The organism is Streptomyces sp. NPDC018019 (genome assembly GCF_044327805.1).
Taxonomy (GTDB): Bacteria; Actinomycetota; Actinomycetes; order Streptomycetales; family Streptomycetaceae; genus Streptomyces.
In genome coordinates, this window is sequence record NZ_JBIRGD010000035.1 from 1 (window position 1) to 54410 (window position 54410).

General features: G+C 71.6%; 64 protein-coding genes and 1 pseudogene (1 of these 65 running past the window's edge). 46 read left to right on the forward strand and 19 right to left on the reverse strand.

Annotated features, from left to right (window positions below):
- The 9 genes and pseudogenes from ACH4FX_RS37170 to ACH4FX_RS37210 all read right to left on the reverse strand — a co-directional run.
- A pseudogene (locus tag ACH4FX_RS37170) lies at positions 1–743 on the reverse strand (hypothetical protein); the annotation flags it as partial.
- 141 nt (positions 744–884) lie between these two features.
- Positions 885–1097, reverse strand: coding sequence for a hypothetical protein (locus ACH4FX_RS37175; protein ID WP_398485902.1), 213 nt, complete (start codon positions 1095–1097; stop codon positions 885–887).
- Between the two features lies 1 nt (position 1098).
- Complete coding sequence (locus ACH4FX_RS37180) at positions 1099–1683, reverse strand: hypothetical protein (protein WP_398485903.1); 585 nt, start codon at positions 1681–1683, stop codon at positions 1099–1101.
- Positions 1684–1764: 81 nt separating this feature from the next.
- On the reverse strand, positions 1765–3708 hold the full coding sequence (locus ACH4FX_RS37185) for a hypothetical protein (RefSeq protein WP_398485904.1): 1944 nt from the start codon (positions 3706–3708) through the stop codon (positions 1765–1767).
- A 61-nt stretch (positions 3709–3769) separates the two neighbouring features.
- Positions 3770–4216 carry a hypothetical protein gene (locus ACH4FX_RS37190; RefSeq protein ID WP_398485905.1) on the reverse strand — a complete coding sequence of 149 codons (447 nt, stop codon included), beginning with the start codon at positions 4214–4216 and terminating at the stop codon, positions 3770–3772.
- Positions 4213–5034, reverse strand: a complete 822-nt coding sequence (locus ACH4FX_RS37195) for a hypothetical protein (RefSeq protein WP_398485906.1) — start codon at positions 5032–5034, stop codon at positions 4213–4215. The genes ACH4FX_RS37190 and ACH4FX_RS37195 overlap by 4 nt, the downstream gene beginning before the upstream one ends.
- Entirely contained in the window at positions 5031–5345 is a 315-nt protein-coding gene (locus ACH4FX_RS37200; RefSeq protein ID WP_398485907.1) for a hypothetical protein, read from the reverse strand. Before ACH4FX_RS37200 ends, ACH4FX_RS37195 begins: the two co-directional genes overlap by 4 nt.
- Positions 5342–5686 (reverse strand): hypothetical protein, encoded by a 345-nt coding sequence (locus ACH4FX_RS37205; protein ID WP_398485908.1) that lies wholly within the window; start codon positions 5684–5686, stop codon positions 5342–5344. Before ACH4FX_RS37205 ends, ACH4FX_RS37200 begins: the two co-directional genes overlap by 4 nt.
- 88 nt (positions 5687–5774) lie before the next feature.
- A complete protein-coding gene (locus ACH4FX_RS37210; RefSeq protein ID WP_398485909.1) occupies positions 5775–6191 on the reverse strand; it encodes a hypothetical protein in 417 nt (138 codons plus the stop codon).
- Positions 6192–6792: 601 nt separating this feature from the next.
- On the opposite strand from ACH4FX_RS37210, the gene ACH4FX_RS37215 reads away from it, so the two are divergent.
- The 18 genes from ACH4FX_RS37215 (at position 6793) to ACH4FX_RS37300 (ending at position 21923) form a co-directional block, all read left to right on the forward strand.
- Positions 6793–7713: a sigma-70 family RNA polymerase sigma factor gene (locus ACH4FX_RS37215; protein WP_398485910.1), complete on the forward strand. Its 921-nt coding sequence runs from the start codon at positions 6793–6795 to the stop codon at positions 7711–7713.
- Position 7714: 1 nt separating this feature from the next.
- Positions 7715–8629 carry a hypothetical protein gene (locus ACH4FX_RS37220; RefSeq protein WP_398485911.1) on the forward strand — a complete coding sequence of 305 codons (915 nt, stop codon included), beginning with the start codon at positions 7715–7717 and terminating at the stop codon, positions 8627–8629.
- A 540-nt stretch (positions 8630–9169) separates the two neighbouring features.
- Positions 9170–9304, forward strand: a complete 135-nt coding sequence (locus ACH4FX_RS37225; RefSeq protein ID WP_398485912.1) for a hypothetical protein — start codon at positions 9170–9172, stop codon at positions 9302–9304.
- Positions 9301–10419, forward strand: coding sequence for a hypothetical protein (locus tag ACH4FX_RS37230; protein WP_398485913.1), 1119 nt, complete (start codon positions 9301–9303; stop codon positions 10417–10419). The genes ACH4FX_RS37225 and ACH4FX_RS37230 overlap by 4 nt, the downstream gene beginning before the upstream one ends.
- Positions 10420–10612: 193 nt before the next feature.
- Positions 10613–12016 carry a replicative DNA helicase gene (locus ACH4FX_RS37235; protein ID WP_398485914.1) on the forward strand — a complete coding sequence of 468 codons (1404 nt, stop codon included), beginning with the start codon at positions 10613–10615 and terminating at the stop codon, positions 12014–12016.
- A 268-nt stretch (positions 12017–12284) separates the two neighbouring features.
- On the forward strand, positions 12285–12575 hold the full coding sequence (locus ACH4FX_RS37240) for a hypothetical protein (protein WP_398485915.1): 291 nt from the start codon (positions 12285–12287) through the stop codon (positions 12573–12575).
- On the forward strand, positions 12568–12864 hold the full coding sequence (locus tag ACH4FX_RS37245) for a hypothetical protein (protein ID WP_398485916.1): 297 nt from the start codon (positions 12568–12570) through the stop codon (positions 12862–12864). The genes ACH4FX_RS37240 and ACH4FX_RS37245 overlap by 8 nt, the downstream gene beginning before the upstream one ends.
- A 732-nt stretch (positions 12865–13596) precedes the next feature.
- Complete coding sequence (locus ACH4FX_RS37250) at positions 13597–13815, forward strand: hypothetical protein (protein WP_398485917.1); 219 nt, start codon at positions 13597–13599, stop codon at positions 13813–13815.
- Between the two features lie 82 nt (positions 13816–13897).
- On the forward strand, positions 13898–14464 hold the full coding sequence (locus ACH4FX_RS37255) for a hypothetical protein (RefSeq protein WP_398485918.1): 567 nt from the start codon (positions 13898–13900) through the stop codon (positions 14462–14464).
- A gap of 137 nt (positions 14465–14601) precedes the next feature.
- Positions 14602–15105, forward strand: coding sequence for a hypothetical protein (locus tag ACH4FX_RS37260; protein WP_398485919.1), 504 nt, complete (start codon positions 14602–14604; stop codon positions 15103–15105).
- Between the two features lie 240 nt (positions 15106–15345).
- The gene (locus tag ACH4FX_RS37265; RefSeq protein ID WP_398485920.1) at positions 15346–16005 is read left to right on the forward strand and encodes a hypothetical protein; all 660 of its coding nucleotides are present in this window, start codon (positions 15346–15348) and stop codon (positions 16003–16005) included.
- A gap of 152 nt (positions 16006–16157) precedes the next feature.
- Positions 16158–16388 carry a hypothetical protein gene (locus ACH4FX_RS37270; RefSeq protein WP_398485921.1) on the forward strand — a complete coding sequence of 77 codons (231 nt, stop codon included), beginning with the start codon at positions 16158–16160 and terminating at the stop codon, positions 16386–16388.
- Positions 16389–16483: 95 nt separating this feature from the next.
- Positions 16484–17071: a DUF6248 family natural product biosynthesis protein gene (locus ACH4FX_RS37275; RefSeq protein ID WP_398485922.1), complete on the forward strand. Its 588-nt coding sequence runs from the start codon at positions 16484–16486 to the stop codon at positions 17069–17071.
- A gap of 173 nt (positions 17072–17244) precedes the next feature.
- The gene (locus ACH4FX_RS37280) at positions 17245–17781 is read left to right on the forward strand and encodes a hypothetical protein (RefSeq protein ID WP_398485923.1); all 537 of its coding nucleotides are present in this window, start codon (positions 17245–17247) and stop codon (positions 17779–17781) included.
- A 410-nt stretch (positions 17782–18191) separates the two neighbouring features.
- Positions 18192–19844, forward strand: coding sequence for a hypothetical protein (locus ACH4FX_RS37285; protein WP_398485924.1), 1653 nt, complete (start codon positions 18192–18194; stop codon positions 19842–19844).
- Positions 19845–19969: 125 nt separating this feature from the next.
- Complete coding sequence (locus ACH4FX_RS37290; RefSeq protein WP_398485925.1) at positions 19970–21190, forward strand: helix-turn-helix domain-containing protein; 1221 nt, start codon at positions 19970–19972, stop codon at positions 21188–21190.
- 113 nt (positions 21191–21303) lie between these two features.
- The gene (locus tag ACH4FX_RS37295) at positions 21304–21732 is read left to right on the forward strand and encodes an ATP-binding protein (protein WP_398485926.1); all 429 of its coding nucleotides are present in this window, start codon (positions 21304–21306) and stop codon (positions 21730–21732) included.
- Positions 21729–21923, forward strand: a complete 195-nt coding sequence (locus tag ACH4FX_RS37300; protein WP_398485927.1) for a hypothetical protein — start codon at positions 21729–21731, stop codon at positions 21921–21923. Before ACH4FX_RS37295 ends, ACH4FX_RS37300 begins: the two co-directional genes overlap by 4 nt.
- Before the next feature lie 240 nt (positions 21924–22163).
- On the opposite strand, the gene ACH4FX_RS37305 is transcribed toward ACH4FX_RS37300, so the two are convergent.
- Entirely contained in the window at positions 22164–22511 is a 348-nt protein-coding gene (locus ACH4FX_RS37305; RefSeq protein WP_398485928.1) for a hypothetical protein, read from the reverse strand.
- A 283-nt stretch (positions 22512–22794) separates the two neighbouring features.
- Between ACH4FX_RS37305 and mobC the strand changes: the two genes are divergently transcribed.
- From mobC to ACH4FX_RS37320, 3 genes are read left to right on the forward strand one after another with little or no spacing between them, the layout of a single operon-like run.
- Entirely contained in the window at positions 22795–23187 is a 393-nt protein-coding gene (gene mobC, locus ACH4FX_RS37310) for a plasmid mobilization relaxosome protein MobC (protein WP_398485929.1), read from the forward strand.
- Positions 23187–24941, forward strand: a complete 1755-nt coding sequence (locus ACH4FX_RS37315; protein ID WP_398485986.1) for a relaxase/mobilization nuclease domain-containing protein — start codon at positions 23187–23189, stop codon at positions 24939–24941. Before mobC ends, ACH4FX_RS37315 begins: the two co-directional genes overlap by 1 nt.
- Before the next feature lie 14 nt (positions 24942–24955).
- The gene (locus tag ACH4FX_RS37320; RefSeq protein WP_398485930.1) at positions 24956–26095 is read left to right on the forward strand and encodes a hypothetical protein; all 1140 of its coding nucleotides are present in this window, start codon (positions 24956–24958) and stop codon (positions 26093–26095) included.
- Between the two features lie 92 nt (positions 26096–26187).
- Here the strand turns inward: ACH4FX_RS37320 and ACH4FX_RS37325 are convergent, their stop codons facing one another.
- Positions 26188–27225: an NlpC/P60 family protein gene (locus ACH4FX_RS37325; protein WP_398485931.1), complete on the reverse strand. Its 1038-nt coding sequence runs from the start codon at positions 27223–27225 to the stop codon at positions 26188–26190.
- A 478-nt stretch (positions 27226–27703) separates the two neighbouring features.
- Here ACH4FX_RS37325 and ACH4FX_RS37330 point away from each other — a divergent pair, with 478 nt between their 5' ends.
- From ACH4FX_RS37330 to ACH4FX_RS37370, 9 genes are all read left to right on the forward strand, one after another.
- On the forward strand, positions 27704–28159 hold the full coding sequence (locus tag ACH4FX_RS37330; RefSeq protein WP_398485932.1) for a hypothetical protein: 456 nt from the start codon (positions 27704–27706) through the stop codon (positions 28157–28159).
- Positions 28160–28161: 2 nt separating this feature from the next.
- Complete coding sequence (locus ACH4FX_RS37335) at positions 28162–28440, forward strand: hypothetical protein (protein WP_398485933.1); 279 nt, start codon at positions 28162–28164, stop codon at positions 28438–28440.
- The gene (locus ACH4FX_RS37340) at positions 28440–29234 is read left to right on the forward strand and encodes a hypothetical protein (protein ID WP_398485934.1); all 795 of its coding nucleotides are present in this window, start codon (positions 28440–28442) and stop codon (positions 29232–29234) included. The genes ACH4FX_RS37335 and ACH4FX_RS37340 overlap by 1 nt, the downstream gene beginning before the upstream one ends.
- A 1474-nt stretch (positions 29235–30708) precedes the next feature.
- Positions 30709–32157 carry an SCO6880 family protein gene (locus ACH4FX_RS37345; RefSeq protein WP_398485935.1) on the forward strand — a complete coding sequence of 483 codons (1449 nt, stop codon included), beginning with the start codon at positions 30709–30711 and terminating at the stop codon, positions 32155–32157.
- Between the two features lie 13 nt (positions 32158–32170).
- Positions 32171–33715 (forward strand): ATP-binding protein, encoded by a 1545-nt coding sequence (locus tag ACH4FX_RS37350; RefSeq protein WP_398485936.1) that lies wholly within the window; start codon positions 32171–32173, stop codon positions 33713–33715.
- On the forward strand, positions 33715–35460 hold the full coding sequence (locus ACH4FX_RS37355) for a type IV secretory system conjugative DNA transfer family protein (protein WP_398485937.1): 1746 nt from the start codon (positions 33715–33717) through the stop codon (positions 35458–35460). Before ACH4FX_RS37350 ends, ACH4FX_RS37355 begins: the two co-directional genes overlap by 1 nt.
- Entirely contained in the window at positions 35450–36061 is a 612-nt protein-coding gene (locus ACH4FX_RS37360; protein ID WP_398485938.1) for a DUF4913 domain-containing protein, read from the forward strand. Before ACH4FX_RS37355 ends, ACH4FX_RS37360 begins: the two co-directional genes overlap by 11 nt.
- Positions 36062–36076: 15 nt before the next feature.
- Positions 36077–37351 carry a hypothetical protein gene (locus ACH4FX_RS37365; RefSeq protein ID WP_398485939.1) on the forward strand — a complete coding sequence of 425 codons (1275 nt, stop codon included), beginning with the start codon at positions 36077–36079 and terminating at the stop codon, positions 37349–37351.
- Positions 37352–38315: 964 nt separating this feature from the next.
- Positions 38316–38672, forward strand: coding sequence for a hypothetical protein (locus tag ACH4FX_RS37370; protein ID WP_398485940.1), 357 nt, complete (start codon positions 38316–38318; stop codon positions 38670–38672).
- Between the two features lie 114 nt (positions 38673–38786).
- On the opposite strand, the gene ACH4FX_RS37375 is transcribed toward ACH4FX_RS37370, so the two are convergent.
- Complete coding sequence (locus ACH4FX_RS37375; RefSeq protein WP_398485941.1) at positions 38787–39692, reverse strand: methyltransferase domain-containing protein; 906 nt, start codon at positions 39690–39692, stop codon at positions 38787–38789.
- 295 nt (positions 39693–39987) lie between these two features.
- On the opposite strand from ACH4FX_RS37375, the gene ACH4FX_RS37380 reads away from it, so the two are divergent.
- The 3 genes from ACH4FX_RS37380 (at position 39988) to ACH4FX_RS37390 (ending at position 41960) form a co-directional block, all read left to right on the forward strand.
- Positions 39988–40347 (forward strand): hypothetical protein, encoded by a 360-nt coding sequence (locus ACH4FX_RS37380; RefSeq protein WP_398485942.1) that lies wholly within the window; start codon positions 39988–39990, stop codon positions 40345–40347.
- Between the two features lie 94 nt (positions 40348–40441).
- Entirely contained in the window at positions 40442–40873 is a 432-nt protein-coding gene (locus ACH4FX_RS37385) for a hypothetical protein (protein ID WP_398485943.1), read from the forward strand.
- A 475-nt stretch (positions 40874–41348) separates the two neighbouring features.
- Entirely contained in the window at positions 41349–41960 is a 612-nt protein-coding gene (locus ACH4FX_RS37390) for a hypothetical protein (RefSeq protein WP_398485944.1), read from the forward strand.
- 361 nt (positions 41961–42321) lie between these two features.
- On the opposite strand, the gene ACH4FX_RS37395 is transcribed toward ACH4FX_RS37390, so the two are convergent.
- The 6 genes from ACH4FX_RS37395 to ACH4FX_RS37420 form a co-directional block, all read right to left on the reverse strand.
- A complete protein-coding gene (locus tag ACH4FX_RS37395) occupies positions 42322–42483 on the reverse strand; it encodes a hypothetical protein (protein ID WP_398485945.1) in 162 nt (53 codons plus the stop codon).
- Positions 42480–43088: a DUF4326 domain-containing protein gene (locus tag ACH4FX_RS37400; RefSeq protein ID WP_398485946.1), complete on the reverse strand. Its 609-nt coding sequence runs from the start codon at positions 43086–43088 to the stop codon at positions 42480–42482. The genes ACH4FX_RS37395 and ACH4FX_RS37400 overlap by 4 nt, the downstream gene beginning before the upstream one ends.
- A gap of 42 nt (positions 43089–43130) precedes the next feature.
- Positions 43131–43565 (reverse strand): hypothetical protein, encoded by a 435-nt coding sequence (locus ACH4FX_RS37405; RefSeq protein ID WP_398485947.1) that lies wholly within the window; start codon positions 43563–43565, stop codon positions 43131–43133.
- 8 nt (positions 43566–43573) lie between these two features.
- A complete protein-coding gene (locus ACH4FX_RS37410; protein WP_398485948.1) occupies positions 43574–43828 on the reverse strand; it encodes a hypothetical protein in 255 nt (84 codons plus the stop codon).
- A gap of 378 nt (positions 43829–44206) precedes the next feature.
- Entirely contained in the window at positions 44207–44521 is a 315-nt protein-coding gene (locus tag ACH4FX_RS37415; protein WP_398485949.1) for a hypothetical protein, read from the reverse strand.
- Positions 44522–44548: 27 nt separating this feature from the next.
- Complete coding sequence (locus ACH4FX_RS37420; RefSeq protein WP_398485950.1) at positions 44549–45139, reverse strand: hypothetical protein; 591 nt, start codon at positions 45137–45139, stop codon at positions 44549–44551.
- A 237-nt stretch (positions 45140–45376) separates the two neighbouring features.
- On the opposite strand from ACH4FX_RS37420, the gene ACH4FX_RS37425 reads away from it, so the two are divergent.
- The 13 genes from ACH4FX_RS37425 (at position 45377) to ACH4FX_RS37485 (ending at position 53974) form a co-directional block, all read left to right on the forward strand.
- Positions 45377–45736, forward strand: coding sequence for a hypothetical protein (locus ACH4FX_RS37425; protein ID WP_398485951.1), 360 nt, complete (start codon positions 45377–45379; stop codon positions 45734–45736).
- Complete coding sequence (locus ACH4FX_RS37430) at positions 45736–45912, forward strand: hypothetical protein (RefSeq protein ID WP_398485952.1); 177 nt, start codon at positions 45736–45738, stop codon at positions 45910–45912. The genes ACH4FX_RS37425 and ACH4FX_RS37430 overlap by 1 nt, the downstream gene beginning before the upstream one ends.
- 38 nt (positions 45913–45950) lie before the next feature.
- Positions 45951–46103, forward strand: coding sequence for a hypothetical protein (locus ACH4FX_RS37435; protein WP_398485953.1), 153 nt, complete (start codon positions 45951–45953; stop codon positions 46101–46103).
- The gene (locus ACH4FX_RS37440; RefSeq protein WP_398485954.1) at positions 46096–47358 is read left to right on the forward strand and encodes a hypothetical protein; all 1263 of its coding nucleotides are present in this window, start codon (positions 46096–46098) and stop codon (positions 47356–47358) included. Before ACH4FX_RS37435 ends, ACH4FX_RS37440 begins: the two co-directional genes overlap by 8 nt.
- A 5-nt stretch (positions 47359–47363) precedes the next feature.
- The gene (locus ACH4FX_RS37445) at positions 47364–47747 is read left to right on the forward strand and encodes a hypothetical protein (RefSeq protein WP_398485955.1); all 384 of its coding nucleotides are present in this window, start codon (positions 47364–47366) and stop codon (positions 47745–47747) included.
- Positions 47744–48382 carry a hypothetical protein gene (locus ACH4FX_RS37450; RefSeq protein WP_398485956.1) on the forward strand — a complete coding sequence of 213 codons (639 nt, stop codon included), beginning with the start codon at positions 47744–47746 and terminating at the stop codon, positions 48380–48382. Before ACH4FX_RS37445 ends, ACH4FX_RS37450 begins: the two co-directional genes overlap by 4 nt.
- Positions 48379–48966, forward strand: a complete 588-nt coding sequence (locus ACH4FX_RS37455) for a hypothetical protein (protein ID WP_398485957.1) — start codon at positions 48379–48381, stop codon at positions 48964–48966. The genes ACH4FX_RS37450 and ACH4FX_RS37455 overlap by 4 nt, the downstream gene beginning before the upstream one ends.
- Positions 48963–49343 carry a hypothetical protein gene (locus ACH4FX_RS37460; RefSeq protein WP_398485958.1) on the forward strand — a complete coding sequence of 127 codons (381 nt, stop codon included), beginning with the start codon at positions 48963–48965 and terminating at the stop codon, positions 49341–49343. Before ACH4FX_RS37455 ends, ACH4FX_RS37460 begins: the two co-directional genes overlap by 4 nt.
- Positions 49340–50347 (forward strand): hypothetical protein, encoded by a 1008-nt coding sequence (locus ACH4FX_RS37465; protein ID WP_398485959.1) that lies wholly within the window; start codon positions 49340–49342, stop codon positions 50345–50347. Before ACH4FX_RS37460 ends, ACH4FX_RS37465 begins: the two co-directional genes overlap by 4 nt.
- On the forward strand, positions 50344–50793 hold the full coding sequence (locus tag ACH4FX_RS37470; protein WP_398485960.1) for a hypothetical protein: 450 nt from the start codon (positions 50344–50346) through the stop codon (positions 50791–50793). The genes ACH4FX_RS37465 and ACH4FX_RS37470 overlap by 4 nt, the downstream gene beginning before the upstream one ends.
- A complete protein-coding gene (locus ACH4FX_RS37475; RefSeq protein WP_398485961.1) occupies positions 50790–51926 on the forward strand; it encodes a hypothetical protein in 1137 nt (378 codons plus the stop codon). The genes ACH4FX_RS37470 and ACH4FX_RS37475 overlap by 4 nt, the downstream gene beginning before the upstream one ends.
- Positions 51923–52381 (forward strand): hypothetical protein, encoded by a 459-nt coding sequence (locus ACH4FX_RS37480; protein WP_398485962.1) that lies wholly within the window; start codon positions 51923–51925, stop codon positions 52379–52381. The genes ACH4FX_RS37475 and ACH4FX_RS37480 overlap by 4 nt, the downstream gene beginning before the upstream one ends.
- Before the next feature lie 183 nt (positions 52382–52564).
- Positions 52565–53974, forward strand: a complete 1410-nt coding sequence (locus tag ACH4FX_RS37485) for a hypothetical protein (protein ID WP_398485963.1) — start codon at positions 52565–52567, stop codon at positions 53972–53974.
- Positions 53975–54019: 45 nt separating this feature from the next.
- On the opposite strand, the gene ACH4FX_RS37490 is transcribed toward ACH4FX_RS37485, so the two are convergent.
- Positions 54020–54410: the 3' portion of a hypothetical protein gene (locus ACH4FX_RS37490; protein ID WP_398485964.1), read on the reverse strand. Its footprint extends 227 nt past the window's final position; only the last 391 of its 618 coding nucleotides appear in the window; the start codon falls outside the window, past its right edge — the gene reads right to left on this strand; its stop codon occupies positions 54020–54022.

Consider the following 54410-nt stretch of genomic DNA (forward strand, 5'->3'; position numbering starts at 1 on the left):
GAGCCGCCACCGGACTTGGCGCCGGACTTCCCGCCGCCTGTCTTGCCGGACGTGCCGGAGCCGCGGCCGCCACCGCTGCCGCTGCTGCCCGAGGAACCGCGGCCGCCGCCCCCGGTGGAGCCGCGGCCGCCGCCGAGGGCCTTGCGGCCGAAGTCCTGGCTGGAGGGCGCCTGCTTGGCGCGCTGCTGGACGGCCTTGTCGCCGATGCTCTGCATCGCCACCCCGTGCTTGGCGGCGGCCTCCTCCAGGGCGAGCTGGTGCTTGAGGCGGGCCTCACGCAGCGGCGCGTTCTCCGCCTCGCGCTCCAGACGGCGCTGACGCCAGTCCTGCACGGCGGTCGCGGTGCCGCGCAGCGCGGCCAGCGCGACCGCCAGCGTCGCCGCCAGGCTGAGCACCCCAAGGCCCGGCGCCTCGGCGTCCTCCTCGTCTTCCGGCGCGTCCACCCCTTGCGTACGGAGCGCAACCTGGGCCTGGCCCGCGCCGGGGGCGGGCGGCAGGGACGGGGACAGGACGGCCAGGGAGTCGGCCGCCGAGCGCCGGCAGCGGGCCGGAAGCGCTGCCGCTCCGCCGTCGTCGTCGGGGTCGGTGTCGTTCGGGGTGTCGTCCGGGTCGGTCGGTGGGGTGGCGGGCGGCGCCGGGGGAGGGGCGCCGGGGACCGGGGGGAGCCCCGGCGGAGCCCCTCCCCGGGGACGGAAGGGGTAGATCGTTCCCCCTCCGTCGCCGTTCCGGTTGTCGTCAGACACGGGTTCTCCAAGGGTTGACAGAGGGTGACCGGATCGGGGATCCTCGCGCGCCCGCGCGCCCGTGCGCCCGCGCGCCCGCCTTGGGACCCCCGACCCGGCCCGTCTCCGGGTGGTGGTGATGGTGATGACGATTACGCGCGGTCACCGCGACTGGCGGGCCGCCCAGTTCTCCAGAGTCAGCGCCAGGTCCTGCCAAGCTTCCGGATGGGCCTTGCAGATCACCCGGCACCGGTCCCACCAGGCATCGGCCAAGCCCGCGTGACCGCGCTGCTGGACCTGTCGGGCCTGGCGTGCCTGCCAGTGGGCCTGGCGCCGGGCGGCCCGCTCCTCGGCGGCCGCCCGTACCTCCGCCACGTCAGGCTCCCTTGCGGAACAGGTCGTTCACGCCACGGACCGCCGTCCCACCGGACGCCGGAGCGGGCTCCTGACCTGCGGTTTCGCCGTCTGCGGTCTGGTCCTCGCCGGGCGGCGGCGCGAGGGTGGCGGCCGTCTTGTGCAGGCTCTTGGCCGCCAGCGCGCCGACCGCGCCCTTGCGGCCGCCCTTCGCGGCGGCCTTGTCCGCGGCCTGCTGCGCCCGCTTGGCCGGCAGGGACGACACTTCGTTGACGTGGTCGGCGTAGGAGGTCCGTAGCGCCCCTGCGGCCTGCGCGGCCTTGCGCGACGCCTTGACCAGCGCCTTCAGGTGCCGGTCGACCTTCCAGGACCTCCAGCGGGCAGCGAAGCGCGAGTCGCCGTCGATGTGCTGACTGCGCAGCGCCGTCTGGAAGGTGGCGCGCACGGCCTGGTACTGGCTCAGGTCCGTGTTGTGCTCCCGCTCGCGGTCCAGCGACCACGGGGTCAGGTGCTGGAGGTACAGCAGCGGCCGGAACTCCGCCGGCACACGGTTGAGCACCTCCGGCGTCACGTGCAGGTCGATCTCTTTCTTCATCTCCGACGACACGGTGGATCTCCTTTTCGGGGGTGGGGGCCCGCTCGGGGCAGAAGCGGGCCCAGCCCGCAGGGCGGTGCTCGCCGCCCGCGCTCAGGTGCGGGCGGCGAGGTTCAGGTGCGGGTGCGCGGCTTCGACCCGGTCGCGGATGCGCTGAGCGGTCGGCCGGGAGGGTGCGCCCATCCCGGCGGCGCTCAGCGCGTCGCGGATCTCGGTCCACTCCGGGCGGCGGCCCGCCGTGTAGAGCCCGCGCACGATCTCGTCCTGGCGCTCCTTGAGCGCGCCACGCTCACCGGTGTGAGCGCGCTTGGCCTGACGGCGCTCACGCTTGGGACGCTCAGAGGACGGGCGCTCACCATCAGCACGGTGAGCACGCTCACCCGTGGTGCCTTGAGCGCGCTCAGCGCCCGTACGGTGAGCGCGCTCGCCCTGCTGGTGAGCGCGCTCAGCGGTGCGCGGCTGAGCGCCGGACTGAGCGGGCGCGGCACCGCGCTCAGGCACGCTCCCGCTCTCGGGCTGAGCGCTCGGCTTCGTGGTGCCGTGACCGTCTTCCTGGAGCTGGTGGATGCGCCAGACGATGGCAACCACGACGATCACGGCGATGACGATCAGCCAGACGCTCGGGTGCTGTTCGCCGTTGACCACGGTCATGCCGGCGCCGGTGCGGTCCGCCACGTGGAAGGTGATGTTGGTGGCGGCCATCAGGCCGAGAGCGAAGCCCACGTCCTTGCGCTTGCGGAACGCTGTGATCGCGTAGACGTCCAGGCCCAGCGGCAGGGCCCATCCGGCGTCGCCGATCGGGGTGTCGCCCAGGCCGACCAGCCGGGCGAACTGCCACTCGCCGGACGCGGTCAGGACGATCACCGCTGCCAGGCCCACCCACAAGGCGGCCGCCTTGGCGATCTCACCTGCGCTGTACTGGCGCTTGAGGCTGGTCGCCCGCTGCTCGGCAAGCTGGTGGTCCTTCTTGGCGGCCCGAAGCTCCTGTTCGGCGGCCTGGCGGGTCTGCTGGGCTGCCTGGAGCTCCTGTTCGGCGTCGCGGCGGATGTCCGCGACCGCGGCGCGGGCCCGGGCTTCCGTCTCCTGGCGCAGAGTCTGCGCCTCGGCGGCCGCCCGTTCGCCGAGCTGCCCGGCCTCCCGTTCGGCCCGGGCCCGGATGGCGTCGGCGTCGTCCGCGGCCTCGCGCCGGACCTTGTCCCGAAACTCGGCGAGCTCCGCCTCGATGGCGCGACGCCGCTCGGCGAGGTCCTCATCCAGTTCCAGCCGAGCCGAGCGGCGGGCCAGTTCCAGGTCGGAGTCGAGCGCGGCGCGGGCCGCGTGGATCTCCGCGGCCTGACGCTGGGCCTCATCCATGATCCGCGCGGCGTCGGCGAGCGCGTCGCGGTAGGCGGCCTCCGCCGCCGACCGGCGCAGCGCCGCCACGCATTCGGCCTGCTCAGCGGCCTCCGCGAGGATCTGCTGGGCCTGCCGCTCGGCTTGGGCCAGCAGGCCGGTGGCCTGCTCCTCGGCTCGGTCGCGGATCGCCTGGGCGGCGCGGTCGGCGTCCGAGCGCACCCGGCCGGCGGCCGCGCGGGCCGAGGTGGCCATCTGCCGGGCCTGGTGGCGGGCACGGTCGTGCAGCGCCTGCGCCTGGTCCTCGGCGGTGGTGCGGACGCCGTCCGCCGCGGCGGTGGCCTGCCGCAGCCGGTCTCCGGCCTCCTCTGCTGCCTCGGCCAGGACCCGGCGGGCGTCGGCGGCCGCCGCCCGGCGGACCGTACGGGCGCCGTCCTCGGCGGCCCGGAGCAGCTCGGCCGCCTCGGCGGACGCCTGCTGCCGGGCCCCTTCGAGCACATCGGCGGCCCGGTCCATCAGGTCCGCGGCCCTATCGCGCAGGTCCGCGGCGCGGGCCTCGGCCTCCTCCCGCACCTCCGGGCTCGGCGGCACGGTCGCCGACCCGGTCGGGCGGCGCGGCGGCGGTGTCGTCTTCGTCGGCGGCTTGCGGGCCGCCGTCTTCTTCTTCCCGGGGGTCTTATTGCGGGTCGCGGTACGGGCGGCCACGCCTCAGCTCCTCTTCATATCTACGGAGGTGGCCGCCCGTCGGGCGGCCACCTCGGCGTGGTCAGTCCTGGGTGCTGCGGCCGTCTGCGTCGCGCGAGGCCGCCAGGTTCTGGTGCACCTCGTACGCCGCCGCATCCCACCGCTCCTCCACCGGGTCACCGTGCTCCTGGCGGAAGTCCGCGGCAGTGATCGCCGGGGTGCGCCATGCCTCCTTCAGCCCGAAGAAGGCCAGCCACTCGTCAGGTGGTGCGCCATCGAGGTACCAGCGGTCGATCGCCTTGCGCAGCCGCGGTTCAGCGAAGGCTGTCCACAGCGCCACGACGCTGATGGCGACTAGCCAGGATTCAGCCCCGTCCTGCGAGTGGAGGTCGATGAGGTCCGACGGCCCCTGCGCACCGAGCGCCGGGACCAGGGAGGCCGAAACAGCGGCGATGGCGAGCACCACGAATGGGGTGATGTTGCGCACCGTGAAGTGCCCGACGCTGGCGATCCAGTAGCGCCTGCTCATGCCCACACCTCCGCGTCCTGCTCGGCGATGACGCGGCGCGCCAGCTCCTGCTGGATCCGGTCGGCGGCCGTCACCGAACCGTCCTTGCGGGCGGCCTCATGGGCCCTGACCAGCAGCAGGTTGTTCACGCTGCTGAGCGCGTGCGCGCAGTCCGCGCAGTCCTCGGCGAGATGCGAGGCCAGGACCTCCGGGTCGCTGACGTGCTTGTCGGCGACCGCGGACGGCGGCAGCGTGGCAAGCGCGGCCTGCCGTTTGGCTTCCAGGGCCCGGAAGTACGTCTCGATGAACGGCTCCTGTGGCGCCGGCGACAGCGGGGGCAAGGCGCGCCGCCAGCAGCTCCAGCCGGTGACCGGGGCGGACTCCGGCACCTGCGACCAGGTCAGCGGGTCCGGCAGGGACGGATCGGCGTCGCGTGCGGCCTGGTCGGCCTCGCCCTGCGTGCGGTGGACGCTGTGCAGGCGGCCGTCGCGCACCAGCACGTGCACGGGCCGGGTGGCGGCGTCGGTGTAGTGGTCGAGCGCGCCCGCCAGCAGGTCTCGGATGCGGCGCAGGCCGGAGACCTCAAAGGCGGCGCGGTCCAGGTCGTCGCTGTACTGGTCGGCACGGCGCCGGACAGTGGACAACTCGCGCTTGAGATCGTCGATCTGGCGCTGCTGCCGCTCGGCACGGGCGGCCAGGTCGTGGGTGCGCCGGGCGTAGGTGTTGCGCTGGTCCCAGAGGCGGGCCAGCCGCAGCTGGACGGCCGAGACGCGTGCTTCGGCGTGAGCGCGCTCGGCGATGAGCCGGGCGTACCGGCGCGGGCTGATGAACCAGGTCATGATGGAAACCCCCTGACGCCCGCTGCACGGCGGCGGGCGGAGATGATGCGCGAGATGGTGAGGGCGGCGCGAAAGGCGCAGCGCCCGATCAGGGCGGCGCCGAGCAGGCCGGGCGCGGCCGCCGCCGACGCCACCAGGACGTCGACGGCGGCGGCGAGCACCGGCTTCAGGAGGAGACCGGCCCCGTAGCCGAGGCCGGTCCCGAGCAGGGCCAGCGCTACGAGCGCGGCCGGGTGCAGCTGGTCGGTGGTGTCCCGCAGGCTGCGCCAGGCCTTGCCGATCCGGCGGACCGGTGACGGAGAGCCGGTCACCCCGGCCCCTCCTCACCGCCACGTTCCAGCGCCTCGCAGGCGGCACGGATCTGCGCGGCCGCCGCGGCCGGCAGCTCGGCGGTGTCGATCGCTTGCAGCAGGTCGACGGCTCGGGTCCGGCGCAGCCGGGCGACCGTCAGATCGTCGGTCGCCGCGTCCAGGAGCCGGGACTGCTGGCCCACCCGGGCCCGCAACCGCCGCAGTTCGTCGTCCTTCAGCGTCAGGACGAACAGGGTGGCGGCGTGGTGAACGAGGTGGGCGCGCAGCTCGGCGAGGGTGGTGTCCCGTACGAGACGCACCCGCACCGGAAGCAGCTTCTTCGGCGTTCCGGCGGCCCTCATGCGACGCCCCCGGTCTTGCCGTACTTGTGCGCGGAGCGGTTGTTCGCCTCGTCGACCTTGCGGTCCAGCTCCCGGCGCTCTTCCTCGGTCATGCCGTCCACCCCGCCACGGTCCTCGCGTCGGCCGGGACGGCGTCGAGGTCGGTGTCGACGGAGGCGACCAGGGCCTCGATCCTGTCAACGGTGATCTCGGCGCTGTCGACGGTGATGCGGAGGTGGACGCGGCCCTCGCACATGGTGCCGAGGATGCGGGCGCCGCCCGGGGTGCGGGTGATGCCGCTGTCCTCCAGCTCGTCGATCAGGGCGGGCAGGAGGTGAACGGCCTGGGGGCTGACGGTGAGATCAGCGGTGATGGTGCCGGGATTCACGGTGACGGAGATGTCGACACCGATCCGGGCCAGGCTCTTGACGTCCTCGTAGACGCTCCACGCCTCGGAAACGACGTCCTCGACGCCATTGGTCAGGGCCTCGGGACGCAGCGGGAGGGCGGCTGAGATGATGGACATGCGGATCTGCTCCCTGTGAGATCGGGTTGGTCCGTGACAGCCCCCGGCACACATGGCGTCTCCAGCGCCGTGCCGGGGGCTGTGCGCCGTCGATCGCGTTCGATCGCGGCGCCGTGAGCGGATGGGGAGTTGCACACGCTGACTCGACGCCAGCCCCGACCCCACCCCTGGGGCCCTGCTCAGATCCGCTCTCGGGCTGCCGTGCGGCCAGCCCCCCGCTCAAGACCACACCAGCCGAAATTCTCGGAAACCTGCTGGTGAGGGGGTCATCTCGTCATTGCTGACGGCAGGGGCGCCGCGGCCCGAATTCAGTCCACTGTTGAGTTTTCAAGGCCAGCACGCTCATCCGGCTTCGCTCCGCAGAGGTGGTCCGAAGGCGCTTTACGGCATATGGCCGTGCCGCAGGCGCACCCGCCCAAGGGCAGGCACAAGGGCGCGAGTAAGGCGTTGACGTGCATGTATAGCCAGCGCAACCGGTTGATTTAGCGCCCTAAACCGGCTGACATCAAAACCATAGGACTGACCTGCGGCGCGAGTCAACCACCTTGAACCAGGCGGGTTTAGTGGGGTAAACATGAGCCCGGGACGAAGGGAGGCACAAATGGAACAGCAGCGACCTGACCCGGTCACATCCGTACTACAAGAGCGACTCGACGCGGCTTTCAACATCACGCTGGCGCAGCTGAAGGAGATGTCTGACCCCTTGGCACGCGCCAAAGCCGCACATAGCTTGACCAGCCGTGCGCAGGACTACGGGAGCGAGTTTCAGGCCGTCCGTAATGAGGCCATGAACGAGACGCTGCGCACGGGCCAGCGGACCAGCACTCAACTGGCGGCCGACCTCGGTATCAGCAAGGGGAGAGTGAGCCAGCTCGCGAAGGGATCACCGCCCGAGCGGCTGTTCCTGGGCTCAGGGAAGGTCATCGTTGCGCTCGCCGAGAAGCTGGAAGAGCGCAAGATGCGCGACGGCAAGGACAAGAGAGTCCAAGGCCCCGTCATCGCAACGGAGGATGTCCAGACCTACGAACACCTAAGAGATCTTGCCGAGGAAGTCGGTTTGGAGATCAGCTTCGAGCGGATCCCTCTCGGCGGCAACGTGCGGCTCAACCGCAACAACCTGGTGGTGATCTGCGGTCCCCGGTTGTCGCCACTGATCGAGCAGATCCTCGAAGGCGACCCCCACCTGCGATTCGACAAGGATGACGATGGCTGGCACCTGGTCGACCGTACGACCGGCGAGACCTACCGCTCCCCCATGGACCACGGCGGGAACGGCGATATCGCCTATTTTGGGCGACTGCCGCGGCCTGACGGACAAGGAACCTTCCTCTACATCGCCGGCATCCACGCCCGCGGCTCCGGCGGCGTCGTCCACTGGCTGAACAACGAGTTGGCCAGCGCTCACCGCGAACTTAAGGCACGGCGGTTCTCTACGCTTATTGCCAGCCGCTTCGACCCTGAGACGCTGGAGATCGTCGCGAGCGAGCGCATCACACCGTTCTACCGCCCGGAAGGGACCTAACGTGCAGGTGACTGTGGCATCAGCCCAGGGAGTGGGAACCGCGAACGAGGACGGTGTCCTCGTCAGCCCCGCCGGGGTCGTGGTTCTGGACGGCCTGTCCGCTCCCGGGGGACTTCCCATGGGCTGTTCCCACGGCACGCCGTGGTACGTCCGCCAGCTAGGCACACACCTGATCAACCTGATCGGCGACGAGACGATGCCCTTGGTCGACGCCCTCCGCTCAGCCATTGAAAAGGTCAATGCGCTGCACCACGAGACCTGCGACCTGGAGCAAGAGGCAGTACCAGCTTCCACTGTCGTCATGGTCCGGAAGCGGACCGACACCGATGCCCTCGATTATTTGGTTCTCTCGGACAGCGTCCTGGTGCTGGACCTCGGTGATGGGCAGATCGAGACGGTCACCGACAAGCGCGTCGAAGAGGTCGCCCACGATCAGATGCAAGCCGCCCTTCAAGGGCCCACCGGCACATCGGATCATGCTGCTCGGGTAGCCGACCTGGTCGCCACGCAGCGGCGGCTGCGGAACCGGCCTGGTGGCTACTGGGTTGTCTCGACCGACCCCACAGCCGCTGAGCACGCGATCACTGGCACCGTCGCCTTGTCCCACGTGCAACGGGCGGCTCTCCTCACGGACGGGGCGAGCCGCCTGGTCGACGCTTTCAGTGCCATGACCTGGTCTCAGCTTCTTGACCTTCTGGAGACCGAGGGGCCGGCGGCGCTGATCGCCCGTACTCGTGAAGCGGAAGAGTCTGACCCGAACGGTTGCCAGTGGCCTCGGTTCAAAGCAAGCGACGACGCCACGGCAGCGTTCGTGCAGTTCCGATCACCTCTCGTCGGCAGCCCGGGCCCTCAAGACTGCTCCGTACCCATCAAGGAGACGACACTCCGAGAGGAGCCTTCTGTCTCACGAGGGTGAGCGGAGGGGGGGAGAATGCTCCCAGCCCTCCCGAGGGCTGTTCCGAGTAGCCGCCCGAGCGCGGTGAAACCACGGACGGAGGAGGCATACGCCTCGTGATCCCACTACCTGCCAGGTGGACGACTAGTACAGCAACGTGCCAAGACCGCACGGAATATCCGGTTGATGAAGCCGGGAGAGGTACCTGAACGTGAAGATCCGCGAACACATCCCCTGAACAGACGATGGCCGCCCCCTGTTGGCGCAGGAAGGCGGCCATCTAAGCCACGACTCAACCTCTAGGGCCCTCAGAAGCCTTTTGCCTGAGTCGTACGTCGGCGGTAACGCCGGGCGCCCCTGACCTCTGGTCGAGGCCCGGCTACCACTAACAGGATAGCCAGGAACGACAGGTTCATGCAGCACCTCACCGTGTTGCTCTGGTCTCTGATCGCCTCTGACGTGCGACTCCCTGCCCACTAGGGAGACCTGCACCACATGCACCACCAACCGCTCGCGACGACCGCGCGGAGAGGTGTCCGCTTTCGCGGATACGACTGCGCGATGCACTCCGCGACACTAACCATGCCGGTCACGTACGACACGGCCATGCTCTTCACCGACACCGCCGGCCCCGGCCACTCCACCGCGGCCGCCACGAACCACGCCGTTCGGCCCACCCCGGGGGTGGCCCGGTGACAAAGCCGCAGCAGCAGATGCGCGAGACGTGGGCGCGGGCGATCGAGCCCGAGCCCAGCGTGACGATCACCGAGGAGACGTTCTTCGGGCACGGTTGGCAGCCGTTGACGATCGCCGTGCTCCAGGCATTGTGGTTCATGCCGCCCGGCGAGAACTTCGACGTGGCCGAGCTGACTGGGTGGTTCCGCGCGATGGGCTGGAAGTCGGCGAACGGCAAGCCGCTCGGCGAGGACGCCGTCCGCCGCGAGCTGGCCTTGATCCGCAAGGCCGGGTACATCCGCGCATACCGGCTCAAGGGTGAGGACGGCCGGATGGTCGGGATGCGTTACGAGATCTCCAAGCGTCCGAAGCCGCCCCAGGAGCGCATCGAGGTCGTCGCCGCCGGTTTGGTAAATCCGCAGGTCACTCCACATGCCTCCAATGACGGCACATGGAATGCGGACGAAACGGAAACCCGCAGGTCGCGCCATGTGCCTCCAATGGCCACATATGGCGAGTCGCCACATGTGGCGGATGGAGCAAAGCCGCAGGTCGCGCCATGTGCCTCCAATGGCGGTTTCCCCCCCACACCCCCCCGGGAGGTGGTGGATACCACCTCCCCCAACCCCCTCACGGACACCGCGGACCACAGCAGGTTCGCTGCGCGAGAAAAGAAGGAGGAGGGGGCGGAAGCGGAGTTCGATGCCAAGGCCATCGCCGCCGCTGAGGAGTTCCTTCAGGAACTGCCCGCGCCGTGGGCCGTCGGGCGGCCCACGGCGAAGCGGTACGCACCCCTGCTGGTGGAGAGCACCAGAGCACAGGGCTGGGATCTCGACGACGCCTTGGTAGCCGAACTGATCAAGGGCGAGCGACCGAACAACCCACAGGGCGCACTCAAAGCGCGTATCGAGAACCTGGTCCGCCGCCACAGGGCCGCCGCGACCGCCACCGTGCCAGGGCAGATCCGCCCCGTCGAGCAGCCAGCCGCTGTCCTGCCGCCGCACTGCGGTCACCTGGACTGTGACGAGCTCACCCGGATGAAGACCACCGAGGACGAGCACGGTTGGCGCTCCATCGCTCCGTGCGCCGAGTGCCACCCCGGCAAGGTCCGGCAGCCCGCTGCCGCCCGCGCCTGACCCCGAAGATCGCAGATGGCCGCCTGGCAGCCTGAGCGGTTGCCAGGTACCCGGATGGACCCGAGGGCCCCTCGTCGGCGCGCTGAGGGGCGCTCAGGCCCCTCCATGGGCCTAACCGATACGACGGCGGCGGCCGGAAAACCTCGCCAGGACCCGGCCGCCGCTCGAAAACTCCCAGAACAGGAGCTCACAGGTGAGCATCGCAGAATTTCCGGACCGCACCGAGTACGAGCCGGGCGACCGGGACGACAACGGCTTCGGCCGTCCTCAGCCGAGCGACCTGGACGCTGAGCAGAGCGTCCTCGGCGCAATGCTGCTGTCCTCCCGCGCGAGCGCCGCGAAGGTCATCGACGAGGTCGAGGCGACCCTGCGCAGCCCCGAGGACTTCTACAAGCCCGCCCACCAGACGATCTACAACACGATCCTCGACATGTACGCCACCAGCACCGGCCCGGCACACATCGACCCGGTCACGGTCGCCGCCGAACTCACCAAGCGCGGCGAGATCACCAAAGTCGGCGGCGCCTCCTACCTGCACACCCTGGTGCAGCAAGTGCCGACCGCCGCGAACGCCGAGTACTACGCGGGGATCGTCCGCGAGCGCGCCGCGCTAAGGCAGGTCATCGAGGCCGGCACCCGCATGGTCGCGCAGGCGTACGCCCAGACCGAAGACGCCGACCGGATCGTCCAGGACGCCATGGCCCAGGTGCAGGCCGCGGCGACCGGCGCCACCGAGGCCACACCGCTGCTGTCCGTCGCCGACCGCTGGGAAGGCTTCCTCGACGAGCTTGAGGCCGGAGCCGACCCCAACGCCCTCGACACTCCGTGGCCCGATCTCAACCACGTGATCCAGCTCAAGCCCGGCCAGCTCATCACCGTGGGCGCAGCGACCGCCGGCGGCAAGTCGCTGTTCGGGATGAACCTCGTCGCCCACGTCGCGCTCAAGCACAACAAGCCCGCGATGGTCGCCAGCATGGAGATGAGCGGCAGCGAGCTGATGGCCCGGCTCACCTCCGCCGAGGCCGGGATCAACCTCGACAACCTCGTCCGCCGCCAGCTCAGCGAACAGGACTGGAAGCGCATCGCCAAGGTCAGCGAACGCCTCGCCAGCGCCCACCACTTCGTCCTCGACGACAGCGCGAACCTCTCCCTGTCGAAAATCCGTGCCCGAATGCGCTGGATGGCGGCCCGCGGCCATGCCCCCGCGATCGTCGTCGCCGACTACCTACAGCTCATGACCCCCGAAGGCACGAACAAGAACGCCAACCGGGCCCAGGAGGTCGCTGAGATCAGCCGCGGCCTCAAACTCATTGCGATGGAGTTCCAGGTCCCCGTCGTCGCACTCGCCCAGTTCAACCGGGGCGCTGTCGGCCGCCGCCCGCTCGTCAGCGACTTCAAGGAATCCAGCGCCATCGAGCAGGACTCCAACATCATCGTGTTGCTCCACCGCGAGCTCGCCGAAGACGGCACTGACACCGGTCCCAAGGCTGGCACGGTCGAGGCCATCGTGGCGAAGAACAGGAACGGAGCCAGCGGCCGGATCGTCGACCTGGCGTTCCAGGGTCACATGGCGCGGCTCTCCTCCATGGGCCGCTGATCTATACGTGCTGTTGTAACGTCTCAAATTCCGTGTCATTTTCTCAGCCGCAGTCTCACGCCGATGTCATGCCGCAGGCCAGCGGCTCGCTTCGAACGGGAGTGCTGAGGAAATGACACGGCTCGTGAGACTGAGGGGCATCTATCGGCTGGCCGGCGGCCGCCACCGTGCACGTCGAGACGCAGAAGAGCAGCGCTTCCGCGCAGACGGTCGCCCGCGGGCGTACGGACACGGCAGACTCGAAGCAGAGGGAAAGGGGCGCCACGCGATGACCGCACAGCCGATCCACCCGCACGGGCCGGAGCGAGTGCCGCGCAACGCCGACGGCATCGGTGCCGCGTTGCGCGGGGAGCGCCGTATGGAGTTCTTCCGACAACTGCTGGCGGCCACGCCCGAGGAGGCCGGAGCCGTGCTGCGCCACTGGTGGTGTGAGGCGATGCTCGACACCGACCCGTCGGGCGACCAGGTCACCGAGGCGGCGCTGGCCGGCACGCTGGAGACGACGACCGTCGCTGAGGCGATCGAGCGTCGCCGTGCAGCCGGGCTGCCCGTTGAGTAAGACCGGCGGTGAGGAGCCGCCAGGCTGGCCCTGCGTTCTGTCGCCCGAGGTCGATGAACTCCTACAGGACGCGTCGCTGCCGGGCGAGGTGTTCGGCGCGATCATCGCGGCGACGGTGCGGATCAACAAGGCCCGGGGCGAAGTGCCGGGCTGTACGGCCTCCGCCCGGTGGCCGCAGCAGCGCCGTATACCGCTTGGCCCGGGCGGCGTGCTCGGCGTCGCCGAGTACGTCATCCTCGCCGAGGCGGAGCCGCCGCACATCGTCCTCACCCGCGTCCAGCTCTACTGATCTACCCAAAGTCGGGGGCCCGGCGAGACACTGTCTCGCCGGGCCCTTTCGGGTTGAGAATCCGTCTTGTTCTGAAGGAAGGCCCGCCCCCTGGGGGCGGGCCTTCTTCATGCTCGGACACTGGTGGGCATCCAGGTCGCGACCGGTGGACGGCCAGGAGGGCACGGGGCCGGTGGGCGGTTTACGTGGCACCGCCGCTGCCGTCTGCGGCGGCTCGGTGGTCCTGTGGAACGGGGCTGGCTACGGAGAGGGTTGGCTCGGTGGTTATTCCGATTTGCCCGGTATTGCCACTGTGTTGGGTGGGGCGCCGTACCGCCGCCGTCCCGGATGCACGCGCGTGAGCGGACCTGCGACCGGTCGCGGGCCGAGGGGGAGCGGGCTGCTGCCGCGCTGTGGCCGAGCCCGGCACGCTCTCCAGCGGCCGCGGGCATCGCCGTGGCGTGCGGTCCGGCTCGCTCGCCATCGAGGCCGGGCGTGGGCAGGGTCGGCCTCGCGGAAGTCGTCATGCGCGACGTTCCGGTCGCGGGCGAGGGGGAGCGCTGCTGCCGAGATGCGGTGGGGCGCCGCGCTGAAAACTTCCAGAAAATGGGCTCTGACCTGCGGGTTTGCGGGTGTCGAAGATTGACTTGAACCCCAAAACTTGAGAGTATGGTCTATGTCGGAAGGGGGCGGGAATCCCCTCCCGGCGCCGGGCCCCCAGGCCCTCACCGAAAACCTCAACGAAGGGGTCTCATGAAGACCGGACGTATGGACAGCCGCGAAGGATTCAGCAAGGGCGACGACGTGCGGCGGGTCGGAGGCCAGGTCGCAGACCTGCCGGAAGACGGCGTGGTCGAGGGCTGGCTCACCTACGAGTACACGCCGACCAAGTGGTACTGCTGCGTCACCTGGGGCGGCCAGTACATCGGCCGCTACCAGGCGCACGAGATCGAGCACGCCACCCAGTCGTAACGACCGACGACCGGCGGGGGCGGGGCGGGAATCCCGTCCCCCGCCGGGTCCCATCACCGAAAAACCTCAACAAGGAGCGCACATGAGCACCACCCTGGAAACCCGCATCGGAGAGCCGGACATCCAGTGCCGCTACCCCGTGATCATCGGGGAGGACCGGGTCATCGGGCAGGCCTTCCGCTGGCACCGTGACTGGCTGGTCGTCACCAGCAAGGGCGAGCACAACCTCCGCCGCCCGCCGACCGGTACCAAGGGCATCGACATGGCCGCCGCGTATCTCGCCGAGGAGTACGCCGCCGGTCGCATCACCGCCGTTGCGCTGGAGCAGATCCGCGCCGAGGCCCCGAAGCCGCCGACCGGCCCGGTGCCCCTGCTGCACCCGCGGATGCCCGCCAGCCCGCGCAACCTCACAGGCGCCAAGACCGCGTTCGCCGGACTGGCCGAACACCGCTGGAGCGCCGTGGCCCACGGTTTCCCGGGGTCGGACAACCCCTGGTACCTGCGCTGCGAGCTGTGCGGCTGGTCCGGCGTCCGCTACTGGAGCCACCTCCGCGGGCGCAACGGCAACCCGCCGTCCCCCTACCGCCACGACGGCGGATGCATCGGCGAGGACAAGGTCCGCGACCTGATCCCCGCCTACCAGAAGTAGCCCGCCGCCCGCCGGGCCCGGACCTCCCCGGGCCCGGCGGCACCGGCCGCACCACACCGCCCGGGCGCCGGCGGGGCGGGAATCCCGCCGCGCCCGGGCCGCACCGAAAAACCTCAACTCCCCTGGAAGGGGCCCGCATGACCACCTTCGAGCCGACCGAGCAGGCCCGCGCCGCCGCCGTCCGGGCCGCCGTGCTGGCGGACATCGCTCGCCGCCGTACCCTGTTCGCCTCCGCCTGGAACGGCCGTGCGCTGCACGTCATCGCCGAGCTGCTCGACATCGTCGCCCTGTCGTTCTACGAGGAGCAGCCGACCCGCCCGGACGGCATCCCCGACAGCGCCCGGCTCGCCCTCGCCGACGCCCAGACCGTCGCCGCCGACACCCCGGGCGCCGGTTTTCCCGCAGGGTTCGGGCAGTACATCACGCATGCCCTGGACCGCCGCCCGCTGACCACTTCGGCCTCTCTCGGTCTCACCGCCTGCGGCCTCGCCGCCGACGACGCCCAGCTCGCCGCCGCACTGGACATCCTGCACGGCCACCTCGCCTCGGCCGCGGCCGAGGAGGTCGCCCAGGCCTTGCTGGAGGCCGTGTTCGCCCTGCACGACAAGCGAGCCCACCTCGCTCAGCTCGCCCGGGGCTGACGCCACTTCAAGTCCGGCCCGTCGCTCGCGGCGGGCCGGGGAGAGGGGGGCTGAGCTGCGAAGCAGCTCGGCCCGCACCCCAACACCCAAGTTCCCGGTCAGCGTCGACTTCCACACCTACGTCCGGGACGACCGGACCGGTGACTGACCGGCCGCCGCCGGCCGGGGAGCAGGGCGGGAATCCCGCTCCCCGGCCGGGGCCGAGCACCACACCGAACACCTCAACGCAGGAAGGCAGTCATGAACATCCAGCTGTACACCGTGGACGGCAGCGCACACGGCCCGTACGTCGCCACCCCCGTTCCCGCTTCCTGGGAGCCCTACGAGCCGATCAGCGTCACCCGCGTCACCGCCGAGCAGATCGCGCTCGACCTGAACGTGGAAGACGCCGGATGCGGTCTGACCGCCGCATGGGACGGCCCCAACCTGATCTTCGCCTGGGACGAGCGCTACCGCGGCGAGGAGGACAGCGAGACGGTCACCCCCGACACCGAGGGGCGCTACCGGATCGGTGGCCTGTGGCCGTGGCGGCAGATCCGGACGGACCGGCAGAACGCGCTGTTCACGGCGGGCGCCATGCTGCGCGCCGCCCTGGCAGAGCAGGGCATCACCGTGCACACCGACGGCATGAGCCCGAGCTGGGCGATCCCGCTGGACCGGGCCACCCCCGCGCCGGAGGTCTACGCCCGCCCGCACCTGCTGATCGCTGACCGCCGCCCGTCCATCGAGCACGCCCCGGCAGCCCACACCGGATGGGTGATGTTCCTGCACGACGAGAACGGCGAACCCGCCGGTGACCGGCTCTACGGCTCCGGGAACGGCACCGACCCGGTCGACTGCGTCGCGGACTCCTTGGAGGCCGCCGCGTTCATCGCCGACTGGCTCGCTGCGCAGCGCTGACCAGCACCACCGGCCGGACGTCCGGCGGAGGGGCAGGGCGGGAATCCCGCTCCTTCCGCCGGGCCCGGCCCGAGCACACCGAGCACCCTCAACCAGGAGACGACCATGACGAGGAAGCCTCGCTCCCGGTCCACCGGCTCACCACCGATCAGGTGTGGGAGACCCACCGGAAGAACGGCATCGCGCACCACGAGGCCTACGACCAGGGCATGCGGCGCCTGAGCTGCCGCGCCTGCCCGCTCGCCCACACTGACGACTTGGTCCGTTCCGCCCAGCTCAACCCCGAGCTGTTCGCCGAGTACGCCCAGGCCGAGACCGAGATGGGCCACCAGTTCAAGAAGTCCATCAGCCTGCGGGCGATCATCGAACGCGCCCGGAGCTGACCGGCCGCGGCCGGCGGGGGAGTGGGGCGGGAATCCCGCTTCCCCGCCGGGGCCGTACACCCCACCGAACCCCTCAACCGCCGAAGGACCGCAGCATGAACCACGTCATCCGCCGCCCGCAGCGCACGCTGACACCGCAGGAGCGCGCGATGGTACGAAACACTTCCGCCCTGAACCTTCAGGGGGGCTTGATCATGGGCATCATCGATCCCGTGCCCAACCCGTCGCCCATGGGCGAGGACGAGGGCGCGTGGGTGCGCGAGCAGGTGTGGCCCGTGTTCTTCACCGAGATCGACAAGAAGTATCCGTTCGGTTTCTGGCGCTGGTCGGTGTGCGAGCGCGGCACGTGCTGGAACTGCCTCAGTGGCCGGTGCGAGCTGTGCGTCCACCGGCAGGAGGGCAGCCCGTACGTGGACGACAACGTCGCGTGGGTGCACAACACCCGGGGGCAGTGCGTTGCCAAGTTCATCGTTCGGCCCGACGACGCGCCGTGCGTGTGGTGGTGCCGGTGCCCCTGCCCCAAGGACGGCTCGGTCACCGTCGAGCCCGCCGGGCCGGTCGAGGGTGAGGCCGGACCGGAGGAGCCGGGCTCCGGCCGCCGGCCGGAGCCCGGCTCCTCGCGCCGAGGAAGCCGTACGCGGGGCTGCCAGCCTGTCGACGAGGCGCAGTACACCCTGTTTTGACGGCGGCCCGCGAGCCCGGGGCCGCTCGGCGCCGGACGGCGAGCGGCCCGGCGGGGCGCAAAAAGCGTGGGAATCCCGCCGGGCCGTCGGTCCGGCCACCGAGGGCCCTCAACAGACCCATAACCGAACCAGTCACCATCGTACCTACGACCGATACCACCAGGAGCACACCCGTGAAGACCGTCGACGGCCGCCAGTGGGCGCACCGCGAGGAGCTGATCGAGCACAGCGGCTACAGCGCGATGACCTTGAAGAGGCTGTGGCACGACCGGCGGGCCAATGGCCACCCCGAGCCCCGCACGATCGACGGCGTCATGCACTGGGACCTGGAGGCGTGGGATACGTGGCTCAAGCAGTACCGTGAGCGGCGCCGCGATCTGTCCGGCGTCGACCGCAGCGGCGACCCGGATGAGCAACTCCCCCCGGCGGGGCAGGCCCGCGTGCTCGGCGTCGATCCCGCCCGCATCACCCAGTACACCAAGAACCCCCCACCGGAGTGGCCCGACCCGGTCCGCGTTGAAAAGCTGCCCACCCGCACCCGCGAGTACCGCACCCGGGCCCAGCTCTGGACGTGGGTCGATAACCCCGTCAGCGGGTTCGGCACCAGACGCGCCCCACGGACTCGCGCGGCGCAGACGCCCGACCCGCGCGACGCGCGTCCGGCTGGCCGCCGAGGCGCTGGCCGCGATGCCCGGCCGGAAAGCCGGTGAGGTGGCTGCCGCCCTGGCCGAGTGCCACGGCCAGTCCGTGGGCACCTGGAAGCGGATCGTCACCCAGGCCGCAAGGCTCAACGGTGGCGCCCCGCGGTAGGGGCGGTGGCCAAGGCGGCCCGGTCGCCGGTCTTCCCGGATCTCGATCTCGCCTCTAGGTGAGTTCACGGACCGGGGCCCTCCAGCGGGGCCGCCGTGTGGCGTTCTGCGAAGGACGTTCCGGGGGGTGATCAGCGCACCGGAATTCTCTGCAAAAAAGCCTTTGACCTGCGGTTTCTGACGTGTCGAGAGTTGACCTGAACCCCAAAACTTGAGAGTATGGTCCATGTCGGAAGGGGGCGGGAATCCCCTTCCGGCGCCGGGCCCCGGGCCCACACCGAAAAACCTCAACGACACCAAGGACGCAGATCATGGGCAACACCCATGCCTCCGGCGCGCCCGCCGACGGGGCGCTGAGCATGCTCTACCCCGGCACGGACTTCGCCGCCGACGCCGCCGACCAGGAAGCCCAGGACGCGGCCGCCCTCGCCGCGGCCGCCGGCCACCCCGCGCTCGCCGAGTGCCAGCAGGCCGCCGAACAGCTCATCGAGCTGGCCGACGAGCACCCCGGCGATCCCGAAGCTGAGGAGTGGGCAGACGACGCCATCGAACGCGTCACGGAATGCGCGTACGCCGTGGTCGAGGGCTACCACGAGCGCGTCGAGGAGCTGGCCCGCGAAGCCCGCGGGGAGCGCGCCGCCCTCGCGCTGGGGCGGTTCGAGGACCAGGGCCCGGTCACCGCTGAGCGGATCGCCGCCCTGGACGCGGAGACCCGCCGCCTCCTGGAGTGGTACGCGAACCCGTTCCCCATCGAGTGGCTGTGGGCCCCCGCGCGCGACACCTTCGGCCGCATCCTCCGCAAGCGCATGGTCGTGCTCTTCCACGGCCCCGGCGGTCTCTCCCTGGGACTGCGCGACGTCCTCGGCGCGGACGTCGACATCATCGGCATCGACCTGGACGGCGGCGCCGTCGCCACCGCCACCGCCGCCGGATTCCGCGTCATCCACGCCGACGTCACCGCCCTGGACCCGGAATCCCCCGCCCTCCAGTTCGTCAGCATCATCGCGCTCACCCCGCCGTGCCAGGCCTTCACCCCGAGCGGACTGGGCAAGGGCCGCTACACCGCCGCCATCGACATCATCTGCCGCGTCATCTGGGAGGCAGGCGCGGCCGCCGGATTCGCGCCCTGGGAGCACTCGCCCACCGGCTACGCGCCCCGCTCCGGCGACACCTGGGAGGATGTCCGCGCGCCGCTCGCACAGCTGGAGGACCCGCGCGCCGGACTCATGGCGGAGGTCATCATCTGGCCGCTCGGAATGCTCGCCCGGCCCGGCAGCCTGCTGGAGTGCGTCATGGTCGAGCAGTCCAGCGCGCTGCCCCGGCAAATCGAGGAGGCGCTGTTCGCCGAGCTATCCCAGGCCGGATGGCACACCACGGAGGCCTGGACGCTGGACGCAGTCGACTACGGCGCCTCGCACCGCAAGCGCCGGTTCCTGTCCGCCTACCGCGGCACCGCGACGCCGTTCGTCGACGTCGTCCCGGCCGAGCCGATCCCCGCCCCGACCTTCGCCCAGGTCGTCGGCTGGCCCACCGGCCGCACCTACCTGACGCGCGGTCACCGGCCCGTCGACCCCGCCACCGGCCGGGCCAAGGGCGGCGGCAGCCGCAGTGCCGATCTCCCGTCCACCTGCGTCACCGCGACCGCGTACGGGTGGGCCGACGCCGAGACCGGCGAGCGCATCACGCAGGCCGACATCGGCCGCCTGGTCGGCTTCCCCGCCGACTACCCGTGGACGCACGTCGGCCGCGGCCGCGGCGTGCGCAACGTCGCCCAGCAGGCAGCGGACGCGGTCTGCCCCATGGTCGCGGCCGCCGTCTTCGGGCGGATCACCGGCGACCGGAGCTGGGAGGCGAAGGTGCGGGCGTACGTGCACGAGCTGTACGGCATCAACACCAGCCGCACCCCGGTGATCGAACAGGCGATGCTCTTCGCCGATGACGACCTGACACCCCAGGCGGCGTAGGCGAACAGCACCACCCCGCACACGCCAACGGCCCGCCTCCCCCAGGAGAGGCGGGCCGAAGCGTGTCCCGGCTGCACGGGCACCCGGTACCGTCCCAAGTGCGACGTCAGAACGGAGAGTTCATCATGACGCACGACGCAACGGACCCACAGACATTCGGCACGCGGGTCCGCCGAGAACGCGAGCGCAGGGGACTGTCGCGGCCGGTGCTGGCCGGACTGGTCGGCCGCAGTACGGAATGGGTCAAGGCCATCGAGAGTGACCGCCTCCATCAGCCGCGGCCGCCGCTTCTGCTGCGCCTGGCGCAGGCACTCGGCGTGGACGACCTCGCGGTGCTCACCGGGGACGACCGGATGGCGATCACCACCTACAGCCAGGCAGCCCACCCGGCGCTGACGACGGTGAAGAACGCGCTCACCGACTGCAATGTGCTACTCCGCGACGAGGAGCCCGCGCCGGCGACAGCGCTGGCGATGCAGGTGCAGCAGACCTGGCAGGCCTGGCACGGTCTCGGCGACCACCGCACCCGCGTCGCCGACGTCCTTCCCGCCCTCCTGGCCGACGTGACCTACGCCGCCCGCACCCACGAGGGCACCGAGCGCCGCCGCGTCCAGGTGCACCTGGCGCAGGTCTACCACCTCGCCCAGCTCTATCTTTCGTTCCAGCCCGTGCCGGAGCTGGTGATGCTCACCGGCGACCGGGCGATGGCAGCCGCACAGAACGCCGACAGCCCACGCGCCATCGCGGCCAGCGCCTGGTACCTCAACCACGTGTATCGCGATTCAGGCGACCAGCATGAGGCCCGGGTCGACCTCGCCATGCGGGCAATCAAACTGCTCGACCCGGACCGGGGCGCCGAGGACATCGCGCTCACCGGGTTGCTGCATCTCGCGGCCGCCCTGTCGTACGCCAAGATCGGCCAGAAGGGCAGCGCCGAGCGGTATTGGAGCAAGGCCGATGCGGCGGCCCGCCGCCTCGGCGACGCCTACGTCCATCCGTGGCTGCTGTTCGGCCGCGGCATGGTCGACGCGTACGCGATCACCATGGCCAACGACCTCGTGCGGGCGGGGGAAGCTGTCGATGTGGCCACGCACATCGACCTGGGCACCATGCCCTCGGCCACCCGCCGCAGCTTCCACCTCGTGGAAACCGCGCGCGCCTACAGCCTGGAAGGCGAGGCCTTCGCGGTCGTGCACCTGCTGACCAAGGCATACGAGGCATCGGCGGAGACCGCGCGCTTCAACCTCTTCGCCCGGGACACGGCCGCGGAGCTGGCCGAGCGGGGCAGCCCCCTCATCCGCGAGGAAGCGCGCGGCCTGGCGCGTCAACTCGGCGTGGCCAGCTAGGGGTACAACTTGTACCCCGAAACAAGGGGGTACAAGTTGTACCTGTCGCTTCCCTCTTCGGGCCTTACGGTCGTGGGCGACCCATCCCCAACCGAGGTCCGGCGATGTCTGTCATGACCGCAGTAAGACCCCGCAGCACGGGGTGCCCCGGCTACACGGTCACGCGGGAGCGCACACCGAAGACCGCGAAGGAGGCCCGCCGCCTGGCGCACGTCGCGCTGTGCACCTGGGGCCTGGACGACGATGCGGAGATAGCGGCCCTGCTGCTGTCGGAACTGGTAACCAACGCGGTCCGGCACGCCTGCGGACGGTCGGTGCGCATCGTCATTGACCGCCCGGCGACGGACCGGTTCCGCGTCGCTGTGGTCGACCGGTCGCCCCGGCAGCTCCCGCAGCTGCGCACCCTGACCGCGGACGCTGACGATGGGCGAGGACTCTTCCTGGTCCACGAGCTGTCCGACCAGTGGGGCTGCGACCTTTTGGGGCCCGGCAGGCGGCCATGGGGCAAGCGCGTATGGGCGGAAGTGAGGGTGTCGGGATGACGACGGCTGACGTGTTGCCGGAGGTCGGTGACGAGGTGATGGAGGGCCAGGTCCGCGCGATCGTCACCGACATCCGCGGCGGTGAGTACTGGCTGCGTGCCCCCGGCCGGGAGGAGTGGCCGGCGCAGGACTCGAAGCGGCTGACCGTACGGCGCACCCGCGCCGAGATGATCGCAGCAGGCGAACTATGACACCGGCGTGAGCGGGCAGCCCCCGCACGCAAAGCCCCGCTGCCTGTGCACCCCCGACGCGGGCAGCGGACGGAGGCGGTGCTCCGGAGCCTCACCCGTGAGAGGTTCCGGAGCACCGTTGCGTGCGGAGGCCGGAAGGCGCCGAAGCCCCCGGCCGGGGCATTGCACCGGCTGGGAAGGGGCATCCGAGCAACGCGAAGGACCCCGTGCCACGGGGCCCTTTTCTCTGCGCTCTCGGTCTCAGGCGGACGCGTTTTCGGTGGGCGTTGCGGCGTCGCCCGCTGCATTCTGCGTGGGCACCTGGGCTGTCGTTCCAGTTGCCTTCTTCTTCGTTGCTGTGCCTCGCGCGCGGGGGCGTCCCTTCGGGCGCTTCGCGGGTTCCTCGGCGCCGAGGGCCAGCAGGTCCTCCTTGGCCCAGCCCGCGGCTTCCGCTGCGACGAAGGCCTGGGCATACGGCTCGTCGAGAGCGGCCAGCTGCTGCTTGAGGTGATCCCGTTGCTCCAGGAGGTTCAGCAGGGGGCCGAAGGCCTCCTCGCGCGCTGCTTGGATCGCTTGCATCTGCCGTCTGATCTCTTGAACATCCGCCATGCGGTGATCGTACCGGGCACCCCTCTGTGGCAGGCAGGTGAATGCATCAATGCCGCATCTCCCAGGGGTTTTTGCCGTTAGTCCAGGCACTGCGGGCACCCTTCCGGCGGCAGTAGCCTCCGGAAGCGAGTTAGTGGTTACTGATATCAGTAACCAGGATCTTCGGCTGCGGGCCACTAGTGTGGGCAGCCATCGATCTTGGGTCCGGGCACGGACCGGGGTGGGGGAGGGGACTGTCGTGACGCAGCCACCAGCAGCGGACGGCCGACGGCGGGCGGCCCCCGTGCGCCGCCGCGAGCGCGAGGCCGGCGGCCGTCGCACCAATCGCTTCCTCGTGTCCTACAGCGATGCCGAACTGTCGATCGTCAAAGAGGCCGCTGACCGCGACAACCAGGCGTTGGCCTCCTGGGTCGGCAGCGCCGCTCTTGATGTGGCTGCCGAGAAGGTCGTGCCGGTTTCCACCGACGCTCGCGATGTCGTCGCCGAACTGATCGAGGCCCGCCGCCAGGCGGCACGGATCGGCAACAACATGAACCAGGTCGCGAAGGCTTTGAACGCCGACGGCACGGTGACCGCCGCCCAGCTCGCAGCGGTACTGGATGGCGTGCGGAAGGCCATCGGGCGGATCGACGAGGCGACCCGTCAGGTGATGCGTGAGCGGCGGCCGCGGTCGTGATGCCGAAGAAGGCGCGCGAGGGCACCGACACGGCGGGGCTGTTGAAGTATCTGTACGGTCCGGGCAAGCGGGACGAGCACGAGGATCCGCGCATGGTGGCCGCGTGGGATCCGTACGTGGACGATCCGGCGCGGTCGCCGGACATGACGATTGCCGACTTGGCGCTGATGCTGGATGCGCCGGTATACGCCTTGCTGGGGAAGAAGCCGCCCCGACACGTGTACCACGTGGCAGTGCGCAACGCCCCCGAGGACTCAGTCCTGACGGACGAGGAGTGGGGCAAGGTCGCACGCGAGATGATGCACGCCGCCGGCATCGCGAAGCACGGTGACGATCAGGGCTGCCGGTGGGTGGCGATCCGGCACGCGGACGACCACATTCATATCGTGGCGACCAAGGCGCGGCAGGATGGCCGACAGCCGAACCTGCGGCAGGACATCGTGAAGATGCACGCGGCCGCGCGCCGCTTCGAGACCGAGTTCGGGCTGCGTCGTCTGACGCACGGCGACAAGACCGCCCGCAAGTGGGCGAAGACGGGTGAGCAAGAGAAGGCGGCGCGGCGCGGCCTTGCGGAGCCGGTCCGCGAGACGCTTCAGCGCACGGTGCGCGAGGCGGCCGCGGCCGCCACGGGCGACGCCGACTTTTTCGCCCGGCTGAGTGCGTCCGGCGTGCGCGTGAAACAGCGGATCGCCCCGGACGGGAACATCACGGGCTACTCGGTCGCGCTGCCCGGCGACCGCGACAGCGGCCAGACGCCGGTGTGGTTTCCGGGGGCCCGACTCGCACCGGACTTGTCGCTGCCCCGGGTACGGGAGCGGTGGCAGCACCCGGCGTCCGTCCCGGCGGTGGCGGCCGCCGAGATGTGGCGCGAGGCCGAGCGACGGGTGCGTGCGGCCGCCGACCAGCTCGGCGCCGGCGGGCTGCACGAGGGCGCCGGGGATGTCGCTGCGCTCGGCGACCTGATCGTGGTCGCCGCGGTGTCCTCCCCGCGCCTGGTGCGCGAGCAGATGCGCCAGGCTGCCTACGAATTCGAGCGCGCGTCCCGCGTCCCTGGTGACCGTGCCCTGGAGGGGCAGGCCCGCGGCCTGTACCGGGAATCGGCACGGCTGATCTCGCAGTCGGCGGCCGCGGTCGGCCGCAGCGACACGGTCGCCGCCCTGGGCTTCCTGCTGGCGCTGGTAACGGCGATCGAAGCGTCCCAGCGCTGGCACCAGGCGCAGGAGCACCGGGCGCAGGCGCAGGCCTCCGGACGGGCTGGTCGGCTGCTGCGCGAGGCGGTCGAGGTGACCGCTGGAGCCAGCGCGGCGCGGGAGCATCGGTCACGTCCCAGGCGCGCGGCCGTGCGGTCCGCAGGAGCCCGGCAGGCGCCCCACGCAGCTGGTGACCGGCCGATGGCGGGTGTGGTCCAGCAGTCCCTTCCCGAGCACGCACAGGCGGTGTTTGCGGATGCCGCGTGGCCCGCGCTGCGCGCACGCCTGGCGGCGGTCGAACGGGCGGGCGAGGACCCGGTGGAGGTTTTGGCGGCGGTGGCCGCCCGGCGCGAAATGTCCTCAGCGGCCTCGGTCGCAGAGGTGCTTACATGGCGGCTGGACGGGTGGCAGCGCCAGCGTGGTGCGGCGGCCGCCTCCGGCAAGAGCGCAACGGCCGCGGGAGGCAGTGGTCGCGGCGGCGCGGCCCGGACGACGGGGGCGCCCGCGGCGACGCGGCGGCCGCCGGGCGGCGAGCAGCGTAAGGGCCCGAAGCGGGCCCGGTGACGAGGGGAGAGGGAATGGCGACATCGGAGGAGCGAGAGCCCTTCGCCGAGGCCGCGGCCGAGGCGGTGCAGACCTCCATCATGGCGATGCGTCTGATCATGGCCATCGCGGATGCGGTGCGGCGTCACCAGCAGCGGATGGCCGGGGTGGAGGAGGACCTGCCGCCCGCCGAGGAGGCTGTGGCCGAGGCCTCCAGGGGGGTGAAGAAACTGCTGCCGCCGGACATTTCCGCGGCCTTGCTGGGCAGCGGGGACTGGCCGCAGTTCGCGCAGCAGCTGATGGCTCTGCGCCGGGCGGGCGTGGACGTGGGAGCCCTGCTGCCGCGGGTCGGCGAGGTGGCGGTGACCGTACGGGACGCGGTGGCGGCGAACACCGAGCGGGTGGCCCGCGAGGGCACGGAGCAGTGGGCGAAGGCGCTGCGCGAGACGCTGCCGGCGGGGCCGGTGCGCGAGGCGATCCTGTCCTCCCCGGCGTGGCCGGACATGGCGGCGACAATGGCGCAGCTGGACGCCAGGGGCGTCGATGTGCGGCAGATCCTCGCCTCCGCCCACGAGGAGGGCGTGGGCGTCGACCGCGCGGTGGCCAAGGTGCTCGCGACGGGGACGGCACCGGTCACCAGCCGGGACGCGAAATTGTCGTACGGTCCGCTGACGACCGGGCTGGACACTCCCAAGGACCTGGATCTGGCCCACCGCCAGCGGGCTTTTCGGCAGCTGGCCATCTCCCCTTCGGAGCATCAGCGGTGCGCGCGGCTGCTGCGGGAAGCACTGCCCGGGCGCGAGCGGGAGGCGGACCTGGTGGTCGCCTCGAAGCAGTGGCCGCTGCTGGTCGCGCGGATGGTGCAGATGGAGAGCCAGGGCAAGCCGCTGACGCAGCACTTGGCCCGCCTGGAGATGGACACCTCCTGGGAGGAAGGGCCGCGCCCGCAGCTGGGAAGTCGGCTGGTGCAGGCCACGCTGGAGACGTTGCGCAGGCCGCTGGGTGCTCCGGCGGCAGCATCGCGGGCCCGGGTGGATGCCGCCGCGGCGCGAGCCCAGTCGCCGAGCATGGGCCCTACTAAAACGCCGACGGCCAAGGGAGCGGCGCCTGCCGAGCCGGCGGTGGCCGCGCACCGGGAGGCGGGGCCTGCCCCGAAGAGCGGCAAGACCCGGTAGGCCGTTGGTGACCCTTCTTTCGCGCAACCGTTGAGGCGGCGGGCGCGACCAGCACCGCTGATGGGTGCAGGTCGCGCCCGCTGTGTTCCCGTTCAGGGCCGGGTGGCCCCGGCGTAGTCGGAGGCGGGCATGGCCGTGGTCATCGGCGCGACCTCGATGTTGCGGCCGGTGCGCGGGGCCTGGAGAACCTTGCCGTCGCCCGCGTAGAGCGCCACGTGGTAGATCTTGCCGCGCTTGCGCCAGAACAGCAGGTCGCCGGGTTTGAGGTCGGCGCGGGCCACCGGGCGATCGGAGGTGGCGTTGTACTGGGCGGCTGCGGTGCGCGGCAGTTTGCGGTACTCCCAGTAGGCGTACTGCACCAGCGAGGAGCAGTCGAAGCCCACGGTGGTCGCGGCGGCGCAGCGTCCGCCGAGGTAGCCGTTGCCGTCGTCGCAGAAGCCGGTCGAGGGCCCGGCGGGGCCGCCGCCGCCGTAGGAGTAGGGGGTGCCGAGGCGGCCCGAGGCCTTGCGCAGGGCGTCGGGGCCGGCGCCGCTGCCGCGGATTTGCAGGGTGGTGTCGAGGCCTTCGAACTGCTTCATGGACGTCATGATCAGGCGGACGTAGTCGCGCGTCTCGCGGTAGGGCGGGATGCCGTGGTGCTGGGTGACCGCTCCCCAGCCGGCGTTGTACCCGGCCAGGGCGAGGGCGCGGGGATCGCCGGTAATGCCGGAGGCTTTGGCCTGTTTGATCAGGGAGCACATCATGCGGCCCTGGGCGACGACGGCGTCGCCGGTGTCGGTGGGGTCGGAGCGTCCGTTGCCGTCGGCGTCGCGTCCCCAGGTAGCCCAGGTGCCAGGCATGAACTGGGCGGGCCCTTGGGCGCCGACCGGGCTGCGGACGTTTCCGGTGCGAAAGCCCGACTCCTGCTTGAGCTGTGCGGCCAGGAGGGCGGGGGTCAGCTCCGGGGCGTCGCATTCACGGTCCGCCTGCAAGATCCATCGGCGGAACTCCTCCGGTACGCCGCGCAGTCCGCCGCCGCCGGTGTCGGGTGCCGCCTGGGCGTCGTTGTCCGCGACCACGCTCACCACCAGCATGAGGAGTCCCAGGACCAGCGCCAGCACGGCCAGCGCACACCCCTTGACCGCTTTCATCCCCCCGTGCCCCCCTATTTGTCCTTCGGTATTGCTGCACTGTGGCGTGCCGCGGAACGCCGGTGTGCGGGTCGGCTGCGGTGCCCTCCCCCGGCCCGCAGATCATCTGTTGTACGGTCCTCGTCCGTCAGGTGCTTTCTGTCGGGGGCCAGGGCGGGTGATGGCGCATTGCCAAAAGTCGCCCATGCGATGGAGGAAACGGAAGTGCCAAAGGTGCACTCGATGCGGTGAAAGCGTTGCCATTCCCGGGGTGGGGGATATATAGCGGTGCGGCCGTGGAGAGGCTGGCACCTGCGGGAATTCGGTGGTGCGGGCCGTCAGGGCAGGACATGCGGAAACCGACCTCCGGGACCAGAAAAATTGTTCTCACCCTCGGTGAACAAATCACGCTAGCCTCAGTGGTCACATAAACCCAAGACTGAGACAGAATCAACAGCGCAGCATCGGGGGGAGTTGCGAAGTGATCACTAATACGCCGATGTCCACGGCCGGAACCGGCCCCGCGAGCGGGCTGCGGTACGCACTCATCCCGGTCCACGGCTACGGCATCGCGGTGGCGACCGTCGCGCGCATGTTGGACCCGGACGGCACGGGAGCCGTGGCCCGGGTGTTGCAGACCGGAGAGCCCGTCCCCTGGGGGGCGCGGCCGGTCCTGCTCGCCGAGACCACCGTGTACGGCGCCGTGTGCGTCGAGCGGATGCTCCAGGGATGGAGCCTGGCGCGGCCTTGGCTCGTGCTGGTCGCCGATGCCCCGGTGCGCCCCGCGCCGGCGGCCCGCTTCCGCTTCCGGGCGTTGCAGGCCCGGCTGGCCGGGACCGCCCACCTGCCGTACCTGCCGGGCCTGCGCACGGCGGAGGGGCCGGAAGAGGCCATGGAGTTCAAGGACGTGTGCGCCGCAGCGGTGAAGCTGCGCGAGCGAATCGAAGGGAAGTGACCGTGAACGAACTGATCATGCTCGCTGGCATCATCCCCGAGGCCAAGCCGACCCAGATTCCCGGCCTGGGCGAGACCGTGTCGAAGCTGTTCGGCTACGGCCTGTGGCTCGTGATCCTGGCGGGCGCGGGCGCGGTCGGCTTCGGCCTGTACAAGCTGGCGGTCACCGACAAGTCCCGCAACGGCGGAGGCAGCGAGCCGTTCAAGTGGATGGGCGGCGGCATCGGCGCCATCGTCGTGGCCGGGTCCCTGATCACCATCATCAACGGGATCGCGGGCTGATGGCCTGGAACCGTACCCGGCTGAACCGGGGCATGATGTGGGGCGCCGGCGCCATGGCCGCCGTGGTCGCCGGTCTGGCCCTGTACGCCGTCGTCAGCGGGGGCGACGACGGACCGACCGAGCCGACCGGCCAGGGCCGCACCAGCGCGTCGGCACCGCCCGCCAGCCCGGCCCCGACTTACGCCCCGCCGGACGACTGGACCGAGCCTGCGCGGTGGGCGGCGCTGGTGCACGGCTCCCGTGCCGAAAACCACCGGGCGACCGGCTTCCCGCAGACCACCACCGGCGCACTGTCGATGCTCGCCGCCGCCAACGAGACCACCGTCGAGGGCGCCACGAGCACCGTCGATGAGCAGCTGGGCATCTACACCACCTACGTGGCCGACGCCGACAAGAGCGCCGCGAACGAACAGAAGGTCAAGCAGAAGGCAACGCAGGCGGACGCCTCCATCCGGCGCCAGTTGGGCCTGCCCGCCAACGGGCCGTTGCCCAGCGGCGCCTACGCCCGCAACCACGTGGTCGGCTTCAAGGTCATCAAGGAGGACAGGGGGGAGGTCAGCGCATGGCTGCTGACCCGCGTGACGATGAAGGCGGGGGAGACGGACAAGGAGCGCGGCTCCTACACCCGCACCCTGGCCGCGGCCGCGTGGCAGAACGGCGACTGGAAGATCAGCTCGGCGGCGGTGCTGCGCGCCGCCCGGCAGGCGGCCTCCGCTCCGCGCCCGGCGATGGCCGCTCCTGGGGACGCCGCCTTCAACCGGGCGGGCTGGACCGCGATCCGGGAAGCGTCGTGAGCGTGCGGCGGAGGCTGGCGGCGCTGCTGCTGGTCCTGGTGGCCGTCGTCGGCGGGATCACGGCCCCGCCGGCGGCGGCGGATGAGCCGAAACCGGATCGCGGCATCATCAGCTACGGCATCGATGCGGCCTGCGAGCTGACCACCGGGCCGGTCATCGGCGCCATCGTCGACGGCATCGCCGGGGAAGACATCTGCGAAAAGATCGGCGACAAGGGCGAGGAGAAGATAAAGGAAGCCTGGAAGGCGGTGTGGGACTCCGTCATCGGCGACATGATCAAGTCCGGGGTGGATGTGGCCAAGTGGGTGCTGAAGAAGACGCTCACGGTGGCGCTGATGGGGCCCAGTCTCCATCTGGAAGACACCGGGCTTTTCGGTCAGGACGCCACCCTCGCGGGGATGCTCGTGTGGCTGGGCTTGGTGATCGCGGCGTTCGGCCTGATGTGGCAGATCGGCAAGATGGCGGTGACCGGCCAGTCGAAGTACATCGGCCAGGCCATGCTGGGCTGGGTACAGCACACGCTGCTGGCCAGCATCGGCCTGACCATCGTGGCGACGCTGCTCAGCGCGGGCGACGCGATGACCACGGGCATCGTGGACAGAGTGTTCGCCGAGGACGGTGCCCTGGAGCGGATCGTGGCCGTGATGCTGCCCGCGGGGATCGCCAACCCGATAACGCTGGCTGGGGTCGTCTTCGTGCTGCTGCTGGTCGGCTTCCTCCAGCTGGTGCTGATCTTCCTGCGGCAGTCGGCCATCCCAATCCAGTGCCTGCTGCTGCCCATCGCGGGCGGAGGTCGCACGGGAGGCGAGTCCACCCGCAAGTGGGCGCCGCGGCTCATCAACTCCATCCTCGTGGTGATCACCTACAAGCCGATCCTGGCCGTCATCATCTGTGCCGGTTTCAGCGAATTCGGGCAATCCAAGACGTTCGCCGAATGGCTGCGGGGGCTGGCCACCTTGGTGCTGGCCGTGCTCGCCCCCGCGCCGCTGGCAAAACTGTTCGCGCCGATCAGCGAGGAGATGGGCGCCGGTCTGGCCAGCGGCGGTGTGGGGGGCGCTCTGGGCGGCGCTGCCGCCTACATCGGTGAAAAGGTCGGCAGCCGGGACAAGGGCGGCTCGCAGGACAGCGGTGGCGATGCCGCGCCGACCAGCGCCGTCGAGCACGCCCGTTACGTCGAGCAGAGCATGGGCAGGCAGCGGGACGGCAAGGACAGCAAGACCGGCGCCGGCGGCGATGCGATGGCCCAGGCCGCCCGCAACGATGCCGCGGCGGCCCAGACCCGTGCCGGACTCGACACGGGCGTGGGAGCCGCCGGTTCTGCCGGTGCCACCGGGGCGACGGGCGCGGCCGGTACGGCCGGTGTGGCGGGCTCCGCGGGCGCCGCGGCCGGGCCGGCGGGCCTGTCCCTGCAAGTCCTGGACGGCGTCAACGACGCCCTCCAGAAGGGAGCCAACGAAATGGGCGGGGGGAACACGTGACAACCCATGAGGTCCCCGAGGCGCTGCGGGTCGAGGGGTTCCGCACCCGGCGCTCGTTCGGCGTCGGCAATCTGTCCAAGGGCGGGACGATGTTGGCGGCCGTGGTGCTGGCCGCCGACGGCATGATCGGCACCAGGGAGCCGCTGACGCTCGCGGTGACGATCCCGCTGACGCTCGCGGTGATCGGGCTGGCCGCCGCCCGCCGCCACGGCATGTCCGCCCTGGCCTATTACTGGGCTCGCTTCGCCTGGAAACGGGCGACCCGCGCCGAGGCGACCGCCTACCGGCGGGTACTGCTGCCGCAGCCCTACGCCCTGGACCTGCCCGGCGTGGGCGCCTCCTCCACCCTGGTCAAGGCGTACGACCCGACCAGCGGCCGATCCGTCGGCGTGGTGCACGACCGCTCCACCGGTTACATGACGGTCTCCACCCTGCTCGCCCCCGGCGGCAGCCTGATGGCCCCTACGGGCGCGGTGGGCGGCAACATCCGCAGCTGGAGCAGTGTGCTGGACGCGATGTCGACCGACGAGCAGATCAAGGGCGCCAGCGTCACCATCCAGATCACCCCCGGCGCCGGGGAGGCCCTGGGCGACGACGTCAAACGCCGCCGCCGCGCGGACGCCCCGCAGCTGGCCAAGGACACCATCGACGAGCTGGTACGCACCACGCCGCGCGCCACCGCCTCGGTGGCGCCGTGGATGAGCGTCATCGTCGACCCCAACGCCTGTGCCACCCCGCCGAGCGACCTGCACGAGCAGGTCGCCGAGGCCCTGCGGGTGGTCGACTCGCTGGATCTGTCCGGCACCGGCACCGACATCTTCCGGCGCACCACCGACGTCGATGTGCGCCGCCTGGTGCGCTCCGCCTACGACCCCGACGCCTTCCACTCCAGGGATGAGGCGTTCGAGGATCTGGCGTGGAGCGAGTGCGGCCCGCAGGCCGCCGATGACGGCTGGGAGGAGTACGCGCACGACGGCGGTGTGTCCGTCTCGTGGGTGCTGCGGGAGATGCCGCGCCGCCCCATCCCCTACTCCGTCCTGCTGCCGCTGCTGGCCCCGGGCAAGTTCCAGCGCCGCATCACTCTCGCCTACCGGGTGCTCGACCCGCACGAGGGCGAGGCGGTCCTGGAACGCGAGATCAGCAACGCCGAACAGCGGGCCCTGACCACCGCCCAGGTCAAGGGCCGGGCCAAGTGGAGCCAGAAGGCCGACTACCAGCGGGCGGACAAGGCCGCCGCGCAGGCCGCCTCCGGTGCACAGGTCGTGGACTGGACGCTGATGGTCACCACCACCGCCCGCAGCACCGCGGACCTGCCCGCGGCCCGCCAGGAGGTACAACGCGCGATCAAAGCAACGAGGGGCATTCGGATGCGTCCCGCGTACGGCGCGCAGGCCGCCGTGTTCGCCGCCGGCCTGCCGCTGGGCTACAGCCCGCTGGTGAAGTAAAGGACGCAACCCCATGGCCAAACCGCAGCAGAAGGTCAGCACGCCGCGGCGGATGACCACACCCGGCGACGCGCCGCAGACCACCGCGGCGCAGCGGCGGGCCGAAGCCCGCGCCGAACGCCAGGCCAAGCGGCGCTTCGCCGGCCGCCTCGGCTGGGGCGGCCGGTTCAGCGGGCGCGTCCCGGTCGAGGACACCGGCACCGTCTACACCGGCCCCTCCACCCAAGTCGGCGCCCTGTACCCGTTCCTGCTCGGGGCCGGGCTGCCGCCGCGCGGCGTGCCCGCTGGCCGCGACGTGCTCACCGGCGAGCTGGTGTGCATCGACCCGTCCGGCTGGACCGGGAAGCTGACCACCAACCCGGGCGTGTGGGTGATGTCGCAGCCCGGCGCGGGCAAAAGCGCCCTGGTCAAGCGGATCTGCCTGGTCTATGCCGCCTACGGCTACATGATGGTCGTGCCCGGCGACGTCAAGGGCGAGTACAGCCAGCTCGTCTCTGAACTCGGCGGCTCGGTGGTGCGCATCGGCGACGGCATCGGCCGCCTGAACCCCCTGGACAGCGGCCCGCTCAAGGGGCACCTGGACGCGCTTTCGGCCCGGGAGCGCGCCGGGCTCCTGGACGTGCTCAACGGCCGCCGCCTGGAGACGCTCGGCGCCCTGCTGGCCACCAAGAACGGGCTGGGCCGGGCGCCCAACGAGATCGAGCGCAGTGCGCTGACCGCCGCCGTGCAGCTCGCCTCGGACGCCACCCCGGGCCACGACCCGATCATCCCCGACGTCATCACGGTCCTGCGGCAGGCACCGCAGGAGGTCCGCGACAAGCTCGCCGCCGACGACGACACCTACCGGGACCTGACCCGCTCGGTGATCGCCGGGCTGGACAACCTGGTCGGCGGCCCGCTCAAGGGCCTGTTCGACGGGCCCACCACCACCCCGCTGGACCTGCACGCCCCGGCGGTGTCCGTGGACATCTCCGGCCTGCGGGCCCGCGGCAACGACGTCATCTCCGCCGGGATGATCGCGACGTGGGCGTATGCGTACTCCAGCGTCGACAGCGCCCGCAGCATCGGCCTGATGAACCGCAAGCTCGTGCTGCCCATGGACGAGATGTGGCGCGCCCTGCGCTCAGGCCCCGGCCTGGTCGACGCGATGGACAGCATCAGCCGACTCAACCGCACCACCGACGATGTGACGATCTATGTGACGCACTCGCTGCTGGACAGCGAGTCCCTGCCCACCGAAGAGGACCGGGCCAAAGCGCGCGGCCTGATGGACCGGTGCGACACCTGGGTGCTGGGTGCGTCCACCGCCGAGGAACTGGTGCGCGTCACCGGCAAGCGGGCCCTGACCGAGCAGGAACGCATGATGATCCAGTCATGGTCCTCGGCGACCAGCACCGGGCTGGACACCGGCGGCGACCAGGTCCACCCCGGCCGCGGCAAATACCTCATCAAGATCGGAACCAGGCCCGGGATCGCCGCGGCAATGGAGCTGACGGCCACCGAGGCCCGGCTGTACCGGACCGACAACAACACCGTGGACGAGGGGGACACGCGCTGATGATGACCGACAACGATAGGGCGTGGGCGGCCGGAGGCATCCTGCTCGGGGGCGCGGTGACGCTGTCCGTCTCCACCTGGGCCGGGGCGGCCGCCGGTGCACTGGTGACCGGCGAGGACCCGGCGCCCGTCCCGCTGTCCCCGGCGGGCCTGTTCCAGATGGCCACCCGGTGGCCGGCGGTGTGGGCGCACTCCCCGACCGCGTCCGTCATCGGCGCCGGACTGCTCGACATCCTCGTCATCGCCCTGGTGGTGTGGGGCCTGCGGCTGTGCTTCCGGTGGTTCCGCAACCCCTCCGACCTGGCGACGCTGTACCAGGTGCGGGAGCTGACGCCCAAGCAGGCGGCCCGTACCGCCACCCGCCTGCGGGCCTCCTTGAAGAACACCAAGCCCGTCGAGGTCCCGGCCCGCGACCGGGGCGTGCTCCTCGGCGACCACCTGCCGTCTGGCGTGGAGCTGCGCGGAAGCGACGAGGACACCTACGTCGCCATCATGGCGCCCCGCGCGGGCAAGAGCACGTCGCTGGCCATTCCGGTGGCGGAGGAGGCGCCGGCGGCGCTGCTGATGACGTCGAACAAGGCGGACGTGTACGCCGCGACCCTCGCGAGCCGCTCACGGACCGGGCAGGCCTGGATTCTCGACACCCAGGGCGTGGCCCAGGCCGAGCGGCAGATGTGGTGGGACATGATCGCCCAGGCGGAGACACTGGAAGGCGCCGAACGCCTCGCCTCGCACTTCGTCACGCAGATCACCAGCGAGCAGGCCGACCCATTCTGGTCCCAGGCCGCGGGCGACCTCCTGGTCGGCCTGTTCCGCGCCGCATGGTGGGAGGGCGGCAGCGTCCGCGACGTCATGCGGTGGCTGGCCGACCCCAAAGAGAAGGCCCCGCTGCGGGTCCTGTACGAGCACGAGCCGGTACTCGCCGAGCAGGTCGAATCCTCCATCAACATCGCGGAGGAGACGCAGTCCGGGATCTACCAGAACGCCCGCACCGCCGTCAGCGCGCTGCGCGACGAGAAGGTGCTCGCCTGGGTGACGCCGGACAGATATCACCCGCGCTTCGACCCCGAACACTTCGCGACCAGCAAAGACACCCTCTACCTGCTGTCGAAGAAGGGCGGCCCGGCGAGCGCGGTCGTGGCCGCTCTGGCCGATGCGGTGTTCACCGCCGGCGCCGAGGCGGGCGAACGCGCGGGCGGCCGCCTGCCCGAGCCGATGCGCGCGGTCCTGGACGAGGCCGCGAACATCTGCAAGATTGCGGACCTGCCCGACCTCTACAGCCATCTCGGCAGCCGCGGCATCACGCCGTTCGTGATCCTCCAGTCCTACCGCCAGGGCGTGAAGGCGTGGGGCGAGGTCGGCATGGATGCGATGTGGTCGGCCGCCACCAAGAAGCTGATCGGCGTCGGCATCGACGACGCGCGCTTCGCCGGTGACGTCTCCACCATGGTCGGTGCGCATTTCGTCGGCCGCGGCTCGTACTCCAAGAGCAAGGACGGCTACAGCCGCAGCGTCTCCGAGCAGCGCGAGCAGGTCATGGACCCCGCCGACGTCCGGGCGATGCGGAAGGGGACAGCACTGCTGCTGGCCACCGGGATGCCTGTCGCGCAGGTCCGGCTGCGGCCCTGGTACGCGGAGAAGGCGCTGGCCTACGTCGGCCCGCAGCTGAAGGCCGAGGAGCACGCGATCACCAAGCGGGCCGTGGCGGCGTACGAGGAGCGCAAGGCGGCCCGCGATGGCCGATGAGCCGGACCCGAAACTGTCCGTGCCGGTGGGTATGTTCGAGGACATCGAAGACCTCAAGGCCCGGAACGCGGCCCTGACCTCCCAGGTCGCGGCCCTTGCCGAGCAGCTCAGGGCCCTTGCCGAGGGCGGCGACGCCGAGCCGGGCGAGGCCTCGGACAACGAGACGGCCGCTGGCGACCAGGCCGCCGCGGAGGGAGACACGGACGAAGAGGCGTGGCAGTACCCGCCGTTCATCCTGCTGCTCGACCCCCCGGCGTACGACGACGAGCTGCGTGCCCTGATCGAGTGGGTCGAGGGTGTGCTCGTGCCCGGCTACCTCGCCGAGCCGTCGGCCGACGCCCGCTGGTGCCATCTGTGGTTCGAGCACCCCGTCGCCGTCGCCCGGTTGCATGCCGCGTGGCTGGCCTGGCAGGAGCTGACCGACCCGGCGTCCTGCGGCTACACCGGGCCCTCGGTGTGGCACCGGGACCACATGGACCCCGCGCTCCGGGAGCTGCGTGCGTCCACCGGGCCGTTCGGCGGCTGCACCAAGGGCGAGCACAAGATCGAGCACCGCTTGCCCAGTCTCGTGCCCAGCGCCTGGACTCACGGCGAAGATTGAGAAGGAGGCCCTGCCATGTCCGCTCACGACACTTCTGACACTTTCACCCTGACCATCACCGACCGCCTGGACGTACTGCGTCCCGACGGCAGCACCTGGAACCTGTGCGAGGGGCACGATCACGAGTGCCAGACCGTGGCGCAGGTGTTGGACTGCCTGGTGTGGGAGAACCTCGCCTCCATCCCGCCCGCGGACCTGTACGGCCTCCAAGTCGAGCCGCTTCGAATCGTCCTGCCCGGCGTCGAACCCTTCGTCGCCGTGTTCCACGGCCCGAGCGAGGACTTCCCCAGTGGGCGCACGCTCGATGAAACCGGCCTGCCGTTGTGCTGGCGAGCGGTCGCCGAAGCGGCCGGCGCCCCCGCTGCTGACGCGGTCAAGTCCATCGGTTGCCCCTCGTGCCAGCACCCGCCACCAGCGCAGCCGCCCGTGCCCGCGTGGGAGCAGGACGGCCACTTCCAGGTCGGCGACATGGTCCAGACCCCGCCCGCCGACCCCTTCCCGGCGAAGGTCGTGTGGGTCAAGGGCGACCGCGTCGGCATCGTCACCAACCCCGCCAACGGCGCCCAGGCCAACGCCTCCCGCGAGCAGCTCCGCCACGTCACCGGCTGCGCCCCCTGCACCGCTGACGCCGCAGTCCAGGACGCCGCCGAGGAGGAGCGGGAGAGCGCCTACTGGGAGCGGTGGCCGGCCGAGCACCGCGAGCTGCACGACGCGGTGATGGAGGACATGCAGCTCACCGCCGGGTCCGTGCCCAACCTGTCGGTGTGCGGGCACCCGTCCACCCACACCCGCTACAAGTTCGGCCCCAACTCCCCGGTGCGCGAGTGGATGCGCACCGAGTTCGACGGGCACATGGTCGCCTCCGAATCCCCGAGCCTCGCCCTGGGCCGCATATGGGACCCCATCGACTGGCTGCGCATCGAGCGCGAGCACGGCGACGAGGGGCTCACCATCACCGTGCCCTGGGAGGGCATGACGTGGCCGACCGTGCGCAGCGCCTACACCCTCGCCCGGGAAGCGGGTCTCGACGTCGTCCTTGACGTCGACCTGGAGATGGACCCGCTCGACGACGGCACGGTCGGCGTCGAGGCGATCCCCACCTCAATGTTGGTCAAGGGCGTTGTCCCCGACGAGGTCGAGGAGCAGATCAACACGATCCTGGGCCGCACCCCCGAGTCCTACCCACACAGCCGCATGCTCCGGCCGTCCTACCCGGACCGGCCCGGCATCGACTACAGCGCCCCGTACAAGCACGACACCGATGACCAGACCATGTGGGGCTGGTCCTGATGACCACCCTCTCCGCCGTGTGCGGAAGCGGCTGCCCGGGTGTGCGGCGGGGCGTACGGTGGGGGCGCTGACCGAGCTGGGAATCCGGTGGCAGCGAGGCGGTGGGGGACATGAAGGCCCGTGACCACAGACGAGCAGTGCCAGGCTGAGGGCCGCAGCTGCGGAGAGGCTGCGGAGAGCGCGTCGCTGTGCGGCGGACACCGGACAGAGACGGAAAGCCGAGCCCGGTGATTTACCCCGGTGCAACGAGGCGGCCGGGCTCGGCCAGGACTGCCCTTGCGAGGCAACCGTTAGAACACCGCGATTCTAGGCACGCGAAGGGCTCACCGGCACTGGGTCCGGCCCAATCGCATTGCCGGGCTGGAAAGTTGGGCAAACGGCATTGGCATGCTGGCAGTCGGAGCGGGTGGTCATTCTGGCCAGATAACCCGTGGGCTCCGGCGGTCCCCTTCGGCGAGGGGGAACCGGGCCCGCGTCGTTGTGCGTCCGCGCCGCCGTGGTGCGCCAGGTGCAGCACCTACGGCCAGGGGGACAGGTGAAGTGCTATACGGCTCGCAGACGGCGCACACCTGCTCCGCCTCTTCGGGGCCGTCCACGGCGGCTGTCCGGCTGCGGTGGCCGGTGATCTGCACGACGACCCATTGCCCGTCCGGCAGGCCGTCCACCTGTCCGGCCCATACCGCCTCCAGTGCCGTCTGCGGGGTGGTGCTCTCGGACTGGAGCAGGCGCTGGCCGTCCGGGCTGAGGGCCGGCCACACCTGAAGGTGGTCGCCGTGCTGGTCGTCGGCCAGGGTGTCCAGGCCGGTCGCCGAGTCGTAGAGAAGCGGGCCCGCACAGTGTCCATGGCCAGAGAGTAGGGGGCCTGTTGCCGATAGTGATCGAGGCGCGAGGCGGCGCGCCCGCAGCCGCGACGCAAGACGTGCGGGGTGGCACCGTCGCGGCCACCTGACCGAGGAAGGCCACCATGACCCGCTCCCCGCACCACCCCCGTTCCGCTGCCGCCGGGCTTGTCGTTCTGCACGCTCTGGTCGTCGTCGCCATGTTCCTCACGTGCATCGTCGCGGTCGCCACCCGCGCCGACGACAGCAGCCGGGCGCCGCGCTGTTCCACTGTCTCCTCGAAGGGGGGTGACTTCGTGCCGGCCGGGTCCCGCCCGTGCACCGTGTACGGCACCGGACAGGGCAGCGGGCACGCCTCGGCGGTCGGGCCCGGCGTGGCGCACCCGGTCGCCCCGGACACTGCGGCCAAGAAGCCGGGCCGCGCGCCAGCAGCCGCACCGAAGGCCGCGGCCCCGCCGAAGGTGAGCCTCAGCAAGCGGTGACCGCCAGGCCGCGCAGCCCGGCAGGACAAGGGCCCGCTGGGATCGCTCAACTCCACCTCGGCAGTCCTGGCCAGCGAGCGTCCGGCTCTCCGGACACGGCCCACCCCAACGCCTTCACGGCCCGGTGCGCACCCGCTGCCCGGCCTCCGCCGACACGCTCACCTGATAGTCGCCCAACGCGGGCCAGCCCAGCTCTTCGAAGGGGCGTTGCGAACGCTGGCCGCGCACCTTCATGAAGGCCACACCCGACACCATCCGGCCCACGGCGCTGCCCTCACCGTCACACACCAGCCTGCACAGGCCGTCATACGTGCCCCCGTCCCAGTTGAACGGCGTGGCGACCGGCGTGACGATCACTCCTCCGGCACGGACCTGTGCAGGCCAGGCCCGGGGGACCTCGCGTACGGCGGCGGTAGACAGGATGCCGTCGTACGGCGCGCTGTCGGCGTACCCCTTCTCACCGTCTCCCACTACCAGCCGCGCGCCGATGCCCAGCAGGCTCAGCCGCTCCCGTGCCCACTCGGCGATCTGCGGGTCGATCTCGATCGAGGTCACGTTGCCCGCGCCGACACGGTGGGCGAGCAGCGCGGTGTTGTAGCCCGTGCCGGTGCCGATCTCCAGCACCGTCTCGCCCGGCTGCGGGTCGAGGTGGTGCAGCATCTCCACTACTACGGCGGAGCACGAGATGGAGCTGGTGAAATCGGTGAAGGCGTCCGTGGTCACCGGGCCTTCCTCCGGCTGTATCGCGCCGTCGTCGATCTGCGTGATCAGCATCTGCTGTGTCCGGTAGACGGCCTTGAGCCACTGCCGGGGCCGTGTGGTGCGATCCATCAGTGGGTAGAGGCCGTCCTTCGCCACCGGCCACCACACGCGATCGGGGACGAAGTGCTCGCGCGGCACCGCCATGAAGGCGTCCCGCAGCCACGACTGGCCCTCGAAGTACCCGCGCTGGTCGAGCTGCGCTGCGACCTGCTCGCGCAGCTCGGCGGCCTCCTGCACCGTGCTGACGGCGTCGTTCACTCCTCTTCGTCCTCGACGTCTTCGGTGCTGTCGTCCTCCGGCGGCGGGTTACCCGGATCACCCGGGCTGGAGTGATCGCCGCCCACCTGGCCGTTTCCATCCCGACGGTGTTCCATGCCGTCCTCCCCACCTGGCGCGGATCCAGTGTGCTCGGCGCACGCCCGTGATCGCCACCATGCCTCACCGCGTCATCAGCGCCTCCGCGACCGTCATGGGCGGCTCGGGCGCGCGACGTAAACCGTACGGGCCCGCCACCCTCCGCGGTGCCACGTTCCCGTACGGAAGGACCCCGCGAATGCCCCCGCCCTCCGGGCGCACCGTCGCCCTGGTCGCCGGTGCTGTTCTCGTCATCATCGGCGCGATGATCGCCGCGCTCGCCGTCTTCGGCGGCAGCGACGGCGCGCCGGCGCCGACTCCGAGGCCGAGCCAGGTGCCGACGCCGCAGCCCACCCGCCCCACCACCGAGCCGACCCGCCCGCCGTGGCCCCGGCCCAGCGTCGAGCCGACCACGCCCGACGGCTGCAAGTTGTACGACATGGAGTGCCAGCACCAGAGCGGCGGCGCCTCGGGCGGCACGGTGCCTGTGCCGTCCCGGCCCCCGGAGGGCGGCACCGTCGGCACGACGGCCGGAGGGATAGTCGGCGGCTCCGGCTGAGCCGCAGGGAGCAGTACCGCGCCCCGGACGGTGGACCTGCCGTCCGGGGCGCGTGCCGTTGTCAGTGGTCGCTGCGAGGCTGGAGCGCATGACGGTGAGCACGCCAACGCTCCTCGACGCCGAGCCCGACACCATGGCCCGGCGGCTGCTGGTGCCCGTGTGGAACGCCCTGAGCAGCCGGGCGGACGCTCTGCGGCGCAGCCTGCCGCCGTGCCCGGACACGGCGTGCGGCCGATACGAGTGGTGGCGTGCGCTGGACGCGGAACAGGCCCGCCGAGCGGCGCTCCTGGACCGGCTGAACGCGTTGTGCGGACACCTGGCCGGGCGCCCCGCGCTCGGGTACGACCCCGAAGACCCGCTGCCCCCAGAGGCGCTGGAGGAGGCCGACGGATTCGTGAGCGAGCCGGTGGCGGCGCTCATGGCCGCGTACCGGGCCCGGCGGGCGGATCTGCCGTCAGCCCGGCAGCTACTCCGGCAGCGCTGGACAGCCGCGTCTTGCGGCGAAAGAAAAAGCCGAGCCCGCTGATCCACCTCGCGACAACGAGGTAGCCGGGCTCGGCTCCCAACGGCCCGGCCTTCGCCAGACGCCCCGATACTACGCTCCACGTGCCGCTGGGCAGCCCCGAAAGCCCACAACTCACTGCCCGTTCCCCCCTCTTGCGCGAAGGCATACGCCAGCCGGCACGGCGCACCTAGGCTGAGACCAGCTCCTACGACCAGTCCGGACCGCACTCATGACAATGGGGCGGGGTCGACCGTTTAAGCAGGACAGGCGGAACGGGAGAAGATCGATGCGATGTGCCGCCCCCTCAGACGCCTGCGGCAGTCTGACTGGGTGGAGCTATGGCGGGAGATGCCTTCGATGCCGGGCGGCCCACAACCAGGCATCCCGCAGAACCCGCGGTCTGCGCCCCGAAGAACGCGACCTGGTCCTTGCCGCGCTGCGGGAGGGGGCCACTCCGCGAGCAGCGGCGGAGGCCGTGGGAAAGCCCCTTCGGTCCTTGCAGACCACGGCGGTACGAGATGGGGAACTGCGCGCCGCCATGGATGGCAAACCGCTGCGGCAGCAGATCGTCGCACGGCAAGGCGACTTTCTTGCGGCTTTGACCCGCGTTACGGGTTCGGACAATCCCATTGAGGCTGCTGAGCGTGAGATCGGGGTGGCGCCGGGGACGGCAGAGCAGTGGCGCCGGGAGAACTTGAAGTACGCCCAGGCAGAAGACGCGGTCCTGGCCCTGGTCTCCAACGCCCGCAGGAAGCCGGTGGCCCAGGTCACGCTGGCCATGCTGGACCGAGCGGCCGACGCGCTGGAACGAGGGGAGACGGTGAATGCCGCGGCTCGGTCGATCGGCCTGCTCACGGCCAATCTGCGCTACCACGCCAGGAAGCACGAACGCCTCGCCCGGCTGCTTCCCGAGCCCAAGAAGCAAGGGAGCCGGGTCAAGGGGAAACGGCTCTTGACGCCCGGCAGGGAACAGACGCTGAAGTCGGCGTGGGCCGATACGGCGATCAGCATTCCGGCGATCGCAAGCAGGCTGGGCGTGCACGAAGCCACTGTGTACCGCTGGGCACGGCACCTCGACTTGCCTGCTCGTTCAGCCGTGGATTTGTAGGCCCGGCGGAGCATCGGCTTCGAATTTGGGGCGGGTCTCGCCTAAGACGCTGGAGCGCCGCAACATCATCTGCGGCGAGTGCATGAAGAACTTCGCGCCGGAGGAGTCCGCCTGAGAGAGGTGGTCTATCTGGCCAGATAACCCGCGGGCCCCGGCGGTCCCCTTCGAGGGGGAGCCGGGGCCCGCGTCGTTGTGCGTCCGCGCCGCCGTGGTGTACCAGGTGCAGCACCTACGGCCAGGGGCCAGGTGAAGTGCTACACGGCGCGGGACGCGGGCCGGGGGCGGGTTGCCCGGGTCGGGCCAGCCGTCGGCGGAGGGCGGCCCGTCGCCGAGCTCCGGCCCAGGGCCCGGGCGGCGGTGTTCAGCACCCGCCCGGGTTCGCCGGGGGCGACGAAGAGGGCGTACGCCACGGCGAGCAGCAGCTCGCCGCCGGCGGGGCGGCCCGCCGGTCGCCGTAGATCCGGTGCACGGTCTCCGCGTACGTCTGCGCCCGGTCCAGGCGCGGGGCGTCGGCCGGGCTCACCCGAAGACCTCCACCAGCCGGATCATCGCCGAGGGGTGCTCGCTCAGCCGCTGCCGCCGTACGTACTGGTTCCAGGTGCGGTTGTCGCAGCGCACCGGGATGCCGTCGCCCGGGTCGTAGTCGACCAGACAGGTGCCGGGCACGTCCTGTGTGAGAACGGCGGCCAGCTCATCGGCGTCGTACAGCGGGTTCTCGCCCCGCCACAGGCGCTGCTGGTCGACGCGGGCCCGGGTCGAGGCGACACGGACCTCCAGGGCGAGCGGGGAGAGCGCTGCCCACTCCAGCAGCACGTCGGCGTGGCACGGCTCGCCGGGCGCGCACGGGCACGCCAGGTCCATGCCGCGCAGCTCCGGCAGCCGGGCGAGGATCTTCTCCCGGCGCTCGTCGGCCGCGTTCGACTGCCAGTTGGCACGACTGCCGCGCAGCCACGGGCGGAACTCGGCGACGGCGGTCTGCCGGGCCTCCGGCTCCTGGTAGCCGATGTCCATGAGCTGCGCGACGGTGAAGGGATTGCCGAAGGCGGACGTCCGGTCCACGATCATGCACCGCTCGGGCTTGCGCCAGTCCTTGGTGCGCTGACGCTGGATACGGGTGCAGGTACGCATCGGATGTGGTCCTTTCGCTGGTCGGAGGGTGGGGATGGCCGGTCAGTGCGTCGGCCGCGCGTGGATCGGGATGTGGATCTCCCCGCCGCCGCAGTCGAAGTCGGACCACTGGTGTTCGGGGGCGAGCGCCCATCCGTGGTCCGTCGCGGCGCGCACCGTCTCCCGGATCGCCTCGGTCCTGCTGGCGTAGTAGCCCCCGATCGCCACGGACGCGAGCGGCAGTTCCAGGTCGGAGGTGTAGGTGTCCACCGAGGCCGCCCACTGCCCGCACTGGAGGATCAGCAGGTGTGTGGCGACCAGACCGGCGCGGGCGGCGAGTTCGAGGTAGCGGGCGTGATCGGTCTGCATCACCAGCCCCTCGTACTCCGGGAAGAACGCGGCGAGGTCTCGGCGCGCCTCCTCGTCGCCCTCCTGTGCCTTGCGCAGGACGGCGACGGCATCCGCGATCCGCTCGGGGGCAAGGACGTCGTTGGACACGGTGGCTCCTAATCAGTAATTAGCGGGGCGGGGTCGATGTGGTGCACGGCGGTGAAGCCCTCCCGCAGCAGCGCGTCCGGGGTGGCCTCGCACGCGAGGCGGTGCTGCCAGCGCAGCGTGTCGTCGGGCACGCGCCGGCTGGCCGGCCGCTGCTTGTTGCGGGTCAGGCAGGTGGTGAGGTCGGGCAGGAAGCGCAGGGCGACGACGGGGCGGCGGTGCCGGCGGGCACGCTCCACGAGCTGCGCCCGCACGTGGGGCTCCACATTTGTGCTGTTCCCTGGCAAGTCCTTCTGTTCAACCTGCTGAGGCTCCTGGCTCCCCAGCTAGGGATCGAGCGACCGCCTCCGCTCCTGTGCCTGTGGCGTCTCGTCCGTCAGCTGTCCCTCCGAGGGAACGGGACGATGTTGTCGGAGGCCGGTCCGTGTTCTCTTGGCCTGTTGCCTTCCTGGGTGAGGCAGCATCAGGTTCCTGACCTGCTGGTCCGGTGGTCGAGGGGGAGGGGCGGGGCCCTACACCCGCCGCGGGCAAGGCGCGCAACCCCGCGGCGGGTGCGGCCGGTCACCCGAGCCGGTTGGGTTCGAGCTGGAAGAAGAGGAGAACGTCGTTGGGCACGGGGGCTCCTGGCGCAGTCATCCCAGCCCTCAGCAGGTGCCGTCCGCGCGGCGGTCGGCGTAGGCGGTGGTGTGCTGCGCGGTAGCGGCCAGGCAGGCGGCAATGACCACAACGGACGGAGTGTCGCAGGGGAAATCAGGATTCGCTCCGTTGATGCACGTCAGCCCTGAGTCGCCGGACTCGTTGGTCATGGACCAGACGGCGCCGGACGGATGCCGGAGGATGCTGAGAGGCATCTCCTCGTCGGCGATCCACCCTGCGGCTTCCAAGGCTTCGAGCACGTCGAGTCGTCCGTGCCAGTCGCCCGGTTCGGGTATGTCGATGACAAGGTGCAGATTCGGCATGGTGCTCCTAAGCGGCGAGGCTGGTGGTCACGGTTGCTGTTCCTCCTCGTCCGGGGCGGCGGGCGGGTGCGAACCGCCGTCCAGATCCACGGACGTGACGTCCGGGGCCTTCTCGGCGACGGCGTCGGGGGTCCAGGCCAGGGTCGTCTTGTCGGTGCCGCCGGGGGTGATGCCCAGTGCCCGGGCGGCCTGCCGGGTGGCCGCAAGCCGGTCGAGGGCGGCCCGGAAGACGGGCACGTTCTCGCTGGCCATCTCGTAGGCGATGGCCTTCTGCCAGCTGGGGTTCTTCTCGCCGTACACCACGGTGATGGGGTCCTGCATGCCCTCGGGCCACCAGCCGTTGCGCACCCCGCGCGGCAGGGCGCGGATCTGGGCCACCCGCGGCCCGTTGAGCTTGCCGACGGCGCTGCGCAGGGCGTCGGCCTTGACGTGGCCGCCGCCCTCGACGACGAGCCGGGCGAACGTCCGGGCGGCGGAAGGCAGGGAGCGCAGGAAGCGTTCGGCGCGTTCGGCGGTCCAGGCGGTGTCGATGACGGTCAGCTCCGCGCGGTGCCGGGCGGCGAGGGCCACCAGCTTCTCGGCGAACTCCGGGTCCGCGCCTTCTACGGTGATCTTCATGAGGCCTTCCGACAGATTCTTACCCGGTTCTCCGGGGTCTGTACGGCGAGTCTGCCCGACGGAACCGCCCGCCGTACAGACCCCGGAGAACCTGGCCGGAATTCTCCACCCGGGCGGGTGGGATTCCGCGGTTCGGCTGCACGGCGCGTCTCGGCTCGGATAATGTGCCATATCCGAGGCGACAAACCGGACCTGACGTCAGGTCACCGTCCGGCCCGCCGACCCGGAAGGAATCGCATGCCCGTTCGACGCAGTGAGGCCGTGCCGACCGCCACCCTCCACCGGTGGCAGCGCAACGGACACCAGCAGCTCGCCGCCTTCCTCGCGCACGGCGCCAAGGCCGACCTCCCGCCGCTGATGTGGACGCTCGCCTCCAACGGTGCCCTCACCGGCGAGGCCGACGGCCTCAGCTACACCCCGCAGGGCCAGCGCGACGCCGTCCGGCGGTGGGCCGCGCACGTCGGCGTTGCGGTGGACACCCGCACGACCCGCGACGGCCGCGAGGAGCTGTACGCCGGGTGGAAGCTCGGGACCGGCCTGGAGGAGGTCGGCGGCTGCTTCCGCGCCACCATCTTCCTGCACGAGGGGGACGCGTGATGCCGCTCTTCCTGATCGTCACGATGGTGCTGGCCGCCGCGTTCATGACCTGGTGCTGCGTGGGCCTCATGCGGGTGCACTCCGGACGGGCGAAGAACGTGGCCGAGGGGATGACGCCCCAGCGGACCGTCGACCGCCGCCTGAGCCGCCAGATCCGCCGGGAGCACGGCCGGTGAACGGTCTCGCCACGACGCCGGCGCCGCAGGCAACTCCCGTGATTCCGGGACAGCTTGCGGCCTTCCGGGTGCGGACCCGCCCGCACCTCACCATCGACTACGCCCGCCCCGGCGGCGGCCCGCTCACCGGTGCCGACTTCGACCGCCTGGCCCGGATCGCCCGGGCCGCCACCACACGAAAGGGTGACTGACCGCATGCCGCTGTCCGTACCGCTGTTCCTCGTACCGGGAGAGCCGGACCACCGCTACACCGTCCACGTCCACCGCGTCCGCTGGGAGGCCGACGCGGTCACCGGGCCGCTGACCGCCGATCACCTCGCGCCGCTGGAAGCCGCCGCCCGCGAAGGCCTGCGGATGGTTGCCGAGTGCGTCGCCGCCGAGCTGGCCGACGCTGACGTCGAGGTCACCGGGTATCCCGACGGATCGACTGCGGCGGTGGCCCGCGTGCTGTGCACCGAGGACGCCTGCGCCGCCGTCGCCGAGCGCTACCAGCGCGACGCCGCCGAGGGCGCCGAGGCCGAGGCCGCCCGGAAGTGGGCCGCCACCCAGCTGCGGGACCAGACCGTGGAACTCCTGAAGCTCCGCGGCGAGACGGAGAAGCCCACCCCCGGCAAGACGGCCGCGGACCTGCTCGCCGCGGTGCTGGCCGCCCAGCAGGAGCGCACCGGCGGTCAGGCCGACCGCGTCGTGCTGTGGCTGGACGAGGCCGCCCACCTGTTCCGGGACTCCGGCCTGTTCCTCGACCGGTCCCCGGAAGAGGTGCGCCAGGAGATCGACCGGATGATCCGGCGCAACCGCGCGCCGTACCCGGTCGAGGCCAGCGGCGGGGCCTTCGGGGACACGACGGGCCGGGGCAAGACCCGATTCGAGCCCCACCGCCTCACCGACTTCGATACCGCCCCCGACCTCGTGTCCTGGGCAGGTCCGGCCCGGAACACGACGATTCCGACGCCCACCGCCGAGGGCCGGGCCCACCTGGATCTGCCGAACGCGTTCCACCTGGCGCCGGAGCCCCTGGTGCGCGAGGCCGAGACGCTGGCCCGCTCGGCCGCCGTGGGCGAGACCCGCGGTGTCGGCGTGCGGCGGCTCGCGGGGCTGTGCGCCGAGCTGGCCCGCCGGCACGGCGCCGAACCGCAGCCGCGGCCGTGCCCCGGCGGGTGCACCGAGGACGACGACGCGGCCCACGACCTGGTGCACCGGATCGGCCACCGGCCCCGCGCCGTACGGGCCGGGGAGGTCCGCACCGCGGGCCTCATCCTTGCCCCGGAGCGGCAGGTGCTCACCCTCCCGGCCGCGCTCCCCGACGACGATGCGGCCCTCGTGCTCGTCTACCGCGCGGACACCCCGGGCCTGGCCCTGCTCGACGCCATCCGTAGGGGTGACGAGGCGGCTGCGCAGGACGCCGTCACCGGCCTGCTGCACCGGCTCACCGCGGACGGGAAGTGATTGCCGTGGCGCTCACTACGGTCACTCTCGCCGACGGCACCGCCGCCGTCGTGCACACCGAAGGACGGGGCTGGAGCCGTGTCGGCAGTGACGCCCCTGGCGTCCGCGCACGCCTCATCCAGGACGTCCTGCACGCCGTTGACGTCGAGGGCATGCTTCTCGGCTGCGATGCGCTGCGGCAGGCCCGCACGGCGGCCGCGGACGTCGTCGTCGAGGAGAGGGGGGGCGGCGTGCCGTACGCCCAGATGCGGGTGCTGTGCACGGCCACCGAGTGCCGGGAACTCGCCGAACACTGCGAGAACGTCGACGAACCCTTCATCGGTGCTGCGGCGGCCCGGGAATGGGCCCTGGCGCAGGCCTCCGACGCGACGCCGGAGGCCGCCCGATGAGCAGTTCCGACGCCCTCGCCGCCCACCTGGAGTGGCACCCGTTCGCCCACCGGCCAGACTGCGCCAAGCCCGTCTGGGAGGTCGACCAGCAGACCCAGACCGACACGCGGCGCCCGCGCCGGGGCTGCCCGGAGCACGCGTGCCCCAACGAGGAGTGCGGTCACCACGACCGCTACGACCGGGTCACCGTGCGGCTGCTGTGCCGGTCCTGCGACACGGTCCACCTGATCAGCGGCGAGGAGCACACCACCCGGACGACCACCACGGTGCGCACCGGGTACGGGCAGCCCCCGAAGAAGGTGGCCGGGCTGTGGCTCTACCCCGGCCCGCCGCTGCTCGATCTGCGGGGGTACGACTCGCCCGGCGCCTACCTCTGCTCCCGCCACAAGGTCGACCGGCTGTCGGAGAAGGACATCGTCGGCACCGTCACCGAGGGCCGGGGCAAGCGCGGCGCCACGGTCTGGCACGCGGCCATCGGGCCCGCCTTCCACCCGCCCGCCCGGGGCCTGTCGGGCTACGCGACGTGGGCGAAGACCAGCGGCGAGAAGCCGTTCGCGAGCGTCACCGCGGCGGCGAAGTGGGTGGGGGCGGAGCTGGACGCGGCCGCCGTCGCGGAGAAGGGATCAGCCCAGTGAGCGGCAACCACGACGCTGCCATCGACACCGCCAAGCGACAGCTCCCGTCGGCGGCGCAGGCGTTCGCCAGGTGGCCGACGGCGGTACCGACCGGACCGTTCGCCCTCTACGGTGACGTCGATGTGTACCAGACCGGCGGGTTCGAGGACCCGCGCCTGGTGCTCTACACCGGGGCCAGCCGTCTGCCGACGCTGACTGTGGGCTGGTGTCTGTTCGGCGCCTCCCGCAACATCCAGCCCGGCAAGGACAAGGACACCCTGCCGAGCGGCGCCCGGGAGGCCCTGACCGACACCACCGCGGTGCGTGCCGTGCAGCTCCTTGCGGTCGACCACCCGGAGACCGACGAGGCGGCAGTCGAAGCGCTCGCGGTCCCCGGGGTGACCGGCTCCCTGGTCGCCCTCGCGTCCGCCGTCCACCAGCACCACGAAGGCCGGGCCGTACCACTCGGCTGCGAGATCGGCACGGCCGTCTACGCCTGCCACCGCGGGCCCGTGCACCTGGGCACCGCCGCCGCCGACGTGGTGCTGATCGGCAGCCCCATCTGGATCGCCAGGACCGAGACCAAGGAGGACCAGGAGTCATGAGCACCCCCGAGCAGATCGACGGCACGGCCGTCGTCACCACGTACTTCGAGGACCGGATCGCCGCGGCGCAAAAGGAGGTCGAGGCGGCCCGGGCGGCACTCGCCGCCGCCGAGGCCACGGTCGCGCAGCGGCAGGCCGAGCGGGAGGCGTTCGTCCGGGACGGCTCGCTGCCCCCGGCCGCGTACAACAGCGCCACCGGACAGCCGGAGTGGGAGTTGTGCCAGTGGGCGCAGACCCGCAGCGCCCGGGTGGCCTTCGACCTGACGCCCGCCGGTACTGCCGCCTTCAGGCGGCTGGGAGCCGAGGAGAAGGCGCTCCACCAGTGGCTGCGTGAGACCGGCCGTACCGTCCCCAACCCGTTCGGAGAGAAGGCATGACCGGCCAGCACACCACCGCGGACACGGTCCGCCGCCCCGGCGACGTTCCGGCCGGCACGCCGCTCACCTCCCTCGCGCGGCAGCGTGCCGAGGCCGGTGCGCGCCTGCACACCGAGCACGACCGCGACCAGGGCGCCGCCGTCAGCGCCGCCCTGACGCAGCTCGCCGTGGGCGAGGCGATCCGGCGCACCGTCCGCAGCGAGCGCGGCAGCCTGGTCGCACAGGCGCTGCGGCTCGGAGCGACGTGGGACCAGGTCGCGGCCGCGCTCGACACCACCGAGCTGGCGGCGGCCGACGACCTGCGGGTGTGGGCCGAGGGGCAGCGCACCCTCTACCACCAGCACCTCGCCCAGGGCGCGGACGTGCTGGTCGGGCTGGACGAGGACGCGTACGCCGAGGTGATGCGGCAGGTGGCGTTCGCCCTGGGCCGGGCCGCCGCCGAGGCCCGCGACGCCCGTGCGGAGCAGGCGCCCCGGCTGCGGGCGGCGGTCGCCGCGGCGCCGATGCTCGACACCGTCGGGGAGCTGCGCGCCCTGCTGGAGCAGCTCCCCGGTGAGATGCCGCTGTCCCTGGACGACCACCACCGGGCCCTGCCCGGCGCGCCGGACCAGGTGCACACCATCCACCCCCGGCTGGTGGCCACCGTCTCCGGGCCCGCCACCGAGGCGGAGACCACCCGGCCCGGGCTGATGCTCACCCAGGTGTACGTGCCCTTCCCCGCCGAGGAGGAGGAGCAGGCCGCCGTCGCCACCCGCGACGACCTGCCCGCGTACGGCGAACTCCCCCGCGCCGCCCACCACCTGGAACGCGGAGAGCTGCGTCCCGGGCTGAAGGACGTCGCCGAGGTGCTGGCGGAGGTCGCCCACCTGGTGGGCGAGGTTGCCGCGGACTTCGCCGAGCACGACGAGGACGGCGCCCAGCTCCGGGTCGAGGCGAAGCGGATCACCCACGCCGCGGCGCGGGTCCGCAGGCTCGCCGACGAGGTGGAGGAGGTCGCCGAGTGACAACCGCGACGGACCGCTACTTCCGCGGCATCACGGTGGCATTGCCCGAGGCTCCCTACTACCGAACGCTCACCGATGTGGTGCTGACCGGCCCCGATGACACCCGAGCCGACCTGTTTCACGGCGCCCAGGGCCGCGCAGAGACAGAGTTCGGTCTGCGGTTCGACCGCTACTCCACGCCGTGGTTCGATCTCTCGCCCAACGTTCTCGTCCTCGCGGACGAGCCGCCTCTTCCGGTCTTCTGGACCTTGGCCGTGGCATGGCGCGACCACTCCGGCGAGCGCCAGTACAGCAGTTGGGGTGACACGTTGGCGCTCCCGCACGACACCCGCTTGGGCCTGCTCGACCTGGTTCGGCAGATGGCCGTGAAGGAACACGGGGTTCCCGAGGATCACGGGGTGCTCTCCTTCAGCTACGGCCCCGCTCGACTGGGTGAGGCCCGATGACGACCGCCCAGGAGCACGGAACCGAGCTGGAGCCGGTGGAGGCGGTCGACGGCGAGCTGGTCGAGGACGGCGACGCCCCCGGCGCCGGCGCGGTCGCCGTGCACGACCCGGTGAACGCCGTGCTCGCCGCGCTGGACACGGAAGCCAAGGCCCACCTGGACGACATCCGGCCGAAGAAGACCAAGGACGGCTACGCGCGGGACTGGGAGATCTGGGGGGAGTTCCACGACTGGCTCGCCGAGCGGACCGGCACCCGCCTGCCGCTCAGCAAGGTCACGGTGGGCACCTTCGTGGCCTTCGTGACCTACCTGGACCAGGTGGTCGAGGCCCCGCCGAACACCATCGAGCGCAGGATCACCGGCGTCACCGCGGAGGCCCGCAGGCACGGCTACACGGTGCCCAAGGAGGCCACCGAGGCGGCCCGCCGCGCGCTCAAGCCGCTCCGGCTGAACAAGAAGCGCCAGCAGCGCGGCCGCGGCCAAGCGGCCTCGCTGAGCCCGGCTGACCTGCGCGCGATGGCGGAGGCCCCGCGCGAGCGCACGCCGCAGCCGACGGCCCGGCGCCGCACGGTCCACCGGGTGCCGGAGCTGGCCCGGCTGCGGGACCAGGCGCTCAACGCCCTCAAGGTCGCCGTCGCCGGGCGCAACGAGGAGATGTCCGTCCTGGACGACCCGGACATCAAAGTCGTGGACGAAGGGCTGATCGTCAGCGTGCCCTCGGTCAAGGGCCGCCCGGAGCGGCAGGCGCCCGTCACGTACGGCGAAAACCGCAGCACCTGCCCGGTGCGCTGCTGGCAGGCGTACCGGACCGCCAAGCTCGCCGCCGGCGCGGACCCCGACGGCCCGGCCTTCCTGCCCGTCGACCAGTGGGGCCACCAGGGCACCCAGCGCCTTTCCCCGGACGGCGTCGGCCGCGCCCTCGCCCGCTCCGCGCAGTACGCGAACCTGACCGGGCGCCGGATCACCGGCCACTCCGCACGGCGCACCCTGGTCACCCTCGGCATCAAGAACCGCAAGCGGGTCGACAAGCTCCGCCGCCAGGGCGGCTGGTCCGCCAACAGCCCGGTCTTCTGGGAGTACGTGGACGAGGGAGAGGCGTTCGAGGACGCCGCAACCAAGGGGATCGGCCTGTGACGAGGGAACGGGGCGGCACGCTGTACGAGGGGACGCCGCCGGTGACCGCCGTGCCGACCGGCCTGCCGATGACCGACGGCACCGTGCTCGCCGCGCTGGTCCTGGCCGTGGAGCCGGACGTGGACGAGGCGGAGGTCAAGGAGTTCGTCACCCGCTACCGCATGGCCCCCCGGGGGCAGGTCGCCCGGGCCGCGGACTCGCAGGCCCGCTGGACGCTGGAGCGCGACGGGCGGGTGACGATCCAGCTCCTGTGCGAGGACAGCGCCGCGCGCATCGTGATCCCCGCGGACCCGCGCATCCACCTGTGGACGTCCATGGCCCGGCAGGGCGGCGGCAGCATCTCCCTGATCGTCTCGCCCGGCCTGCCCGACACCGATCTGATGACCATCGGCCGTCACCTCGGGCCGTACGGCGGCCCGTACTGGCACCTCAGCGTCGGCTGCATACCGCTCTGACGCCCGATCACGCCCGCCCGGACGGCACAGCCGCGGTGCCGTCCGGCGCGCACCCAGCGCAACCCCTCGCTTCCTGCCCGCGCCGGTCGGTGCCGCGGGAGCGGGGGTCTGGGGGCCGGCGAAGGCCCCCAGCGGCCACTGGCTTCGCCCCGTACACACCCGCTCTTCCGTGAGGAGATCCCCATGCTTCCCGGTGTCTTCGTCGCCACCCAGGCGACCGCGAACGCATGGCGGCATCTGACCGCCGTCGCCCGCGCCCTCCAGCGCAGCCCCGCTCTGGAGGCGGACCGCTACGCCCGCGCCCTCCAGCAGACCGCGACCGGCGGCGACGCTGTCAAGGGCGGCCGGGGCTCCGAGGTGGCCCTGTTCGGCGCCTCCCAGCTCATCCAGTTCGAGGAGCAGCACGGCCGCTACATCGAGGAGGCCGCACCCGCTCTCGCCGAGATGGTCGGCGACGACCAGGGCGTGTGGGCGGCGCTGGAGGACCTGACGCGCCGCGACTGGACGGCCTTCGAGCGCAGGGTCGCGACCTTCGAGCGCACCGGCCTGTCCCTGGCGACCCTGCTCGGCGCGCTCAGCGGCGCCGCCGCGGTGCTCGACCCCGACGGCACGCTGCCCACCTTCACCCTGGACGGCACCGAGGCGCCCCCGTGGTCGGCCCGGCCGCGCAAGACCGCCGAGTGGCGGCGCCAGCTCGTGGCCCGGCTGGAGGCGCCCGAGACACCGGAGGGCACGGCCCGGGAACTGGCCGAGGAGCAGCTGGCCGCCCTCTTCCCGCCCGAGGCGTTCCCGGACCTGGACCACACGGCCCGGGCCCGGCTGCTGTGCGAGCAGGAGCGCGACCGGCTGCAACGCGCGCGCCTGTACTACGCGGACGCCGACACCACGGCGGTCGCCACCCGCAAGGCCGCCCGCCCCCGGAAGTCCCCGCTGGATTCCCAGCGCGTCCCGTCCGCCGCCGGGTTCCTCGTCCTTGACCAGCCCGTCGACTACGCCCCGGGGATGGCGCCGCTGGTCGCCGCGTCCTGGAGCATCTGGCACACGCCCGGCCGGCGCGAGGACGCCCCGACGACGTGGGCCCTGACCCTGTACGCGCACACGGCCGCCACGCCGCCGCTCGCACCGGTCGGCTTCGAGCGGCTGAGCGCCGGGGACGTGCTCGCCGAGAAGTACGCGGCCGCGGCCACCGGCGACTTCGCCGTCCGCGCGGTCGTCGCCTGCTGGGACCTGATCACCCAGGAGCGGGTGGGCAGGGGCGTGGTCGACGTCGCCGAGGAGCAGCGCAAGCCGGTCAAGGTCCGCGCGGACCGGCGCCGGGGAATCACCGACGACGGCACGGTGCGGCTGGTGACCATCCGCGGCCGGCAGGAGTCGGTACCGCGCCCGCGCCGGGAGACGGACCAGGCGGGCCCGGCCCGCCGCTACGACCGGGGCCGGTGGTGGGTCCACGAGCACACCCGCGACCACTGCATGAACCCCGCCGCGCACAGCAGCGGCGGGTGCACCCATCAGGACATCACCGTCCTGGACTACCCGAAGGGCCCGAAGGACAGGCCGTTCCTGGACACGGTGTACGTGGTCAAGCCCGACTGACCACCCCGCTCCCGGGACCGCGGCTGTGCGCCGCACAGCGGCCGGTCAGCGGCGGTCCCCAGGGGGCAGGACCAGCGGCGGCCGGATGCCGCGCCGCAGGACACGGCGGATGGTGGGGTCCGAGACCCCATGGGCGGCGGCGATAGCGAGGATGCGTTCGCCCTCGTTGCGCCGCTCCCTGATCTGCCGGACGGGAAGCGCGAGGGGCCGCGCGCCGATCGGGACCTGGACGCCTGCCTCCCGCAGCCGCCTGGAAATCGTGTGAGGGCTGACCCCCAGCTCGGCGGCGATGTTCTGCTGCTGGTCGCGGCCGCGCAGATAGCGGTCGGCGATCTGCGCGGGCGACAGGGGCAGATCCTTGCGGGGACCGCCGTGGCGCTCGATGCCGTACCGGGCGAGCAGCCGGTACAGGGTGCGCTCGTTGACGCCGTGGTCG

Coding starts and splice junctions, on each gene's coding strand:
- ACH4FX_RS37225 (WP_398485912.1), top strand. CDS start 9,170: ATGCACTCCGCGACACTAACCATGCCGGTCACGTACGACACGGCCATG.
- ACH4FX_RS37465 (WP_398485959.1), top strand. CDS start 49,340: ATGACCGGCCAGCACACCACCGCGGACACGGTCCGCCGCCCCGGCGAC.
- ACH4FX_RS37305 (WP_398485928.1), bottom strand. CDS start 22,511: ATGGCGGATGTTCAAGAGATCAGACGGCAGATGCAAGCGATCCAAGCA.
- ACH4FX_RS37475 (WP_398485961.1), top strand. CDS start 50,790: ATGACGACCGCCCAGGAGCACGGAACCGAGCTGGAGCCGGTGGAGGCG.
- ACH4FX_RS37460 (WP_398485958.1), top strand. CDS start 48,963: ATGAGCACCCCCGAGCAGATCGACGGCACGGCCGTCGTCACCACGTAC.
- ACH4FX_RS37320 (WP_398485930.1), top strand. CDS start 24,956: ATGGCGACATCGGAGGAGCGAGAGCCCTTCGCCGAGGCCGCGGCCGAG.
- ACH4FX_RS37325 (WP_398485931.1), bottom strand. CDS start 27,225: ATGAAAGCGGTCAAGGGGTGTGCGCTGGCCGTGCTGGCGCTGGTCCTG.
- ACH4FX_RS37370 (WP_398485940.1), top strand. CDS start 38,316: ATGACCCGCTCCCCGCACCACCCCCGTTCCGCTGCCGCCGGGCTTGTC.
- ACH4FX_RS37215 (WP_398485910.1), top strand. CDS start 6,793: ATGGAACAGCAGCGACCTGACCCGGTCACATCCGTACTACAAGAGCGA.
- ACH4FX_RS37350 (WP_398485936.1), top strand. CDS start 32,171: ATGGCCAAACCGCAGCAGAAGGTCAGCACGCCGCGGCGGATGACCACA.
- ACH4FX_RS37260 (WP_398485919.1), top strand. CDS start 14,602: ATGACCACCTTCGAGCCGACCGAGCAGGCCCGCGCCGCCGCCGTCCGG.
- ACH4FX_RS37295 (WP_398485926.1), top strand. CDS start 21,304: ATGACCGCAGTAAGACCCCGCAGCACGGGGTGCCCCGGCTACACGGTC.
- ACH4FX_RS37430 (WP_398485952.1), top strand. CDS start 45,736: ATGCCGCTCTTCCTGATCGTCACGATGGTGCTGGCCGCCGCGTTCATG.
- ACH4FX_RS37315 (WP_398485986.1), top strand. CDS start 23,187: ATGCCGAAGAAGGCGCGCGAGGGCACCGACACGGCGGGGCTGTTGAAG.
- ACH4FX_RS37190 (WP_398485905.1), bottom strand. CDS start 4,216: ATGAGCAGGCGCTACTGGATCGCCAGCGTCGGGCACTTCACGGTGCGC.
- ACH4FX_RS37275 (WP_398485922.1), top strand. CDS start 16,484: ATGAACCACGTCATCCGCCGCCCGCAGCGCACGCTGACACCGCAGGAG.
- ACH4FX_RS37485 (WP_398485963.1), top strand. CDS start 52,565: ATGCTTCCCGGTGTCTTCGTCGCCACCCAGGCGACCGCGAACGCATGG.
- ACH4FX_RS37365 (WP_398485939.1), top strand. CDS start 36,077: ATGTCCGCTCACGACACTTCTGACACTTTCACCCTGACCATCACCGAC.
- ACH4FX_RS37250 (WP_398485917.1), top strand. CDS start 13,597: ATGAAGACCGGACGTATGGACAGCCGCGAAGGATTCAGCAAGGGCGAC.
- ACH4FX_RS37420 (WP_398485950.1), bottom strand. CDS start 45,139: ATGAAGATCACCGTAGAAGGCGCGGACCCGGAGTTCGCCGAGAAGCTG.
- ACH4FX_RS37360 (WP_398485938.1), top strand. CDS start 35,450: ATGGCCGATGAGCCGGACCCGAAACTGTCCGTGCCGGTGGGTATGTTC.
- ACH4FX_RS37355 (WP_398485937.1), top strand. CDS start 33,715: ATGATGACCGACAACGATAGGGCGTGGGCGGCCGGAGGCATCCTGCTC.
- ACH4FX_RS37255 (WP_398485918.1), top strand. CDS start 13,898: ATGAGCACCACCCTGGAAACCCGCATCGGAGAGCCGGACATCCAGTGC.
- ACH4FX_RS37210 (WP_398485909.1), bottom strand. CDS start 6,191: ATGTCCATCATCTCAGCCGCCCTCCCGCTGCGTCCCGAGGCCCTGACC.
- ACH4FX_RS37205 (WP_398485908.1), bottom strand. CDS start 5,686: ATGAGGGCCGCCGGAACGCCGAAGAAGCTGCTTCCGGTGCGGGTGCGT.
- ACH4FX_RS37400 (WP_398485946.1), bottom strand. CDS start 43,088: ATGCGTACCTGCACCCGTATCCAGCGTCAGCGCACCAAGGACTGGCGC.
- ACH4FX_RS37340 (WP_398485934.1), top strand. CDS start 28,440: ATGGCCTGGAACCGTACCCGGCTGAACCGGGGCATGATGTGGGGCGCC.
- ACH4FX_RS37265 (WP_398485920.1), top strand. CDS start 15,346: ATGAACATCCAGCTGTACACCGTGGACGGCAGCGCACACGGCCCGTAC.
- ACH4FX_RS37450 (WP_398485956.1), top strand. CDS start 47,744: ATGAGCAGTTCCGACGCCCTCGCCGCCCACCTGGAGTGGCACCCGTTC.
- ACH4FX_RS37195 (WP_398485906.1), bottom strand. CDS start 5,034: ATGACCTGGTTCATCAGCCCGCGCCGGTACGCCCGGCTCATCGCCGAG.
- ACH4FX_RS37285 (WP_398485924.1), top strand. CDS start 18,192: ATGGGCAACACCCATGCCTCCGGCGCGCCCGCCGACGGGGCGCTGAGC.
- ACH4FX_RS37415 (WP_398485949.1), bottom strand. CDS start 44,521: ATGCCGAATCTGCACCTTGTCATCGACATACCCGAACCGGGCGACTGG.
- ACH4FX_RS37290 (WP_398485925.1), top strand. CDS start 19,970: ATGACGCACGACGCAACGGACCCACAGACATTCGGCACGCGGGTCCGC.
- ACH4FX_RS37425 (WP_398485951.1), top strand. CDS start 45,377: ATGCCCGTTCGACGCAGTGAGGCCGTGCCGACCGCCACCCTCCACCGG.
- ACH4FX_RS37300 (WP_398485927.1), top strand. CDS start 21,729: ATGACGACGGCTGACGTGTTGCCGGAGGTCGGTGACGAGGTGATGGAG.
- ACH4FX_RS37240 (WP_398485915.1), top strand. CDS start 12,285: ATGACCGCACAGCCGATCCACCCGCACGGGCCGGAGCGAGTGCCGCGC.
- ACH4FX_RS37380 (WP_398485942.1), top strand. CDS start 39,988: ATGCCCCCGCCCTCCGGGCGCACCGTCGCCCTGGTCGCCGGTGCTGTT.
- ACH4FX_RS37330 (WP_398485932.1), top strand. CDS start 27,704: ATGTCCACGGCCGGAACCGGCCCCGCGAGCGGGCTGCGGTACGCACTC.